Annotated in this window: 56 protein-coding genes, 4 tRNA genes and 1 pseudogene (1 of these 61 cut by a window edge); 29 read left to right on the top strand and 32 right to left on the bottom strand. The window is 62.7% G+C overall.

Annotation, left to right across the window (positions count from 1 at the left end):
• Positions 1 to 589 (bottom strand): annotated as a pseudogene (locus tag ONR57_RS04685) (arabinosyltransferase); the annotation flags it as partial.
• A 67-nt stretch (positions 590 to 656) separates the two neighbouring features.
• Positions 657 to 875, bottom strand: a complete 219-nt coding sequence (locus ONR57_RS04690) for a hypothetical protein (protein WP_265121846.1) — start codon at positions 873 to 875, stop codon at positions 657 to 659.
• A gap of 170 nt (positions 876 to 1,045) precedes the next feature.
• Between ONR57_RS04690 and ONR57_RS04695 the strand changes: the two genes are divergently transcribed.
• Positions 1,046 to 1,579: a hypothetical protein gene (locus tag ONR57_RS04695; RefSeq protein WP_265121847.1), complete on the top strand. Its 534-nt coding sequence runs from the start codon at positions 1,046 to 1,048 to the stop codon at positions 1,577 to 1,579.
• Positions 1,580 to 1,635: 56 nt separating this feature from the next.
• Here ONR57_RS04695 and ONR57_RS04700 read toward each other — a convergent pair whose 3' ends face one another.
• Both ONR57_RS04700 and ONR57_RS04705 read right to left on the bottom strand, forming a co-directional pair.
• Positions 1,636 to 3,072, bottom strand: a complete 1,437-nt coding sequence (locus ONR57_RS04700; protein WP_265121848.1) for a sugar porter family MFS transporter — start codon at positions 3,070 to 3,072, stop codon at positions 1,636 to 1,638.
• Positions 3,073 to 3,304: 232 nt separating this feature from the next.
• Positions 3,305 to 4,786: a potassium/proton antiporter gene (locus tag ONR57_RS04705; protein WP_265121849.1), complete on the bottom strand. Its 1,482-nt coding sequence runs from the start codon at positions 4,784 to 4,786 to the stop codon at positions 3,305 to 3,307.
• A 44-nt stretch (positions 4,787 to 4,830) separates the two neighbouring features.
• Here ONR57_RS04705 and ONR57_RS04710 point away from each other — a divergent pair, with 44 nt between their 5' ends.
• Complete coding sequence (locus tag ONR57_RS04710) at positions 4,831 to 5,676, top strand: universal stress protein (protein ID WP_265121850.1); 846 nt, start codon at positions 4,831 to 4,833, stop codon at positions 5,674 to 5,676.
• Positions 5,677 to 5,684: 8 nt separating this feature from the next.
• Here ONR57_RS04710 and ONR57_RS04715 read toward each other — a convergent pair whose 3' ends face one another.
• From ONR57_RS04715 to ONR57_RS04730, 4 genes are read right to left on the bottom strand one after another with little or no spacing between them, the layout of a single operon-like run.
• Positions 5,685 to 6,440, bottom strand: coding sequence for a decaprenylphospho-beta-D-erythro-pentofuranosid-2-ulose 2-reductase (locus ONR57_RS04715; RefSeq protein WP_265121851.1), 756 nt, complete (start codon positions 6,438 to 6,440; stop codon positions 5,685 to 5,687).
• Complete coding sequence (locus tag ONR57_RS04720; protein WP_265121852.1) at positions 6,437 to 7,873, bottom strand: FAD-binding oxidoreductase; 1,437 nt, start codon at positions 7,871 to 7,873, stop codon at positions 6,437 to 6,439. Before ONR57_RS04720 ends, ONR57_RS04715 begins: the two co-directional genes overlap by 4 nt.
• 52 nt (positions 7,874 to 7,925) lie before the next feature.
• On the bottom strand, positions 7,926 to 8,465 hold the full coding sequence (locus ONR57_RS04725; RefSeq protein ID WP_265121853.1) for a TetR/AcrR family transcriptional regulator: 540 nt from the start codon (positions 8,463 to 8,465) through the stop codon (positions 7,926 to 7,928).
• Positions 8,462 to 8,977 carry an SRPBCC domain-containing protein gene (locus tag ONR57_RS04730; protein WP_265121854.1) on the bottom strand — a complete coding sequence of 172 codons (516 nt, stop codon included), beginning with the start codon at positions 8,975 to 8,977 and terminating at the stop codon, positions 8,462 to 8,464. The genes ONR57_RS04725 and ONR57_RS04730 overlap by 4 nt, the downstream gene beginning before the upstream one ends.
• Positions 8,978 to 9,087: 110 nt before the next feature.
• Here ONR57_RS04730 and ONR57_RS04735 point away from each other — a divergent pair, with 110 nt between their 5' ends.
• A complete protein-coding gene (locus tag ONR57_RS04735; RefSeq protein WP_308198647.1) occupies positions 9,088 to 9,555 on the top strand; it encodes a GtrA family protein in 468 nt (155 codons plus the stop codon).
• Here ONR57_RS04735 and ONR57_RS04740 read toward each other — a convergent pair.
• Both ONR57_RS04740 and ONR57_RS04745 read right to left on the bottom strand, forming a co-directional pair.
• Positions 9,552 to 10,106, bottom strand: a complete 555-nt coding sequence (locus tag ONR57_RS04740; RefSeq protein WP_265121855.1) for a Uma2 family endonuclease — start codon at positions 10,104 to 10,106, stop codon at positions 9,552 to 9,554. The genes ONR57_RS04735 and ONR57_RS04740 overlap by 4 nt on opposite strands.
• 99 nt (positions 10,107 to 10,205) lie before the next feature.
• Positions 10,206 to 11,426, bottom strand: coding sequence for an MFS transporter (locus ONR57_RS04745; RefSeq protein WP_265121856.1), 1,221 nt, complete (start codon positions 11,424 to 11,426; stop codon positions 10,206 to 10,208).
• A gap of 83 nt (positions 11,427 to 11,509) precedes the next feature.
• Between ONR57_RS04745 and ONR57_RS04750 the strand changes: the two genes are divergently transcribed.
• The gene (locus ONR57_RS04750; protein ID WP_265121858.1) at positions 11,510 to 12,091 is read left to right on the top strand and encodes a TetR/AcrR family transcriptional regulator; all 582 of its coding nucleotides are present in this window, start codon (positions 11,510 to 11,512) and stop codon (positions 12,089 to 12,091) included.
• A gap of 8 nt (positions 12,092 to 12,099) precedes the next feature.
• On the opposite strand, the gene rfbC is transcribed toward ONR57_RS04750, so the two are convergent.
• The 4 genes from rfbC to ONR57_RS04770 all read right to left on the bottom strand — a co-directional run bounded on the left by rfbC (position 12,100) and on the right by ONR57_RS04770 (position 15,723).
• Positions 12,100 to 12,687, bottom strand: a complete 588-nt coding sequence (gene rfbC, locus ONR57_RS04755) for a dTDP-4-dehydrorhamnose 3,5-epimerase (protein WP_265121859.1) — start codon at positions 12,685 to 12,687, stop codon at positions 12,100 to 12,102.
• Entirely contained in the window at positions 12,674 to 13,555 is an 882-nt protein-coding gene (gene rfbA / locus ONR57_RS04760) for a glucose-1-phosphate thymidylyltransferase RfbA (RefSeq protein WP_265121860.1), read from the bottom strand. The genes rfbC and rfbA overlap by 14 nt, the downstream gene beginning before the upstream one ends.
• A 57-nt stretch (positions 13,556 to 13,612) precedes the next feature.
• Entirely contained in the window at positions 13,613 to 14,977 is a 1,365-nt protein-coding gene (locus ONR57_RS04765; RefSeq protein ID WP_265121861.1) for an alpha/beta-hydrolase family protein, read from the bottom strand.
• 71 nt (positions 14,978 to 15,048) lie between these two features.
• The gene (locus ONR57_RS04770) at positions 15,049 to 15,723 is read right to left on the bottom strand and encodes a phospholipase A2 (RefSeq protein WP_265121862.1); all 675 of its coding nucleotides are present in this window, start codon (positions 15,721 to 15,723) and stop codon (positions 15,049 to 15,051) included.
• A 166-nt stretch (positions 15,724 to 15,889) separates the two neighbouring features.
• On the opposite strand from ONR57_RS04770, the gene ONR57_RS23270 reads away from it, so the two are divergent.
• From ONR57_RS23270 to ONR57_RS04800, 6 genes are all read left to right on the top strand, one after another.
• A complete protein-coding gene (locus tag ONR57_RS23270; protein ID WP_265121863.1) occupies positions 15,890 to 17,065 on the top strand; it encodes a sensor histidine kinase in 1,176 nt (391 codons plus the stop codon).
• A 9-nt stretch (positions 17,066 to 17,074) separates the two neighbouring features.
• Positions 17,075 to 17,740: a response regulator transcription factor gene (locus ONR57_RS04780; RefSeq protein ID WP_265121864.1), complete on the top strand. Its 666-nt coding sequence runs from the start codon at positions 17,075 to 17,077 to the stop codon at positions 17,738 to 17,740.
• Positions 17,741 to 17,849: 109 nt separating this feature from the next.
• Entirely contained in the window at positions 17,850 to 18,839 is a 990-nt protein-coding gene (rfbB, locus tag ONR57_RS04785) for a dTDP-glucose 4,6-dehydratase (RefSeq protein WP_265121865.1), read from the top strand.
• 165 nt (positions 18,840 to 19,004) lie between these two features.
• Complete coding sequence (locus ONR57_RS04790; protein ID WP_265121866.1) at positions 19,005 to 20,036, top strand: iron ABC transporter permease; 1,032 nt, start codon at positions 19,005 to 19,007, stop codon at positions 20,034 to 20,036.
• Positions 20,036 to 20,842, top strand: a complete 807-nt coding sequence (locus ONR57_RS04795) for an ABC transporter ATP-binding protein (protein ID WP_265121867.1) — start codon at positions 20,036 to 20,038, stop codon at positions 20,840 to 20,842. The genes ONR57_RS04790 and ONR57_RS04795 overlap by 1 nt, the downstream gene beginning before the upstream one ends.
• 6 nt (positions 20,843 to 20,848) lie before the next feature.
• A complete protein-coding gene (locus tag ONR57_RS04800; RefSeq protein ID WP_265121868.1) occupies positions 20,849 to 21,832 on the top strand; it encodes an ABC transporter substrate-binding protein in 984 nt (327 codons plus the stop codon).
• Positions 21,833 to 21,838: 6 nt separating this feature from the next.
• On the opposite strand, the gene ONR57_RS04805 is transcribed toward ONR57_RS04800, so the two are convergent.
• Positions 21,839 to 22,651, bottom strand: a complete 813-nt coding sequence (locus tag ONR57_RS04805; protein ID WP_265121870.1) for an aminoglycoside adenylyltransferase family protein — start codon at positions 22,649 to 22,651, stop codon at positions 21,839 to 21,841.
• A gap of 9 nt (positions 22,652 to 22,660) precedes the next feature.
• Positions 22,661 to 23,254: a TetR/AcrR family transcriptional regulator gene (locus ONR57_RS04810; RefSeq protein WP_265121871.1), complete on the bottom strand. Its 594-nt coding sequence runs from the start codon at positions 23,252 to 23,254 to the stop codon at positions 22,661 to 22,663.
• 68 nt (positions 23,255 to 23,322) lie between these two features.
• Here ONR57_RS04810 and ONR57_RS04815 point away from each other — a divergent pair, with 68 nt between their 5' ends.
• Complete coding sequence (locus ONR57_RS04815; protein ID WP_265121872.1) at positions 23,323 to 24,819, top strand: NAD(P)/FAD-dependent oxidoreductase; 1,497 nt, start codon at positions 23,323 to 23,325, stop codon at positions 24,817 to 24,819.
• Positions 24,816 to 25,961 (top strand): zinc-binding dehydrogenase, encoded by a 1,146-nt coding sequence (locus tag ONR57_RS04820; protein ID WP_265121873.1) that lies wholly within the window; start codon positions 24,816 to 24,818, stop codon positions 25,959 to 25,961. The genes ONR57_RS04815 and ONR57_RS04820 overlap by 4 nt, the downstream gene beginning before the upstream one ends.
• 4 nt (positions 25,962 to 25,965) lie before the next feature.
• Here the strand turns inward: ONR57_RS04820 and ONR57_RS04825 are convergent, their stop codons facing one another.
• Entirely contained in the window at positions 25,966 to 27,417 is a 1,452-nt protein-coding gene (locus ONR57_RS04825) for a sodium/glutamate symporter (RefSeq protein WP_265121874.1), read from the bottom strand.
• A 452-nt stretch (positions 27,418 to 27,869) separates the two neighbouring features.
• On the opposite strand from ONR57_RS04825, the gene erm reads away from it, so the two are divergent.
• Entirely contained in the window at positions 27,870 to 28,682 is an 813-nt protein-coding gene (gene erm, locus ONR57_RS04830) for a 23S ribosomal RNA methyltransferase Erm (protein WP_265121875.1), read from the top strand.
• Here erm and ONR57_RS04835 read toward each other — a convergent pair.
• Genes ONR57_RS04835 through ONR57_RS04855 form a run of 5 tightly spaced genes read right to left on the bottom strand, consistent with a single transcriptional unit; the run spans position 28,594 to position 33,646 of the window.
• Positions 28,594 to 30,156: a VWA domain-containing protein gene (locus ONR57_RS04835; protein WP_265121876.1), complete on the bottom strand. Its 1,563-nt coding sequence runs from the start codon at positions 30,154 to 30,156 to the stop codon at positions 28,594 to 28,596. The two genes, erm and ONR57_RS04835, sit on opposite strands and share 89 nt — an antisense overlap.
• Positions 30,156 to 31,094, bottom strand: a complete 939-nt coding sequence (locus ONR57_RS04840) for an ATP-binding protein (protein WP_265121877.1) — start codon at positions 31,092 to 31,094, stop codon at positions 30,156 to 30,158. The genes ONR57_RS04835 and ONR57_RS04840 overlap by 1 nt, the downstream gene beginning before the upstream one ends.
• Before the next feature lie 45 nt (positions 31,095 to 31,139).
• Positions 31,140 to 32,021 (bottom strand): glycosyltransferase, encoded by an 882-nt coding sequence (locus ONR57_RS04845; protein WP_265121878.1) that lies wholly within the window; start codon positions 32,019 to 32,021, stop codon positions 31,140 to 31,142.
• Entirely contained in the window at positions 32,018 to 32,815 is a 798-nt protein-coding gene (locus tag ONR57_RS04850) for an ABC transporter ATP-binding protein (protein ID WP_265121879.1), read from the bottom strand. The genes ONR57_RS04845 and ONR57_RS04850 overlap by 4 nt, the downstream gene beginning before the upstream one ends.
• A 9-nt stretch (positions 32,816 to 32,824) precedes the next feature.
• Positions 32,825 to 33,646, bottom strand: coding sequence for an ABC transporter permease (locus ONR57_RS04855; protein ID WP_374116403.1), 822 nt, complete (start codon positions 33,644 to 33,646; stop codon positions 32,825 to 32,827).
• 203 nt (positions 33,647 to 33,849) lie between these two features.
• On the opposite strand from ONR57_RS04855, the gene ONR57_RS04860 reads away from it, so the two are divergent.
• Positions 33,850 to 35,121, top strand: a complete 1,272-nt coding sequence (locus ONR57_RS04860; protein ID WP_265121880.1) for a polysaccharide pyruvyl transferase family protein — start codon at positions 33,850 to 33,852, stop codon at positions 35,119 to 35,121.
• A gap of 5 nt (positions 35,122 to 35,126) precedes the next feature.
• Here the strand turns inward: ONR57_RS04860 and ONR57_RS04865 are convergent, their stop codons facing one another.
• Positions 35,127 to 35,666: a bacterial proteasome activator family protein gene (locus ONR57_RS04865; protein ID WP_279347484.1), complete on the bottom strand. Its 540-nt coding sequence runs from the start codon at positions 35,664 to 35,666 to the stop codon at positions 35,127 to 35,129.
• A gap of 32 nt (positions 35,667 to 35,698) precedes the next feature.
• Positions 35,699 to 36,700 (bottom strand): NAD(P)H-quinone oxidoreductase, encoded by a 1,002-nt coding sequence (locus ONR57_RS04870; protein WP_265121881.1) that lies wholly within the window; start codon positions 36,698 to 36,700, stop codon positions 35,699 to 35,701.
• A 131-nt stretch (positions 36,701 to 36,831) separates the two neighbouring features.
• Between ONR57_RS04870 and ONR57_RS04875 the strand changes: the two genes are divergently transcribed.
• A complete protein-coding gene (locus ONR57_RS04875) occupies positions 36,832 to 37,311 on the top strand; it encodes a MarR family winged helix-turn-helix transcriptional regulator (protein ID WP_265121882.1) in 480 nt (159 codons plus the stop codon).
• 1 nt (position 37,312) lies between these two features.
• Here the strand turns inward: ONR57_RS04875 and ONR57_RS04880 are convergent, their stop codons facing one another.
• The gene (locus ONR57_RS04880) at positions 37,313 to 38,515 is read right to left on the bottom strand and encodes a hypothetical protein (RefSeq protein ID WP_265121883.1); all 1,203 of its coding nucleotides are present in this window, start codon (positions 38,513 to 38,515) and stop codon (positions 37,313 to 37,315) included.
• A gap of 222 nt (positions 38,516 to 38,737) precedes the next feature.
• On the opposite strand from ONR57_RS04880, the gene ONR57_RS04885 reads away from it, so the two are divergent.
• Positions 38,738 to 38,823 (top strand) — tRNA-Ser (locus ONR57_RS04885).
• Positions 38,824 to 39,025: 202 nt separating this feature from the next.
• On the opposite strand, the gene ONR57_RS04890 is transcribed toward ONR57_RS04885, so the two are convergent.
• Positions 39,026 to 40,747 carry a bifunctional UDP-sugar hydrolase/5'-nucleotidase gene (locus ONR57_RS04890; RefSeq protein ID WP_265121884.1) on the bottom strand — a complete coding sequence of 574 codons (1,722 nt, stop codon included), beginning with the start codon at positions 40,745 to 40,747 and terminating at the stop codon, positions 39,026 to 39,028.
• Between the two features lie 163 nt (positions 40,748 to 40,910).
• On the bottom strand, positions 40,911 to 42,014 hold the full coding sequence (gene hisC / locus ONR57_RS04895; protein ID WP_265121885.1) for a histidinol-phosphate transaminase: 1,104 nt from the start codon (positions 42,012 to 42,014) through the stop codon (positions 40,911 to 40,913).
• Between the two features lie 76 nt (positions 42,015 to 42,090).
• Here hisC and ONR57_RS04900 point away from each other — a divergent pair, with 76 nt between their 5' ends.
• The 4 genes from ONR57_RS04900 to ONR57_RS04915 all read left to right on the top strand — a co-directional run bounded on the left by ONR57_RS04900 (position 42,091) and on the right by ONR57_RS04915 (position 43,894).
• Positions 42,091 to 42,825, top strand: coding sequence for a dienelactone hydrolase family protein (locus ONR57_RS04900; protein WP_265121886.1), 735 nt, complete (start codon positions 42,091 to 42,093; stop codon positions 42,823 to 42,825).
• 105 nt (positions 42,826 to 42,930) lie between these two features.
• Positions 42,931 to 43,022: transfer RNA gene (locus ONR57_RS04905), tRNA-Ser, on the top strand.
• Between the two features lie 31 nt (positions 43,023 to 43,053).
• Positions 43,054 to 43,126: transfer RNA gene (locus ONR57_RS04910), tRNA-Arg, on the top strand.
• A 150-nt stretch (positions 43,127 to 43,276) separates the two neighbouring features.
• Complete coding sequence (locus ONR57_RS04915) at positions 43,277 to 43,894, top strand: LysE family translocator (RefSeq protein ID WP_265121887.1); 618 nt, start codon at positions 43,277 to 43,279, stop codon at positions 43,892 to 43,894.
• A gap of 11 nt (positions 43,895 to 43,905) precedes the next feature.
• On the opposite strand, the gene ONR57_RS04920 is transcribed toward ONR57_RS04915, so the two are convergent.
• Positions 43,906 to 44,667 (bottom strand): glutamine amidotransferase, encoded by a 762-nt coding sequence (locus ONR57_RS04920; protein ID WP_265121888.1) that lies wholly within the window; start codon positions 44,665 to 44,667, stop codon positions 43,906 to 43,908.
• 44 nt (positions 44,668 to 44,711) lie between these two features.
• Between ONR57_RS04920 and ONR57_RS04925 the strand changes: the two genes are divergently transcribed.
• Positions 44,712 to 45,869: an alpha/beta fold hydrolase gene (locus ONR57_RS04925; protein ID WP_265121889.1), complete on the top strand. Its 1,158-nt coding sequence runs from the start codon at positions 44,712 to 44,714 to the stop codon at positions 45,867 to 45,869.
• A 115-nt stretch (positions 45,870 to 45,984) separates the two neighbouring features.
• Positions 45,985 to 46,572, top strand: coding sequence for a putative glycolipid-binding domain-containing protein (locus tag ONR57_RS04930; protein ID WP_265121890.1), 588 nt, complete (start codon positions 45,985 to 45,987; stop codon positions 46,570 to 46,572).
• On the opposite strand, the gene ONR57_RS04935 is transcribed toward ONR57_RS04930, so the two are convergent.
• Together ONR57_RS04935 and ONR57_RS04940 are read right to left on the bottom strand one after the other, a co-directional pair.
• Positions 46,569 to 47,918: an amidase gene (locus ONR57_RS04935; protein ID WP_265121891.1), complete on the bottom strand. Its 1,350-nt coding sequence runs from the start codon at positions 47,916 to 47,918 to the stop codon at positions 46,569 to 46,571. The genes ONR57_RS04930 and ONR57_RS04935 overlap by 4 nt on opposite strands.
• Positions 47,915 to 48,865 (bottom strand): prephenate dehydrogenase, encoded by a 951-nt coding sequence (locus tag ONR57_RS04940; RefSeq protein ID WP_265121892.1) that lies wholly within the window; start codon positions 48,863 to 48,865, stop codon positions 47,915 to 47,917. Before ONR57_RS04940 ends, ONR57_RS04935 begins: the two co-directional genes overlap by 4 nt.
• Before the next feature lie 113 nt (positions 48,866 to 48,978).
• Between ONR57_RS04940 and ONR57_RS04945 the strand changes: the two genes are divergently transcribed.
• The 4 genes from ONR57_RS04945 to ONR57_RS04960 all read left to right on the top strand — a co-directional run bounded on the left by ONR57_RS04945 (position 48,979) and on the right by ONR57_RS04960 (position 50,630).
• Positions 48,979 to 49,509: a tRNA adenosine deaminase-associated protein gene (locus ONR57_RS04945; RefSeq protein ID WP_265121893.1), complete on the top strand. Its 531-nt coding sequence runs from the start codon at positions 48,979 to 48,981 to the stop codon at positions 49,507 to 49,509.
• On the top strand, positions 49,487 to 49,960 hold the full coding sequence (locus ONR57_RS04950) for a nucleoside deaminase (RefSeq protein ID WP_374116398.1): 474 nt from the start codon (positions 49,487 to 49,489) through the stop codon (positions 49,958 to 49,960). Before ONR57_RS04945 ends, ONR57_RS04950 begins: the two co-directional genes overlap by 23 nt.
• A gap of 55 nt (positions 49,961 to 50,015) precedes the next feature.
• Positions 50,016 to 50,103: transfer RNA gene (locus ONR57_RS04955), tRNA-Ser, on the top strand.
• Between the two features lie 230 nt (positions 50,104 to 50,333).
• Positions 50,334 to 50,630 carry a hypothetical protein gene (locus ONR57_RS04960; protein WP_265121894.1) on the top strand — a complete coding sequence of 99 codons (297 nt, stop codon included), beginning with the start codon at positions 50,334 to 50,336 and terminating at the stop codon, positions 50,628 to 50,630.
• A 5-nt stretch (positions 50,631 to 50,635) separates the two neighbouring features.
• Here the strand turns inward: ONR57_RS04960 and ONR57_RS04965 are convergent, their stop codons facing one another.
• On the bottom strand, positions 50,636 to 51,574 hold the full coding sequence (locus tag ONR57_RS04965) for an AraC family transcriptional regulator (RefSeq protein WP_265121895.1): 939 nt from the start codon (positions 51,572 to 51,574) through the stop codon (positions 50,636 to 50,638).
• A 189-nt stretch (positions 51,575 to 51,763) separates the two neighbouring features.
• Here ONR57_RS04965 and ONR57_RS04970 point away from each other — a divergent pair, with 189 nt between their 5' ends.
• On the top strand, positions 51,764 to 52,327 hold the full coding sequence (locus ONR57_RS04970; RefSeq protein ID WP_265121896.1) for a flavin reductase family protein: 564 nt from the start codon (positions 51,764 to 51,766) through the stop codon (positions 52,325 to 52,327).
• Between the two features lie 20 nt (positions 52,328 to 52,347).
• Entirely contained in the window at positions 52,348 to 53,967 is a 1,620-nt protein-coding gene (locus tag ONR57_RS04975) for a 4-hydroxyphenylacetate 3-hydroxylase family protein (protein ID WP_265121897.1), read from the top strand.
• 80 nt (positions 53,968 to 54,047) lie between these two features.
• On the opposite strand, the gene ONR57_RS04980 is transcribed toward ONR57_RS04975, so the two are convergent.
• Complete coding sequence (locus ONR57_RS04980; RefSeq protein WP_265121898.1) at positions 54,048 to 54,977, bottom strand: AraC family transcriptional regulator; 930 nt, start codon at positions 54,975 to 54,977, stop codon at positions 54,048 to 54,050.
• Between the two features lie 162 nt (positions 54,978 to 55,139).
• Here ONR57_RS04980 and ONR57_RS04985 point away from each other — a divergent pair, with 162 nt between their 5' ends.
• Positions 55,140 to 55,792 carry the 5' portion of a cytochrome P450 gene (locus ONR57_RS04985; RefSeq protein WP_265121899.1) on the top strand. It continues 559 nt past the right edge of the window, so 653 of the gene's 1,212 nt are visible here — the first part of the coding sequence; the start codon lies at positions 55,140 to 55,142; the stop codon falls past the right edge of the window.

The following is a 55,792-nucleotide window of genomic DNA, read 5'->3' on the forward strand; positions in this document are numbered from 1 at the left end:
TGGGGGTGGTGGTGAAGCGGGTATCGACCTCGATGGTGATGTTCAAGCCCTCAGGGGCAGGCCCCTCAAGCTCCGAAAACACCCCCACCATGAAAGGCATCAGGTTGCCTTCACGGATGTTCGGTTCGTCATCCAGGCCAGTGAACTCGGTACTCACGTGGCTTTTTGTCACACTGATGCGGACCTCTGCGCAGTCGCTCATCGCGTCGAGTGGCTGAGACGCGACAAGCACGTTCCGCAGGAGGACTTCAGCCTCGCTGCCGGTGCTTCGGACCTGCAGTCCGAAGCGCTGGCTGTCGGGCGAGTCGGCCGGGATGGTGGAGGCGATCAGTCCGCCTTCGGGCGGGAGGTCGTCGAAGACGGTGCAGGGGATGCTGGCGTCGACTTCGAGGGGAAGGTAGGAGATCAGTGGTGCTTCGACACTGGTGGTCTGGCCGTCTTGGGGCCAGCTGACCGTGGCGGTGGTCTGGTTAACCGGCAGCAGCGGCGTGGCTACCGCGAGCAGAAACCCGGCAAGACCAGTCAGCAGCGCAACAACCCGCGCTACGCGAACACCACCATCGGGGATCGAACCAACAGAACTCGGCACAATCCCCGATGGTATTCGTACCGCACTGCTTTACCGCACGACGGGCCGTTGCAGTGCACCGCACATGCTATTGATGTGGGTAATCCTCGTCGTCCGGAACCTCTTGCAGCTGCTCCGCGACATCGGCTTCGTTCGCGCCGAAGATGTCCGCCGCGCTCACCGTCCGGGACGGTGACGCTTCTTCGTCGGGGGTGACGGCGAGTTCTTGTTCGAGCCGGTCCGCCTCAGGAACCTCCGCATGGGAGGCCGGCATCACCCGGCGCGAGGACGGGGTGCGTGCTGACATTCGTGCTCCTCCTTACATCGCTGTCGAGAGTGAGCCCGCAGGTGAGCTGCACGTTGAATACCCAGTCTAGTGAAGTGAGCTCGCACCGCTACCGCCTCGGCAGAACGCCATTGCAATTGAGCGCACACAAGCCCGCCCGTTATGCTCTATCTCATATTCGGAGGTGCGGTATGCGACTACGTGCGCTACTAGCGATTTGTGTTATCGCGGGCGCTGCCGCGTGTGGTGGCGAATCCGCGGAACCGGCCGGAAACGGTTCCCGCGATGCGAATGCCGCGACCGAGGCGGCACCGACCGCTCCGGAACCGCAACAGCCAGAGATGGCGACCGCGCCCGCAGATGACGGCGCGACAGAGATCATCGTCGCAGACAGTGAATTCGGCGACATGCTCTACGCGGGAAATGGGCAGGCGATCTACCTGTTCGATATCGAAACCGACGGTCGTCCGCTTTGTTACGACGACTGTGCGCGCGCCTGGCCCCCGGTTCTCACCGAAGCGGCGCCCCGGGCGCTGGCCGGTGCACACGAAATGCTGGTCGGTACGGTTGCGCGTGATGACGGTGCCACGCAAGTCACGTATAACGGCTGGCCTCTCTACTTTTATGCTGCCGAGGGGCTGTGGGAGGTGAAGTGCCACAACGTCACCGGGTTCGGTGGACTGTGGCTGGTAGTGACCCCGGAAGGTAACGCCGCTCCCCATTGAGGACGAGGCCACCTGCGGTCGATATGGTGTGCAGGCGGCCTCATGCTGCATTGATGCTAGCGGCTGAGCGGCGTGTCCTCAGGTGTTGCGATCCCGGCCTTTGCGCGGAAGTGCTTTTCGATTTGTTCGAGGCTGCGGCCCTTGGTCTCGGGAACACAGCGCCAGGTGAAAAGTAGCGCGACTACGCAGATGACTGAGAAACCGGCGAAGAGCTTGCCCACACCGAACGCCTCGAGTAGTGGTGGGAAGCCGAAGGACACGACACCGTTGGCGCCCCAGAGCAAGACGGTCGCAACACCCATCGCGGCGGCTCGGATACCCAGCGGGAAAATTTCTCCCAGCATTACCCAAACCATGCTGCCCCAGCTCATCTGGAACAGGAAAATATAGGCGGACATGCACGCCAGTGTCACGATTCCGACAAGGCCGAATCCGTCAGGTTCGGGAAGCAGCAGGTTCGTCGCGGCGAGAATGCCCAAGCTCAGCGCGGTACCGATTGCACCAGCGATGAGTAGCGGCTTGCGGCCCCATCGGTCGGCGTACGTGAGTGCGAGCCAGATGGCGAGGATATTCATGACACCGATGATGAGGTTGGCGGCCACCGCGGCCTGATCGCTGAATCCGACGTTCTGCAGAGTCGTGGGTGCGTAGTAGATGATCGTGTTGATGCCCATGGTCTGCTGCAGTATTGCCAGGCCAAGTCCCACGATGAGGATCGGTCGCACCCACGGAAGCGTCAATGCCCTAAGGCTTTGCGCGCCCTCCGCCTCTTCGGCTTTCTCGATGTCGTGGATCTCACGCAATTCGCGCTGAGCCTCATTAGGCGAGCGATCGTACAGAAGGATCGTCAGGGCTTCATTCTCACGGCCCCGCTTCACCAGCCAGCGCGGTGTCTCCCAAACGAAGAAAAGCCCGGCCGCGAACATGAGTGAGGGGATGACGGAGAGACCAAGCATCCAGCGCCACGACTCCATCGGGGTGAAGGCCCAGCCGATGAGGAAACCAATGAACTGGCCGGTGACGATCGCGAGTGCGTAGAACGCGGTGACTTTGCCGCGAATTCGTGCGGGTGCCAGCTCCGACAGAAAAACAGGCAGTGTGACAGCAGCGAGTCCAGCTCCGAGGCCGACGATGAAGCGGAAGAAAAACAGAGTGCCTGCATCGGGCGCGAGCGCCATGCCCAGAGGTGCAACGATAAATACTACGGCGGTCGCAAGCAGCACCTTCTTGCGCCCGAACTTGTCGGAGTGCTTTCCACCGACAGCGGCGCCGATGACAGCGCCAAACATCAGGGCGGCCACGAGCCAGCCTTCGGCGAAACTGGTCAGTTCGAAATCACGACGGATGTAAAGAAGGGCCGCAGAGATAACGCCTGTGTCGTAGCCCCAGTTGAGGCCGCCAAGTGCGCCGAAAAGATAGATGAAGATCGTGTTCTTCTTCTTGCGTTGCGGTTGGCCGGTATGTTGGCCGGCATCGTTCTTGTTCGTTGTCAACGATTCTTCCTCGGTCGAGTGCGGCAGTACCTTGTGCTGCCTAGGGCAGTTGGGGCAACCTGCGTTCCATCGTCCGCTCGGGTGACGTGTGACGGAGACGGTGTGGGCCACAGGACTTTGTTAGAACATTATGGCTACAGTCACAACACTTTGTCCATACATTCTGACTAAGTCAAGGGGTGGGGGATGCCGCAACGGCACCATGCTCCGCAACAGGGGTGCGTCTTCCGCTTCATTCGCCGTCGTTGTCGGGCAGCGATTCACCCTTGGCCCACGCGGTGACGATTCTGTTTGCGTCGGGCCGGCGCGGCATTGCGACGATCACCAGGTCGTCCACTCTTAGCTTTGTGCGCGGTGTGGGCATCAGCAGCCGAGGTCCGCGTGTGATCGTTGTGATCAGGCCGAGCGGTGGCATTACCTCACTGAGGTATTTCCCCGCGATCGGCAGGTTCGACGTGACCCGGACTTCGACAAGCTCGGCGTTGAGGTCCCCGATGGGGATACCTTCCGCGACGGGGCTCCAGACGTCGCCCTCGCGCGTGAGGTTGAGCCACCCCGCGACGGTCCGGATGCTCATTCCCTGGACAACCGCCGATATCAGGACGACGAAGAAGACCATATTGAAGATGAGATCGCCGTCGGGATAGCCCGCGACAGCGGGGAACGTTGCGAGGAAGATCGGCACTGCGCCGCGCAATCCGACCCAACTGGCGAACGTCAATTCCTGCCAGGTGAATCTGAACCAAATCAGGCATGCAAGGACCGCAATGGGGCGGGCCACCAAGATGAGAACAGCTGCGATGGCAAGTCCAGGCAGTGCGACGTCCACGAGGTTCGTCGGAAACACCAGCATGCCGAGCATGAGAAACAACCCGACCTCTGCGGTGTTAGCAAGCCCTTCGTGAAAGGTCCTGATTCCGCGCCGATGCAGCGGCACGCGCGCACCAACGATCAGTCCGGTTACGTAAACGGCCAGGAAGCCGGACGCTCCACCCGCGGCGGCGAGACCGTAGGACAGTCCGGCCACGCCAAGGCCGAGGACCGGGTAGACGCCAGCCGGGCCGAGCGCGGTCACGAGCAGCAGTCGGCTGCCCGCAAAGCCAACTAGTGCGCCGATGAGCAATCCGCCCCCCAACTGCGTGACGGCGAACGAAATCCAATCGCTCGTCGGTGGCGACTCAGTCCAGGTCGCGATAAGCCCGACTGTCAGCATGATGGCCATCGGGTCGTTAGCGCCCGACTCCACTTCGAGGAGGGCGGACATTTTCCGGGGCAGTGGGGCGCGGCGCAGCATCGCGAACACGGCGGCCGCGTCAGTGGATGCTACGACCGCACCGATCAGCAGCGCCGTTAGGAGGTCGACATTGAGTATGAAGTAAGTGGCCCCGCCCAGCAGAGCCGCAGTGATCACCACCGCCACGGTGGCCAATAGGAGACCCGGTGCAGCGGCTCTTCGCACGTCACTCGGCTTTGTAGTAAGGCCCCCCTCGTAAAGGATGAGTAACAGTGCTACGGTACCGACGACCTGCGCTATTTCGGGGTCATCGAGAGAGAACAATCCAAGTCCGTCATCGGAAATGACCATGCCGAGTCCCAAGAACAGCAGTAGGCCCGGCATCCGGATACGCTGGGCTAGCCCAGCGGCCAAGATCGCGGCAATAAGCAGCAGAGCGGCTGCCAATACCCAGCGATCCGCTGGCAATTGAATACTCATAATCCTCTTGATGCTGTTGAGCGGGGACAGAAAGGAGCTTACCGGTGGGTGAAGTGCCACCTCTGTCTCGGCGGCGAAAGGTCAAGCCTTCCGCCCCGATCGAGAGATTGATCGTTCCGCTCGACGGAACTGATGAGGCGGAGGCGGCGATCACGCCGGCAGTGAAGATTGCTCGCCAGCTCAGCGTGACACTGGAGCTTTTCACTGTGCACGACCCGGTGCGCGGGCGGTGGGCGACGGACATCGATACAGTTGCGGCTGAAACGGGTTATGACGATGTGGAGGTGGTCTGCGTCAGCGCAGGCTGGGCGGGCGATCACCTTGTGCACATGGCCAGCGAAGTCCCGGGTACGGTCATCTGCCTAGCGACCCACAACCGGGATCGGTTCTCCCGCATGGTCACCGGCAGTGTGACCGAGCATGTGATCCGGGTATCACCGCACCCGGTGCTTATCGTGGGGCCTGAGTATGAGCCTGCGTTCGAACCGGACAGCTACCGGGATTGTATTGTCTGCCTCGACGGCAGTGACCGGGATGAAGCTGCCCTGCATACCGCGCAGCTATGGGCGCGACAGCTCGGCTTGACGATGCACCTCGTGCATATCGACTCGCCGCGCAAGCCGGACGAGCCGCAAGTATTTGAAGAGTCTCTCGCCGCTCGCGCAGAAGAGGTCGCGCTTTCGGGGATACGTGCGGAGTACGCGCACATCCTGCACACGGACCCTGCTGAAGGTATTCGCACCCTTCAAACTCGGTTGCCTGGCTCGCTGGCTGTGTTGACCAGCCGTAACCGCGGTGTCACCCGATGGGCAGTGGGCGGTGTTACCTCGACTGTGCTGGCGCACAGTCCAGCGCCTGTGCTGCTGGCGAAGCCGCCGGACGTTTCCTGATCCCCGGATTACACCGGCAGCTTCCGGAAGATCGGGCGCGGCACATGCCGCAGAGCCGACATGACGAGGCGGAGTTGTGCGGGCGCCCACACTAGGTCCTTGCCTTTGCGTGACGCTTTGACCGCGATTCGGGCGACTTCTTCTGCGGTAATCGTCATAGGGGCGTCGTCCATCCCGTCGGTCATCTTCGTGCGCACCATGCCTGGCCGCACTACGGTGACGACGACGCCGAATGGCCGCAGCGCCTCCCCGAGTCCCAAGAAGAAGCCATCGAAGCCAGCTTTGCTGGAGCCATACACAAAGTTCGACCGGCGCACTCGTTCACCGGCAACGGATGAGAGCGCGATGATTCGTCCGTATCCCTGTGCTTTCATCTTGTCGCCGAGCAGAACACCCGCAGAAACAGCAGCCGTGTAGTTGACGGTGGCAAGTTCGACAGCTTTGCCCTGGTCCTGCCACATCTCCTCGGCATCGCCGAGAACGCCGAATGCCACGACCGCCACGTCGATGTCTCCCCCTGAGAAGGCTTCGTCGAGGGACTTCTCGTGGCTTGCCGAATCCAGCGCGTCAAAGTCGACCAGCACTACGGTCGCGCCCATGTGGCGCAGGCGGCTCGCGGACGCTTCACGCCGGTCTGAGGGTCGCGCGGCGAGCACCACGCGTGCGGGTCCGGCCGCGAGATACTCCTCAGCGATCGCGAGGGCGATGTCGGAGTTACCACCAAGCAACAGGATTGATTTTGGGTTGCCAACAGCATCGATCATAGGAGTTCCAGCCTTCGCGCGAGATCGGAGGTAAACACACCATTCGGGTCGACGGACCGTCGTATTTTGATCCACTCGTCGATCCGCGGATACATTGCGTGGAAGGTTTCAGCGCTGGTGCGGGAATCTTTCGCCAGATACAGGCGGCCGCCCATTTCGAGAACACGCCGGTCAAGGTCGGTCACGAGTTCATGCAGTCGAGGTTTGATAGGGAAGTCCACGCAGATGTTCCAGCCGGGCATCGGGAACGACAGCGGGGCGTCGTTGCCCGGGCCAAAGCGTTTGAACACGTTGAGGAACGAATAGTGCCCAGAGTGAGCGATGTCGTGGATGATTCTGCGGAACTCTTCAACGGCGCTGAGCGGCACGATGAACTGGTACTGCAGGAAGCCCGTGGTGCCGTAGGCGCGGTTCCATTCACCGAACAAATCGAGCGGGTGGTAGAACTGCGTCAGGTTCTGAACCTTGTTCCGGTACGTGCCCGACTTCTGGTACCACACCTCGCCGAGCATGCTGAACGTGAACTTGTTACCCATCCCGTTGGGGAAGATGTCCGGCAGGGTCATCAGCGTCGGCGCGTCAAACTTCAGCGGATTCTTCTGCAGCTTCTTCGGTAGCTGATCGAGCTTCGCGAGCGACCCCCGGGAGATCGCTGCCCGTCCCAGTTTCGGCCCTGTCGAAATCGCGTCGAACCAGCCCGACGAGTAGTCGTACTCGTCCTCACTGCCATCGCTGTGCAGGGCAATCGTTTCGTCGAGATTGCGGGTGCGGTCGCCATCAGCGATGAAATATGCGGTCTCGGTGGGTGTCATCTTAATGACGGCACGCAAGATGATGCCCGTGAGCCCCTGACCGCCGACCGTTGCCCAAAACAGCTCAGAGTTCTTGCCGTGCGGGGTGAGGGTGCGGACTTGACCGTCAGCTGTCAGCAGGTCCATCGACACCACATGGTTGCCGAAACTACCGGCACTGTGATGGTTCTTTCCGTGAATATCCGAGCCAATCGCACCGCCAATCGTCACCTGACGGGTGCCGGGAAGCACGGGAACCCACAGTCCGAAAGGCAGCGCCGCCTTCATTAGCTGGTCGAGGTTCACGCCCGCGTCGACGTCGACTAACTGCGTGTCAGCATCGATTGAATGGATCTTGTTCAGCGGATTCATGTCGATCACGAGCCCGCCGGCGTTCTGTGCGGGATCGCCGTAGGAGCGGCCTAGCCCGCGGGCGATGATCCCGCGCTTCAGATAGTCCGGCTTCTTGCCATCCGCGCGCTCACTCGCCATGCGAACAGCTTTGGCGATCAGCTCGACGTCCGGCGTCGAAAGCACGTGGGCAGTCGTTGGCGCCGTGCGCGCCCAGCCCATCAGCGTCGTTGTGTGGGTCGGCAACTCCGGGCTGAAACCCGCGCCGTCCGATTTGGCAGTCGTTGACATCGAGGTAGAGGTTACTCGCCCCGGGTGCCCGGTTGTGTGTGACAGGCCAATCTCAGTCTCCGCTTAAGGAACTGACGAAAGCCTGGATGCCCTTCTCCCACGTCTGGTCAAGTTCTGAACCTGGCGGGTAGCGATTGTCGATCTCCAGGATCGCCATTCCGTGTGCGTAAGACCACAGCGCTTGAGCAAGGTGGGGGTCGTTCGTTACGAGGAAGAACGGTTCCCCCGCCCATTCTTCGAGGCCATCGGGGAGATCGCTGCGCGGCATTTCGCCGACCGTGGCAAGCCGGTACATGTTGGGACTGGACTGGGCCAGTTGCCGGTATTCGTGCAGCAGCGCGGCTATCGAATGTTCTTGCTGAAGTGCCGCGTGGAGGCGTTCCCCGGTTTCGGCCAGAGCGTCGGTGATGAGGGCGGCGCGCAGGGCATCACGGTTACGGAAGTGTTTGTATAGCGAGGGTGCCTTGATGCCGAGTTCAGCGGCAAGCACGCGCATCGTCACGGCGTCCCACCCGTGAGCCTCCACGAGTCGGCGCGCGCATCGGGTGATTTCCCGGGCGCGCGCCGATAACGGGGGCGGCTGGGGTGTCACTGAGCGCGCGCCTCCACTCGCTGTTTGAGTGCCTCGTTCATCGCGGCAAATCCGTCCTCAACGTCGAGGGCGCCGCCTGCGAATGGAACGAGAGCGCCGCGGAAGTGTTCTCCATGTACGAACCGTACCTGGCCGCTGCCGAGGGATTCGATGAGGAAATAGTGCTCCCCGTCGATGATGCCTGGGACGGGGAATTGCCCAAGCCAGCGCAGTTCTCGGCCGGCGTCAGCAACTGTGATCGTGGGTGTGAACGTCATCTCGCTCGTGCCGTTAAGCAGCGTGTTGGTCAACTGCGTGCCGACTGCCGCAGTGCCACGTGACTCGATGATAAACGGATTCCATTCGCTGTACCGGTCAAAATCGGTGAGCACATCCCAAACGGCACCGGCGTCGGCGTCGATGACGATCGAAGTTTCGATCTGCGGTTTCGTGATGGCAGTCCAGGCGTAGCTGCCGACCGCGATGAGAACGACAACACCAACGACGCCGATGATGACCTTGATGATTCGCATAACCCCTCCTCAGCTAACACTGTTAGCCTCTAGTATGAGCTAACAGTGTTAGCCACGCAAGGTGGCGACAGTTGCGCCGCCGAATCAGCGGCGCGCGCTACTCTCACCTCGTGACATCACCGTCCGAGGAACATCACGAGACGCCGCTGCCCGTCGAGCTTCCGCTCGATGAGTACACGAGCACCGCAGACGTACCTCTAACGACGCAGGTTTTCCGGTTCGGTGTGACGGGCGGACTGTCCGCAATCGTCGACTTCGGCACCCTGTTGGCCTTCCTGGCTTTCGGGCTGCCGTTTTGGCTGGCCAAGTCGATCAGCTTCATCCTCGGCACCACCACCGCGTACATGATCAATCGCCGCTGGACATTCAAGGCGCCGCACAGCAATGCGCGGTTCTTTGCGGTCGTCGCGCTTTACGGTGTGACATTCGCGCTGCAGGTCGGCATTTCAACCGCGCTGTACCACTACTTCCCCGCGGATGCGTGGTGGCGGGTGCCCGTTGCCTTCGTCATAGCGCAGGGCACCGCTACGGTGATCAACTTCATCGTCCAGCGTACGGTGATCTTCAAGATCCACTAACGGGCCGCGGCGAGTCCGTCCAGCTCCAGGGTGAGCGGAAAGGGTTCAGCCGTGGCGAACGTTCCCCGGACGGCGGGCGCCTCCTGGTAACCGAAGTCTCCAGCAAGGTGCAGCGCTGCAACAGTCACCGGCTCATCGAGATCGACAACCCAGTAGTGCGGGATCCCCGCTTCTGCATACTCCGATCGCTTCGTCACAGTATCCGTGCGCTTTGACCCGGGCGAAACAACTTCGACCGCGATGAGAACATCGGTTGCAGCCACACGCTTTTCGGGCCCGTCGGTACGGGTCACGACCACATCCGGCACGCGGACCGTTGCAGGAAATGCTGCCTCGACCACAACTTCGAAGTCGAGGAGGGCTTCGAACCCAAGCGGAAGCTGCGAATCAAGCTGCTTCCAGATCCGTGCTGCGGCGCGCTGATGCTGCCGCTGTGGTTTCGGGCTCACAATCAGCACGCCTTCCTGGAGTTCGATGCGGGCAGTGTTGTCTTCCGGAAGTGCATTCCAGTCTTCCAGTGACAGCAGCCGCGCCGAATGCGCGCTCGCCATGGTGTGTTGCCTCCAGCCGCGTGTGAAACGTCAGACTTAAGATTAGTGGCTCATCGCAATGCGGGGTGTGTGCGTCGACGACGTGCAGGGCTCGTGTCGTCACGGCCTGGTTTCGCCGACCCTCACCTTTCGGGCGGACCCGTGCAGCATCAGTGCCACCCCGCTGAGCAGTGACACTGTGGCGGTAAGGAGGAGCAGGACCCCCAGGCCCAGGTCGGGGATCACTGCACCAGCCAGGGCCGGTGCGGTGACCGAGCTCAGGGCCCCCACAATCAGGCAGGCAGTAAACGCCGCGCCGGCGCGCTCGGGTGCCAGCTCGGCGGTCCAGACCGCGAGGACCGCCGATCCTGTCATGTACCCCACGCCGAAGATGCACGCCGAGGCCGCCGTGGCGGTCAGGGAGTCAGTGGCCAGCCCGAGCAGCGCCAGTGCCACACCAACCGTCACGAGACACAGCGCTGCGACCCGCACGCTGCCCAGCCGCTGCGCGAAGGCCCCGGTCGCCACGCCCACCATGCCGCAGAACCCGATGGCCGCGTAGAGCATCGGAACGGCTGCCGCCGGAAGGGCGCCACGCTCGAGTACGTCGGCGGCGTAGGTGAAGTAGATGACAATGACCGCGAAGTAGGCCACGGAGTAGGCGCCCGGGACGCGAAGTGTCCGGGCCAGCGAGGATGAACCGGCCCGTGTGGCCGGGCGCGGGTCCGGCCTGGCTTTCGGCACGAGGCGCAGGTTCACGAGTGCGGAGGCCACCGCAGCCAGGGCGATACCGGCCCAGGCCAGCCGCCAGGAACCCAGTACTGCCAGGACGGCCAGCCCACCCAGTAGCACCAGCCCGCCGCTGGTGCCGGTGGTGATGATCGCCAACGCTCCGGGCTGCTGCTGCAAAGGGACGGAACGGGTCACGATGTCGGAGTAGGGCGCCCATACCAAACCGCCGGCGCTGCCGGCCAGGACTACACCGACTGCGAGCAGCCCCGAGGGCTCGGCGAGCGTCACGATCACCGCCCCCAGGGCGCCGCAGATCCCGCCCACGGTCGTCGGGGCACGTGAACCGAAACGGGCAGCGAGTCGCCCCGCCAGCAGCAGGCCGGCAAGGTAACCCGCGAACGTTGCGCTGGAGATGAAGCCGAGCAGCAGCTCGGAAAGTCCCAGGTCGGCCCGGATACTGGGCAGCGTCAGACCGTAGGCGTAGCGGGCCATGCCGAAGGCGACCCCAACCACCAACGCTCCGGCTAGTCCGATCCGGCCGCCTGCGGAGAGGGCCATCGTTACCTCCTCGATTGGCGCAGTGCCGTGGAGTCGCTGACTGCATTGCAAACCTCTGTCAGGAGGACCTCCATAACGGGCGTTACGCTACACCAGAACGGTCGTTCTGTCCCGGTGCTCCTTACACTGGGGGGATGACCACCGCCCAGCGAATCCCTGCGCGCACCCGGCTGCTCGAGGCCGCCGATCGCGTGCTGTTCGAACGCGGTATCCGGGACACGCCCGTTGATGAGTTGCTGCGTCAGGCGGAGGTCTCGGCGGCCACCTTGTATGCGCACTTCGGCAGCAAGGACGCCTTGGTTGCCGAGGCCCTGCGTGTCCGGCTGGCAGACTGGCGGGCGGTCTGGGACCAGCACATCGTTGCGGCCGACAATGACTTGGATCGGTTGCTCGCGGTCTTCGACGCTCTGGCCTCCTACCGGGGCGACCAGCGTCATCCCTCACGGTGGTGCGCCTTCCTGGCTGCGGCCACCGAGTTCCCCGAGGCCGCGGAGGAGATCAGCGAGGTGCTGACCGGTGACACAGCCCTGCTCGCCGACCGTCTCCTGCACCTGTCTCGCCCGCTTGCCGGGGCACGCGCCCAGGACCTGGCCGATGAAGTGCTCCTGGCCTACAGCGGGGCCCTGACCGGATTCCTCCGCGGCTCCCCCCAGTCACCGATCGATGCCGGCCGTCGCCTGGCCCACGCAGCAGCCCGAGCCCACAGCAGCGACTGACGCGCCCCTCACGCGCGGAACGATGGCAACAGTCCCTGTTCGTGGGCTTCTTTCAGCGTCGGCGCCGCTGCGTCCTTATCCGAGAGGACCGGATCGAGTGGTCGCCCGGTATGGCCGATGTGCGGCCAGGCAATGCCGATTTGCGGGTCGAGTGGGTTGATGCCGTGTTCTGCTTTCGGGTTGTAACCGCTCGTGCAGAGGTAGAGGGCCGTCGAATCGTTATCGAGCGAGAAAAAGGCATGGCCGAGGCCCGCCTCTATAAACACAGCGCGTTTCGACAAGTCGTCGAGCAGCACACTGTCCCACTGGCCGAATGTCGGTGAGCCGACCCGAATGTCCACGACGACGTCGAGAAGCGCGCCGCGTACACACGTCACGTATTTCGCTTGCCCCGGCGGTATGTCCGCGAAATGGATTCCGCGAAGCACGCCCTCGCCGGAAACAGACCAGTTCGCCTGAACAAGTTCGAACGGCTGGCCGGTGGCTTCAATGAATACGTCTTGCTTGAACCATTCGAGAAACACCCCGCGATCGTCCGAGAACTGCCGCGGTGTCACCTCCCAGGCGCCGGGAATCTTCAGCTCACGAAACTCCATTGCCATCCCCTTCGAGAAGTTCCAGCAGGTAGCTGCCGTATCCAGACTTCATCAACGAGTGCGCAAGACGCTCAAGGGCGGCATCGTCGATGTAACCGCAGCGCCAGGCCACTTCTTCTGGAGCGCTGATTTTGAGGCCCTGTCGGTGCTCGATCGTTCGTACAAAGTTGCATGCTTCGAGGAACGAGTCGAAAGTCCCTGTGTCAAGCCAGGCGGTGCCGCGGCCCAGGCATTCCACCGAAAGCCTTCCAGCACGAAGATATTCGAGATTGATATCGGTAATCTCGTATTCTCCCCGCGCTGACGGCTCGAGGGCGCGGGCGATGCTGACGACGTCGTTGTCGTAAAAGTAGAGTCCCGGCACGGCGTAGTGCGACTTCGGCTTCGCAGGCTTTTCTTCGAGCGACAATGCACGCCCGTCTGGGCCGAATTCGATGACCCCATAGGCGGACGGATCCGAAACCCGATACCCGAACACGAAACCGCCATCAAGACCATGGAAACGTTTCAGGCTAGTGCCGGTACCAGGTCCGTAGAAAATATTGTCACCCAAAATCAGCGCGACTGAATCAATACCGATGTGCTCGGCACCGAGCGTAAAAGCTTGTGCCAGCCCCTGAGGTTTCTCCTGAACGACGTACGTCAGATTGATGCCGAACTGCGAGCCATCACCGAGCAGCCGCTGAAACTGAGCCTGATCGTGCGGAGTGGTGATGACAAGAATGTCCTGAATCCCCGCCATCATCAGCGTGGAAAGCGGGTAATAGATCATCGGCTTGTCATAGACAGGCAGCAATTGTTTACTGACGCCCAACGTGATCGGGTGCAGCCGTGAACCTGTGCCGCCCGCCAGGATGATTCCCCGCATGCAGCCATCGTGTCAGGTTCGCGTCGTGAATCAAGAACCACCCCGAACGGTGGCGATTCAGCAGCCCGGAAGCATAGAGCCTTGCTCGCTGCCGTACCGGTGTCCAAAACCTGGGCTAGCCGCGAGTGAATTGGCTAGATCAGCGCTGACCTGCAGATAACTGATAACGGGAAGCCACACATGTAGTTCCGGCGCGGGCTGAAACAGAAGATTCGGTTGCCACAGCGTGACCGGGTCCGTGGGGTTCTCGACGAGGGCGGTGCGTACGGTTGTGCGGTCAACACCCGGTGGCGGGCCAGCCCACAGTGCCCCGCACGTCTCGATTTCTGGAGCGAAGCCCGTCAGGGCGGCGAGGGCTGAGGCGCCCGCAACTGCCCCCATGCTCAGACCATAGAGATAGATGTTTGGACGGTCGTCGGCCGGGATGTTGCGGATCTGGTGCGAAATTTCCCGCGCGAACGCTACTGCTGCCGCTTCTGCTTCCGATCTTCCGAACAGGTAGCTCATCCAGCTCGGTCTTTGCGAGTACGCCATGGCCGCGATCGCTAGGTCCGCACCGAATCGGGCTTCCATTGCGTCGAGCGCGTTCGCGTCAAGCCAGCCGCTGCCTGTGGGAAACGCAAGCACCAGATGCTCCTTGCGAAGTCCGCCGGCCCGCTCGAGCTCAGCACCGACAAGACGAGCCCGATCGTCGACAGTTGCCGCGGACAGCGGTCCAGCGTAGACGCGCACGGAGGTGGTCGCGTTCGAAACGAAGCGCTGACCGTGGCTGCCGAGCTCGTCCCAGCGCACCAGTGACGCTGTGCTGCCAGCGAGCGACGGGTTCCCCGCCACCGATGCCGGAATGGCTAAGCCTGCCGGTTGCACTGAGCGCGTGACAACCGTGTTGCCCAGCGGCAGGACAAACGTGTACACAACGGCAACGGACGCAATGGTGGCAACGACTCCGCGCCTGAGCGGAACGAATACGCGTGGCACGTTACGTGCCGTGACGACGACAAGGCCGGTCAGCGCGGCAGTTGTCACTGCGGTGAGCGTCCAGTGGGTCACACCGATCGTCGGCATCCCCATTTCCGTCCGCAGCAGGTTCTGCCAGCTCCAGTTGAACCAAAGCGCGCCCAGCGCAGCAAATACCGAGATACCGGCTGCTGCGGCACCGGCAAGGGGTGCGAAACCACACCTGAACCGCCGGACACCTGCGAGCAGAACCAGGGCCGCGACGACGAAGAGGGCCGTAACCACGGCCTGCATCGGCCACGCGCGCGGCAGCACCCCGGGAGTCAGCGACAGCGCAACCCCCAGAGCGATCGCAGCAATCGGACCGGAGTGCGCCATGAACCAGGGCGTGGTCACACCAGCAGCAACCGTTCCGACGGGGTGTGCCGGCGTGGGGGTTTTTCGGTGAAGCTGCGTTACAGCCATAGTGAGTAATCCTTCTGTGCCAGAAAGCAAAGCGGCACCGGGCCAGGCCCGGGTCTTGGAGACCGCCCGTCTCAGGGTCGGGTAGGGGTGTCTCCCAGGAGGCGCCGGAGTTCCTGCTTACGCGGGCGGGCGCTGACCAGGGCCAGTGCGAGCGCCGCCCCCAGACCGATCAGATGAATCGGCAACCAGGGCTCATGAATGGGGACACCCAGTCCTTGCCGCAATGAGTTCGCTCGGACCGCGGTCGCGGCGACAGCGGCGGCGGTGGCGCACGCGGGGGCGGGTGTTGTTGCGGTGCTGCAGCTGTCTGCGAGCCGTTCGGCGAATACGTCGTCGATCCGCAGCCTGGCGGTCGGTGGCAGGGGCTCATTGGTCTCCGCGCCGTAACGCAGAAGGTCGTACCCAAGGTCGTGCTCACGGCACGCGTCGGTGAACTCGGGCGGCAGTGGCACGGGCGACGAGCAGTCCCCGTCTGGATTGACCCAGTAGTCGTCGATCCGTTTCGGTGTGTAGCCCGCTACGGCAGGAAAGGCGTCGGGCCACCAGTTGTCCTCGGCCGGGGATTGCGCGGTGAACGCATCGATCGCGTCCCGGGCGTGGGTGGGTGGGGCCTCGCGATCTGTGGCTGCCGCGCGCACCGGTGCAACAGCGTAAAAAGTCAGCGCGGTCAACACGACAAACCCGGCGAACATGCGTCGCCGCGCGGCCCGCACCGACGCGGAACTCGCTGGAGCTGGATCTCTCATGGGGAGCGAAACTATGGTTCACGGACCCGCTGGAACATCACCTTCCCGGCGGAAAAACGCGGTGATACCACTCGGTGACATTGGTACCGTGGTAGTACCCCGGTACCAGAGTGGGATAGCTCTGTAGTGGGAGGCACAATCGCGGGTGGCTGCGTACGGTATGTCTGTGGCAGCCGTATCGAGAATGCGTGCATCGTTTCGCACGAGAAGCGCGCTGTGGATCGACGTGCTCCTGGGCGTAACCACGACCATCCTTTTCGTCGTTTCCTGGGCGACGCTTCAGCTGACCCATGATGTGCCACTGGGCGTGCAGCCAGTGGTCGCGGCATTGACAGCAGGACCCGTGTTTTTCGCGCGGCGATCGCCGGTCGTCGCTTTCGGCGCCGCCGCCCTGTGGGCGATCATCGTTCCGATGCGGATTACCCCGCTGCCTGACTGGCCAATTCCCTGGCAGGTCGTGCACGTGATCGTGCTCTTCGTGCTGGCAGGCGCCGTGGCGATGCAGCGGCGCGTGTGGATCAGCATTATCGCGTGGGCGTTCACGCTCGCGATCTTCGATCAGGGCCCAGCTGCTTCTGAAGGTTTGACGCTGGGAGTCACCGCGCTGGTTGTGGTGGGAGTACTGCTGCGCAGCCTGGTGCTTTCCCGGGTCCAGCTTTCGGACGAGTCACGCATGCGTGAAGCGGAACGCGAGCGCCGCATCATCCTTGAAGAGCGCGCGCGTATCGCTCGGGACCTCCATGACGTCGTCGCGCATCAGATGTCCCTCGTGGTGGTGCAAGCTGAGAGCGCGCCATACCGATTGAGTGAAGTTTCTCCTGACGTGCGCAGCGAGTTCTCATCAATCGCTACGACTGCGCGCGAGGCGCTGATGGAAGTTCGTGGCCTGCTCGGTGTGCTGCGTGAGCCCGCGTCCGCCGCCCAGCGCGCCCCGCAGCCCGGTGTTCCGGACATTGAAGAGTTGCTTGCCAGCACGAAGCGCGCGGGCGTCCCCGTCTCGTGGACCATCAGCGGCGAACCGCCCGCCCATGTGAGCGCACTGATTGGGATGAGCCTTTACCGCATCGTCCAGGAGGCTCTCGCAAATGCGACTCGGCACGCGCAGGGCGCACCTGTCCGTGTGACGATTACGTACCGCGACGACACTGTTGACGCGGTCATTGCGAACAAACTGACCGCGCCGCTGCACGGAGTGCCTGGTAACGGCATCGCAGGCATGAATGAGCGCGCGCTCAGTGCGGGAGGCGAGTTCCGGGCAGGTCCAACAGCGAAAGGCAGCTTTGAGGTGCGAGCGTCGCTGCCTGTTGAGATGCGTCCGCCACTTCCTGCCGCACCAGCATAGGGTTGCACCGTGACGATCAAGCTGTTCATCGCGGACGACCAGGCCATGGTGCGACAAGGTTTTGGGGCGCTCCTTGCCGCGCAAGACGACATGATCGTCGTTGGTGACGCAGCGAACGGCTCGGCTGCGGTTGATGCGGTGCAGCGGTTGCAGCCAGACGTGGTTCTGATGGACGTTCGGATGCCCGTAATGGACGGACTTGAGGCTACTCGGCGCATTATGCGGGCAAGCTCAGTGCGGGGTCACGTCAAAGTGCTGATGCTCACTACTTTCGACGTGGATGACTACGTCTATGAGGCGCTGGCTGCGGGTGCCAGCGGATTTCTGCTGAAGGACGCGACCGCTGAAGAACTGGTCCGCGGTGTCCGCGTGGTTGCTGCGGGCGAGGCGCTGCTCGCGCCTTCGGTGACGCGCAGGCTGATTGCGGACGTCACGAAACGCCGTGCTGCCCCGCGAAACCATCGGGTCCGGCTCGCTGGGCTTACCCCCAGGGAACGTGAGGTGCTTGAACTCGTCGCGCATGGCATGAGCAACGCGGAAATCGCAGACGCGCTCGTCGTTGCCGAGCAGACGGTGAAAACGCACGTCAGCAATGTGCTGTCCAAACTGAACCTGCGGGATCGCGCCCAGGCGGTGGTGGCTGCCTACGAATCCGGGCTGGTCACTCCGGGATGACGACAGCGAGAATCTCTCACAGGACGGAACAATGCGGTTGACGATCCGTGGATCTGACGTTGCTTGGATTTGACAGAGTGCCGTGCGAATACGGCGGAGCGGAGTGGATGTGCGGCTGCTGATTACCGGTGGCGCCGGGTTCATCGGCGCGAACTTCGTGCACCTGACGGTTCGCGAGCGCCCCGACGTGCAGGTCACTGTGGTCGACAAACTGACGTATGCCGGACACCGGGAATCGCTGGCACCGGTCGCAAACAGAATTGAGTTTGTCAAAGGCGATGTCGCCGATGTCGACCTGATGCACCGCCTCGTCGGAGAGTGTGATGCGGTAGTGCATTTCGCGGCAGAATCACACAACGACAACTCGCTGCGGGGGCCAGCGCCGTTCATCACGACCAACATCAATGGAACATTCGCGCTGTTAGAGGCCGTGCGCGCGCACGGTGTCCGGTTGCATCACATCTCGACGGACGAAGTATTCGGGGACCTTGAGATCGACGATCCGCAACGCTTCACCGAAGCCACCCCCTACAATCCTTCGAGCCCATACTCATCCTCCAAGGCCTCGGCTGATCTGCTCGTTCGAGCGTGGGTGCGCTCGTTCGGAGTGAATGCCACAATCTCCAACTGCTCGAATAACTACGGGCCCTACCAGCACGTCGAAAAGTTCATTCCTCGCCAGATCACCAATATCCTCAGTGGTTTGCGCCCCAAACTGTACGGAGAGGGCCGAAACGTCCGGGACTGGATTCATGTCGACGACCATAATCGCGCGGTGTGGACGATCCTCGAGAAGGGAATCGCGGGCGAGACATATCTGATCGGAGCGGACGGCGAAAAGTCGAATCGAGAGGTTCTCGCCCTGGTTCTTGAACTGATGGGGAGGGAACCAGCGGGCTTCGACTGTGTTGCTGACCGTCCCGGGCACGACCTGCGCTACGCCATCGACTCGGGGAAGCTGCGGAGTGAACTCGGCTGGGAACCAGAGTTTCGCGACTTCCGAGACGGCCTCGCTGCAACGATCGATTGGTACCAGCGCAATAAGGACTGGTGGCAACCCTTCAAAGAGGCGACCGAGCGGGCGTACGGCGCTGGGTAGAGCGCGGGTGGGACTGTCCGATTGGCATAATTTCGGCGCCTAGATAAAAATGGTTGCTGTTTTCAGTAAACCGATTTTGATCCTTGCGAGGCGCTGTTGTCACCCGTCGCTGCGAAAAGGCGCGAAGCGTGGCGTGGTAGCGCCACGATCCGCGGCGCGCGAAGTGTGACGGTGCTCAGTGCCGGACTGATTACTGCGATCCTCGCTATCCTGGTGATTTCCGCAAGCGTTGGCCCACTTGATACCTCGCTGGCTGACGCGGCGAAAATCGTGATAGGTCACGTACTGCCCGGTATGCCGTGGATGACGGACGGCACCATTTCCGTGGCTCAGGATCGTGCGGTGTGGAACTTTCGCGTGTCGCGCACCCTTCTTGCCGCCATCGCTGGCGCCTCACTTGCGCTCGCTGGCGCGCTGATGCAGGTGACTGTGCGCAACCCGCTCGCTGAACCGTACATCCTGGGGGTTTCGGCCGGCGCGGGTGTGGGCGCCGTCAGTGCGATCGTTCTTGGGTCCGCGGCTCTCTCCGGGCTGCCCATCAGCCTCGCTGCGTTCGCGGGGGCTGTCGTCGCGACCGGCCTCGTCTACGGCCTCGCACAACAACGCGGTGTGATAGCTCCGGCACGGTTAATTCTCGCCGGTGTAGCCCTCGGGGCACTGCTGTCGGCGGTAACCAACTTTCTCACGATCACCACCGAGGCGCAGAACGTGTACAGCGTGCTGTTTTTCCTGCTCGGAAGCGTATCTGCGGCGACCTATACGCAGTTGATTTTTCCTGCTATCTGCCTTGTGCTGGTGTCTGGCGTGGTCATGCTGCGTTCACGAGACCTCAACGCAATGCTCGTGGGTGACGAGTCGGCGATCGCGCTTGGCGTGAACGTTGGCTTCTTGCGTAAGCTCCTTCTCCTTGCCGCAGCACTCCTTACCGGCGCGACAGTCGCGGTCGCAGGCGGTATTGGCTTCGTGGGGCTGGTGATACCGCACATCGCAAGGATCATCGTGGGAGCTGATCACCGCCGGATGCTCCCCGTCACAGTGCTCGGCGGCGCATGTTTTCTGATGCTCGCCGACCTGCTCTCCCGAACAATCGCACAGCCAACCGAGATTCCGCTTGGCATTCTCACTGCGGTCGTCGGCGCGCCTTTCTTTCTATGGCTGATGCGGCGTTCGTCCGCAGTGCGGGGAGGTATTAGCTGATGCGGGTTCGTTGTGATCGGCTGTGTGTGACGCTCAACGGTCGGGCGATCGTGCATGACGTTACATTCACTGTGCCTACTGGGACCTTTCTGGGTCTGCTTGGACCTAATGGCAGCGGAAAGTCGACCTTATTGCGGGCTCTGTACCGGCTGCATAAACCCTCGCGGGGCCACGTTTTGCTCGGTGAGCGTGACCTCCGATCTATGTCAGCACGGGAGTCCGCGCGGCTGGTAGCCGTCGTCGCGCAGGAGAGTCCGCACGATTTCCCGCTCACCGTGCGCGATGTCGCGCTGCTCGGCCGGGTTCCGCACCAGCGCGGGTTCGGCAGTGACTCGCAGTACGAGCTGGACCTGGCTGCGGAGGCTTTGCGCTCTGTCGGCGCTGCCCACCTGGCAGCCCGTATGTTCGCGGATCTCTCTGGTGGGGAGAAGCAGCGCGTCCAGCTTGCGCGTGCACTGGTTCAGGAGGCTCCGGTACTCATCCTCGACGAGCCCACAAATCACTTAGACATCGGATTTCAGCTCGAACTCATGGCGATGATTCGTGAACGAGGCCTCACAACAATTGCAGCACTACACGACTTGAATCTCGCAGCGACGTTCTGCGACGACGTCGTCGTGCTCGCCCAGGGGTCCGTTGCGGCTGCTGGCCCACCAGCTGATGTGTTGCAGCCGGGATTGATCCGAGAGGTCTTCGGCGTCACCGCCGATATCGTGCCGCATCCCCATGACAGCCGGACGGTTATCGCCTTCTCCGCGCTGCGAGCGGTGGATGCTGTGAAATTGACCCCCAGATTCAAGGAGTGAGGACGAATGCGCCGGACAGTTTCGGGAGCAGTGGTTGTGCTGGGCACTGTGCTGCTGGGTGGTTGCGGACAATCCGTCACACCCACAGGTGCGGCTGACGACACTGGGGTCCGCAGCATCGAAAACTGTGGCCGCACGGTCACAGTGAACGGAGAACCGGAGCGGCTGGTGTCCATGATGCCTGGAACCACAGACCTTCTGGTCCGTCTCGGAGTGGGGGACCATATTGTGGCGGAGGCACAGTCGAAGGGGGCGCCCCTCAACGCGGAGCTCGATTCCCAAGCGGTCGAGAGGTTGAGCGAGGACGGACCACCTTCCCGCGAGGTACTGCTCAACGTCGCGCCGGACCTCGTTGTTTCCCCGACGAGTTACGAATTCACCGCTGAGCAGGGTTTTGCGAGCATTGATCAACTCAGTGACGCGGGCGCCGCCGTTTACATCTCGACCGCAGGCTGTTTTGATCGGCGAAAAACGGCGGAAGTATCAGACTTGATCGTCGACATCGAAAACCTATCCGCCCTGTTGGGTACGGAACGAGTCGGTGCGGAGTTGGCGGACGACGTCCGCGCGGAAATAGTGACGATCACACAGGCAGTCGACGACCAGCCAAAGCCGACGGTGGCGCAGTTATTCATTGAGGGAACAACGATCTCGGCGGTCGGAGCGGGCCTCGAATACGACATCATTCGCACTGCAGGCGGTGACAACGTCTTCGACCCCGGTGACCCGGAGTTCTCGGATTTCATCGCCGCGGTGATTTCTCCCGAGGAACTGATCGCGCGTGATCCCGAGGTGCTGGTCGTCAGTGTGATGAGTGATGCGCACGAACAGTCAGTGCGGGCTTTGCTCGCCGATCGATTTCCCGACGTCGCTGCAGTTCGTGACGGCCGGATCATCGCCGTGTCGAGTGATGCGGTGATGCCGGGCACGTGGGGGAATCTTGAGGTATTGCGGCAGTTGGCGGGCGCGTTTCATCCGAGCGTCTTTTAAAGCTTGTCATTCGGCGGCACGCGAAAGCTCTCTTCTGATTGCTTCGCTCATGAGGTGAACCAACGGCAGTACGTCGCGCTCGTCCCAACTGTCCGCGCGCATTCCGAGGTATGCGCGGCGTGCGAGATCCAGCGCAGCGCAGTGGGGGTGGGTGAGCCGGTCTCTGGCCCATGCAGCGGCCGCGTCCTTCGAGGCGATCGTGCCGGTTGCGGCCGTCATCCACATGCGCGCGAGCGTGAGCAGAACGTTTCGCTCATCGCCCGCAACGCTGGTGAGCAGTTCGGGGAGCGTATCGGCGATCGCCCTGCGCAGATCGGCCTCCGGGACTGGATCAAACACCTCTCGTGCTGGCCTGCCAACGAGGGCCACATTGTGGTCGCGCGCTTGAGTGATGACAATTGCCAGGTCGGGGTTAGGTGCGGGCGGAGGTATGTGGTTGCGTTCGAAATCCGGCCGCAACCACTCGCCGTACAGAAACTCGTGGATGGGCGGGTAGCGCCAGGGGCGAATATCTGGCTCAGCCAGTACCGTCACCTCAAGGGGGCGGGGAGTCTCAGCGCGGTAAGGATCACCAGAGATGCCCATGAATGCCGCGGCAAGGCGCTCGCGCGCGCTCGCTGTGGTTCGGTTACGCGTGACAACTAGCACGTCGACGTCGCTCTGAGGCTGGAGTCCGCCCGTGTTCACAGCGGAACCGAACAGATAGACGCCCGCGAGCTCCGCCCCGAATTCTCGACTTACGGCAACATGCGCCTGAGCCGCTTCGGCGGGGATGGGTTGGGGCGGGGGCACGATCTGTGGACTCTGGTGTCGCTCCATCACCACCTGTCACTTCCCTGCGGGCAGAAGAGCTGCGAGGAAGGAGGTGAAGGTCGAGCCGGGAATTGAAGGGTCGGCTGCGCGCTGGATGCCGATGCCGAGTGCGAGCCCGAGTACGCCGATCATGAGTTCGTCCGGGGGGAGTGCGAATCGAATACCGCGCTCTGCAGCGAGGGTGTCTGCGATGTCGATACCGGCCGCGCGTAACCGCTTGTAACGCTGTGCGTTTGCGTCGCGTATTTCGCCATCACCCGCTGCCGAGGTGACCTCGGTCTCCAGCCGCGTCCAGCGGGCATCTCCGATCGTCTCCGCGCTCCAGGCAGTGATGGCAGTGAGGAGACCAGTAACGTCTTCTCCTGCACTGTGGATCGCTTCGCGCAGCCGGGTCGCGGCGCGGTCATACAACTGGTCCACCACCGCGACCCCAAGCGCGGTCTTACTGGCGAAGTTGGAATACACCGCACCATGTGAATAGCCCGCAGCATCCGCGACCTCGCCGATCGATGTCACTCGGTAGCCCCGGTCCAGGAACAGTTCGGTCGCTGCGTCGAGGACGCGCTGCCGCGTCTGTTGCTGACTTTCTCTCCTTGTCAGCCGTTGCATGCCGTCATCCTACTGTGCGATTATTTGCGTATTCAGATTACCAGCTAATCTCAATGAGGAGATCATCTGTGGTACCGGATCACGAAGTCCTCATCGTCGGCGCGGGGTTCTCCGGAATCGGTGCAGCGATCAAGCTTGATCAGGCAGGGTTTTCCGATTTCGTCATTCTGGAAGACGGTGACGGGGTCGGGGGTGCGTGGCACTGGAACACTTATCCTGGTGTAGCCGTAGATATTCCCTCGTTCAGTTACCAGTTCTCGTTCGACACGCGTCCCGACTGGTCGCGGGTGTACGCCCCCGGCCGCGAATTGAAGTCGTATGCCGAGAGCTGTGTCGACAAGTACGGCCTGCGTGACCGGCTGCGGTTTAACAGCAGAGTTGAATCCGCGGTATTTGACGAAGCGTCTGACTGTTGGGTTGTCGGCACGACGAGCGGAAAACAGTTGACTGCCCGCTACCTTGTCACCGCGACAGGTGTCCTTACACAGCCAAAACCACCGGCAATCGACGGCATTGACAGCTTCGGTGGCACGCTCATGCACACCGCGCGGTGGGACCATACGGTGGATCTTCGTGGCAAGAAGGTGGCAGTGATCGGCACCGGCGCGTCCGCGGTACAGGTGATACCGTCCATCGCGCCTGAGGTCGGTCACTTAGTTGTCTTCCAGCGCACGCCTATCTGGTGTCTGCCTAAGCCCGATGGCCCGATACCGGCACCGGCACGGTTCGCTCTCGGCCACGTTCCAGGCGCGCGCCAGTTAGCTCGCCTGGCGAGTGAGTGTTTTGTTGAACTCACCTTTCCCATCGCAGCGCATTTCTACGGAAAGGTCCCTATTTCGCGTGCCGGGGAAAAAGTTGGCCTGCAATTCTTGCGTCGTCAGGTGCATGACCCAGTGGTGCGGGAGAAACTCACTCCCAAATACCCGCTTGGCTGCAAGCGGCCGAGCTTTTCAAACGACTACCTCTCCACGTTCAACCGCGCCAACGTGTTTCTGGAGACGAACGGAATCGACAGAATCACAGCGGATGGGATCCGCACGGTCGACGGAGCTGAGCACCAAGTCGATGTGCTGATACTTGCGACGGGCTTCAAGGTATTCGAGGCCGGAAACATGCCACCCTTCCGCATGGTCGGGCGGGGTGGGCGCGACCTTGAGTCATGGTGGGATGAGACCCGCTACCAGGCATACCAAGGTGTGAGTGTCCCGAAGTTCCCGAACGCCTTCACCGTCTTGGGTCCGTACGGCTACAACGGATCGTCCTACTTCAACTTGATCGAAGTCCAGGCGCAGCACATCGCTCGGTGCCTCACGCACGCACGCCGAAGCGGCGCGACACGAGTGGAAATCACTGAACAGGCAAACGCCCGCTATCTCGACAAGATGATGCAGCGCCGCGACAATCAAGTTTTCTTCCAGCCTGGCTGTGCGACGTCGAACAGCTATTACTTCGACAAGCACGGCGATGTGCCATTCCGTCCTGCGCTGACGCTGGAAACTATGTGGGAAAGCCGAACATTCGACCTTAACGACTACGCGTTCGCCGCTGCTAGGCCAAGACAGTGAGGGCGGTGACGTGCACCGCTGGCGCGTTGGAGGTCGTTGAGTTGCCAGCAGCCCGGCCCGAACGTGGGCAGGTCGTGCTCGACGTGCTCAACTGCGGTATTTGCGGTTCCGATTTACACGCCCGCTATCACGCTGACGAACTCGCCGGTGTGGCGGCTGCGACCGGGTACTCCGGTGCGATGCGTTCACATCAGAGCGTCGTGATGGGGCACGAATTCTGCGGCGAGGTGGCAGATTACGGTCCCGGTACACGCAAACGGTGGCGGCCCGGTACCCGTGTCGTCGCGATGCCGCTTCGTCGCGCCGCTGGCGCCTCGCATCTAACGGGCCTGTCCGAAGCAGCCCCTGGCGGTTACGCCGAGCAGGTGGTTGTCGAGGAGTCGCTGACATTCGAGGTGCCGAATGGGCTGAGTCCACAGGTTGCAGCGCTGACTGAACCGATGGCGGTCGCGTGGCACGCGGTGCGGCGCTCGGAGATCGGGAAGAAGGACACCGCGATAGTGATCGGCTGCGGGCCTATCGGGCTGGCAGTGATCGGGATGCTCGCTGCCCGCGGCGTGCGTCACATCATCGCGAGCGATTATTCCCCCGCTCGCCGCGCACTGGCAGCCACACTCGGTGCGCACGAGGTGGTGAATCCAAGTGACTCGTCTCCTTATTCAGACTTGGCCGAGCGTGGGCACCTTGTCGCAACTCCAGCATTACTGGATCTCGCGATAGACGGCATGCGCACGTTGCGGAGGCTCCCGGTCCCGTGGGAACCGTTGTGGCGGGTCGCCGAACGCGCGGGCGCGATCGACCCGAAGGCGCCAGTGATCTTCGAATGTGTCGGCGTGCCGGGTGTGATCGACAGCATTGTCGCCGCGGCGCCGATCCGTTCGCGCATCGTTGTTGTCGGGGTCTGTATGGATGTCGATCACTTCCGGCCCGCGCTCGCGATCAACAAAGAGATCGACTTGCGTTTCGCCCTGGGCTACCTGCCGATCGAGTTCCGGGACACCTTGCACATGCTCGCGGTGGGCAAAGTTGACGCCGCACCGCTCATCACCGGAACGGTGGGGCTCGACGGGGTCAGCGAAGCGTTCGACGCGCTCAGCGACCCAGAACGGCATGCCAAGATACTGGTCGATCCGACCTCCTGAGCCGTCAGCCCGCGCTGCTTTCCGTACTGGTACCAGCGCTGTCCGCGGGCATCGGTTTCCGCTTGCCGAAGTAGAGCAAACCGGCCGCAATGGAACCGATAAGGAGCGCGAGCATTCCCGCGAAGAACCACCCGGCGCCGAAGCTCATGATCAGCGGGATTGAGCCAGCCGTGATGAGACCACCACCGAAAAACGGCTCGAGCACGAGCTGCTTGTAGCCGAAAGCCGGGTACGCGGGCGTCTTCAAGTCGGGGTCGGCCACGCGCAGCAGGATGAGGCCAGTGGAGGTGACGCCGAGCGACTGGCCGATGTCGGCGATTCCCCGCTCGAACCAGTAGTCGGGCATGACCCGCCGCGCGAGAACGATAAAGGCGAACAGTGCCCATGCGAGACCGGTGATTGCGAGCAGCAGGAACGGACCGAAGTTCGCGGCGATCGCCTGAAGCGACAAGGTACCCAGCGCCGCAATGATCAGCACGTCGAGCGAAAAGCCCTGAATCCGCTCGACAAGCTGCTGGTCGACGATGTCGTGTTTGTCGAACGTCTGAATCGCGAGCTGTACGAGGATGCCCCCGATCATTGCGATCGGGAATAGCGGAACGTGCGCGAAGATTTCGAAGTTGTCGGCCCAAAGCTGTTGCTCGATCCAGCGCAGCCCTTCGAGGATCATCCATCCGATGAGAACTGCAAGCGCGATGAGACCAAAGTGAAGAGTAAGTGGTTCGATTGATGACGGCTGGACTGTGAGAGTGCCTGCACGGCGGCGGTTCTCCTTCTCCACCAGACCTGCCTGCTCGGCAACAGAGAGGCTGCCTTTCTCTTTGAGTTGTGTGGTTTTGTTGGTGCGAACGCCCCAGTTGATCAGAATGATGCCGACGATCACGCCCGACAGGATGCCGATGGTGGCGAGGCCGAGAGCGAGATCCTGGCCCTCCGGGAAGCCGAACTCCTGGAAGGTAGCCGCCATGCCCGCGGCCGTTCCATGGCCACCCTCAAACCCAATCTCGATCAGCGTTCCAGAAATAATGGGGAGCCCGAATACCGGACCGAGAACGAGAAACGCGAGGGCCAATCCCAAAACGTACTGCCCGCTGCCGAGGGCCATGCCGAAGCTGATCTGCGGGCCAGCTACATGGAAGGCCTCCCTAGGGGAGGGCAGCCGGTGGCCGAGGAACAGTGCCGCGAACACGACGGAGATCAGCAGCCCTGGCAGCGTTCGCCACACGTCGAGGATGCCTTCGGTGAACAAACCGGATTCCTCGAACCAGTCAACTCCTACGGCGCCCATGAGGCGGCCAAAGATATCCGGCCCGAACAGCAGTGCAAGCCCGCCCCCAAGGACGGAGCTGGGAATGAAGAGCTTCTGCGCGAGCCGCCACTTGACCCGAATAATCTTCGATACCAGCATCACCACGCCGATGAGCAGCAGGGCGAAACCGATCACGTTCGCGGACATGATGATCCTTTCCCCGCAAGTTGGCGTGTGGCCGCATTATGCGGTGTTCCCGTGAGTTCGGAAGAGCGTCATGTGGACTCGGTTTCACGCGTCCCTAAGACGATTACGGTACGTCAGAAGGTGGCGCCGGGCGATTCGAATGCCAAACAAATGCCGCCGCATCCCCTCCCTCGCGAAATTCATCTGCGCAGGTCACGGCAAACCGGTGAAATCGGGCGGTTTTCGTTGACATGCGGAAGCAGATTTGCGTTGGGAGGCAAAAATCAGATGCGCGCTCGTTGCCACTGCTGTACGTTCGCGGCGTGTATAAATGCGCAATCGCAGTGACCCGCATCCGCCGCACCTAGCGGCGGACCAGATTCACCAGAGTTGCTCCGCCGCTTCAGTACTCGAGTACTGGGCGGCTGTCCGGGCCGCCCGGGTTGTTTCACGACACTCCCGGGGATTTCCACATGCCTGCATATCGTGCCGGTCGACACGAACTCGGCCAAAACTTTCTCATTGACCGCCGCATCGCGCGCGCAATTGTCAACGCAATTGCGTGCACCGAGGGGCCGATCATCGAGATCGGCGCTGGCGATGGGGCGCTCACGCTGCCACTGGAGAAACTGGGGCGGCCCCTCACCGGAATCGAGATCGACATGCGCCACGCGACACGGCTGCGAAGGCGTGTGCGTGCGTCAACGCGCATCGTCAATGGTGACTTTCTGCGGTATAGCCTGCCACGAGAACCGCACGTGCTCGCCGGCAACTTGCCGTTCCATCAAACCACTGCGATGCTGCGCCGTATCTTGCACAGCCAGCACTGGACTGATGCTGTGCTGCTGGTGCAGTGGGAGGTTGCGCGGCGCCGGGCGGGCGTTGGCGGCGCCACAATGATGACCGCGCAAGCGTGGCCGTGGTTCGAGTTCGAACTACTGCAGCGTGTTCCTGCTGCGGCATTCACTCCCCAGCCCGCAGTGGATGGCGGACTGCTGACAGTGGCGCGGCGCTCGCGGCCGCTCGTAACAGAAAAGGATCGACGGCGCTACAGCGCCTTCGTGCACTCTGTCTTCACCGGGAAGGGCCGGGGGATCAAAAAAGTACTGAACCGAGTGGCGCCAGCGTCGTGCCGAACACAGATGCAGAAATGGATGAGCGCGCATGGGCTGTCACCGTATGCGCTGCCGCGTGACCTCACACCGGTGCAGTGGGCTGAGCTGTATGCGCTGCTCGCACAACAACCGCACCCGCGTCCTCAAGCCACGCGAGATCCTTATCGGTGACGCACGCCCCTGTGTGTGTAAGCGGCAGGACCTCCACCGGCATGTGTGCCGTGAGCATCATCAACTGTTCGGCTGCGTGTTCTTGCGCGCTGCCGGTCTCGTCCGGATCGAGTTTCACCGTCGCACTGCCGTCGGTGACGAGGAGTGCCCGAAGCCGCACGTTGCGCCGTGCGAGGAAGGGGGCGCTCACGACTCGCGCGAGCTGGAAAGCGGACGCGAGCGGTGTGCCGCCACCGCTTGGCAGCCGCGTGAGGACGCGATGCGCACGCAACAGGCCGCGTGTCGGTGGGAGCACGAGCTGCGCTTTGGCTCCGCGTGCACTGATGACTGCGACGTCGCTGCGGTCCAGATATGCGCGTTCGAGGGCGTCCGAGGCGAGCGCTGTGGCTTGCCGAATCCGCAGCATCCCCATTGAGTCGGACCGGTCGACGACGACAATCGTCAACGTGCGCGCGCGGCCGGCGCGGAGGACGCCCCGCAGGTCGGCTCGGGTGACCTGGAATGGTTCCCGGCCACGTGCCGCGTGACGGCGCGCAGCGGTCACCAGCGTGGGGTGAATCGCGACCTTGCCGTGTGCCCGCTCGATGGACACGACGCGGCCTGCGCGCCCTCGTTCGCTGTGAATGCGCGGACCGCGGCGCGCCGATCCGTCCACAGTCTGTCCACGTAAACGTGCTTGCTCTGGTGTGCTGATGTGGCGGGGCACTGCGACCAGGTCGCCAGGCTCGGCGGTTCCTTCTCTCTCGGCTTGATCTTCCGCCATGTCCCAGCTCCCATCGCTACCGCCACTTGCCGGCGTCCCGCGTTCAGCAGAACTATCGGTGCCGCCGGACACAAGCGGTTCGTTGGCAGCATCCTCATCGCCGCGTGTGTCATCGCGGGATGAGGAGTTCTGTTCGCCTTCCTCACCGGAAGATGCCGATCGCCCGACGGTGCCGTCACTATCCGCACTCGATGGACCGTGTAGCCGTGGCGCGATGACCGTGCGGTAAAGCGCATCGATTCCGGCCTGTATGCCGCGCGCTTGCGACACTGCGCGAACGAGACGCGCTGCAGCGACGTCGAGGCCGTGGTCGTGAAGACTGTTGGCTTCGAGTGCTTCGACCACAGAGAGTGCGATGTCAGCGGTAGGTGTGGCTCGCCGGGGCTTTTGCGTACTTTTCCTCCGTACACCGATGATGCAGGTCATGCGTCGTAAAAGGGCGGGCGGTACGGATTCGGTGTCGGGTGCGGCGGCGAGGATTCGTTCGGTGTACCCAGCGGCGTCGTCGCTGTTGACGAGATCTGCCGCGGGCAGGAGTTCAGCGGTATTTCCGTTGTGGCGCGATGCCGCGGCTAATTCGCGCCACAGGTGTTCACGGCCCCAGCTATCGCCCACGAGAAGGAGGCCATATTGACCACCGTGCAGCCAGATCTCACAGAGCGCCCAATCCGACGCGGTGAGTAGTTCCCGAGGTTCAGGTTCGAGTCGCATCAGGCTGCGTTGTGAAGCCCGAAGGTTCGCATCGCGATGTTGTGGACGCGGGCACCGGACGTGGTCGGGTTCTCGAACGGCTCACGGGTGACGCGGTGCCGCAGCGCCGGTACGGCGACGGTGAGGATGTCCCGCGTCGTCGCTTCGGTTCGCCCCCGCAGGGCGGCCGCCGCGCGCGCGGCACGCACAAGCACGATTTCGGCACGGTGCCCGATGACGCCACACTCGACACAGAGTTGAACGGCTGCCTCGCTGACCCGTTCGGGGATAGCGACGTTGCTGACCGTTTCGCGGGCGCGGGTGATTGTTGCCGCGAGTTCCTGCTGATGCGTCGCGAACTCGCGGCTCATGACGCCGGGGTCGGCGTCGAAAGCCAGTCGGCGCCGAACAATCTCAGTGCGCACTGTGACGTCGCGAATGGTGCTGACATGGGTAGAGAGACCGAAGCGGTCCTCGAGTTGCGGCCGCAGTTCGCCCTCTTCCGGGTTGCCTGAGCCGACGAGCACGAAGCGAGCGTCATGCTGATAGCTGAGACCGTCACGTTCGACACGGTTCACGCCGGAGGCGGCAACATCAAGCAGCAAGTCGACCAGGTAGTCATCGAGAAGATTGACCTCGTCGATGTAGAGGAAGCCGCCATGGGCGTCCTGTAAGAGCCCGGGGCGGAAGTGGACCTCACCGCGCGCGAGTGCGGCGTCGACGTCGAGCGAGCCGAGCAGTCTGTCTTCGGACGCGCCGAGGGGAAGATCAACGACGGGAGCGTCGATGCTGGCGGCATCGAGCAGTCCGGCGAGCGCACGGACGGTGGTGGACTTCGCGGTACCGCGATCGCCCATGGCAAGTACGCCACCAATTCCGGGATCAACAGCGTTCAGCAGCAGAGAGTGCTTGAGCCCTTCTTGCCCCAGGATTGCGGTGAACGGAAACTGCGTGCGCATAGGCGAACACATTAATGGAAACAGTTATCAGTTCCAACTCTACGATCAGATTCGCCGGAACCGCTCGTTGCGCCCAAGCTTCCGCAGGCGGTTCCATTCCTTCCACCCGGTGAAGTCCCGCTGTGAGACCAAGAAATACCAGCTGAACCGCACCCATTCCTGGAACAGCAGCTTCCGCATGCCAGGCTGCGCGAGCAGGTAACCCCGATTTCGGTACGTGTAGTACCGCTTGACTGAGTTGTCGGGGTACTGCGTGTGCATCTTGCCGCCGAGGATTGGCTTGAACTCGTCAGAACCATCGGGGTGCAGGTACGCGGTCTGCAAACACGTGCCAAACGGCAGGCCGGAGCGGACCAGCCGCCGGTGCACATCGACTTCGTCGCCGCGCACGAACAGTCGGAGGTCAGGCACGCCGACAGCCTCGATTGCCCGTGCGGAAAAGAGCGCTCCATTGAACAGGGAAGCGATGCCTGGGAGGAACTCCTCATCGCCGAGTTCGTGCCGCCACCGGCGCCACACGAGTCCGCGGCGCAGCGGAAAAGCCAACCGGTCTGGCTCACCGATATTGCAGACCACTGGCGAGACTTCTTCTAACTGATGCTTCTCGGCGCACTCGAGAAGTGTGTGCAGGACATCGGGACCCTCGGGGCGTCCATCGTCATCCGCGAGCCACACCCAATCGGCGCCAAGCGCGAGCGCGTGCAGCATACCCAGCGCGAATCCTCCCGCACCGCCCAGATTGTGCTGCGAACCGATGTATTTGGCAGGCACCGGCTGAGACTCAACCAGTTCGCGCACCGCTGCCTCGGCGGCGTTGTCCACGACGATCACATGGTCGACTGGGCGGCTCTGTCCGGCGACCACGGCAAGCGACTCGGCGAGGAGTTCCTTGCGCCGGTGTGTCACGACAACCGCGATGATTCTCATCCTTCAGCCGCCATATCTGCCTGCACTTTATCGACGATCTTGGCTGCCTCTGGGCCCTTGTAATGCGTCAGCACATCTTTGATGTTGCCCCGCTCGCGGATCGTGCCGTGATCGATCCACATCGCGGTGTCGCACAGTTGGGCGAGGAATTCGTCGGAGTGACTCGCGAACACCAAAATGCCGGACCGGGAGACCAGTTGTTCAAGCTTCTTTCGTGCCTTACGCATGAATTCGGCGTCAACCGCCCCGATGCCCTCGTCGAGCAGCAGGATCTCGGGCTCGATACTGGTGACCACACCCATCGCCACCCGCACGCGCATGCCCGTGGAGTAGGTGCGCAACGGCATGTTGAGATAATCACCGAGTTCGGTGAAATCCGCGATCTCGTCCATGCGCGCCATCATCTGCTTCCGCGTCATTCCGAGGAATAACCCGCGGATAATGATGTTCTCGTAGCCCGAAATTTCGGGATCCATCCCGACACCGAGGTCGAAAATTGGCGCTACCCGGCCTTGAATCCGGGCTTTGCCGCGCGTCGGCTCGTAAATGCCCGCGAGCAGGCGCAAGAGTGTTGATTTGCCGGCGCCGTTATGGCCGACGAGGCCGACACGATCGCCCTCCCGCAGCGACATCGTGATGTCACGCAGCGCTTCAACAATGACGACGTTGGAGGTGTTCCGGCCGATGGTCCCACCGGCTTTCCCCAGGAACGCCTTCTTCAGCGAACGGGTCTTCGCGTCGAAAATCGGAAAGTCGACGCACGCGCTCGCCGTATCGATACGTACTTCTGGCACTGTCCCTCCCTACACCCAGTAGGGCACGCGGGCCCGGTAGTTGCGTAAAGCGATAATCGTCAGTACCCACCCCGCGACCGTGCACGCCAGAACGATGCCCCAGTGGTAGAAAGCGACGGAATTACCCAGCATTGGCGCGCGGACGATCTCGAGATAGTGGTACAGCGGGTTGATTTCCACGATGCGGGCACGGTCGGCGGCCTCCCCGCCACGTGCGATCAGCCCTTCGGTCGTCCACACGATTGGCGTCATGAAGAACAGCAGCAGCGTGAGACTGTTCAGGATTGGCTGAATGTCCCGGTACCGAGTCGCAAAGATCCCGAAGAACAGCGTCACCCACACGACGTTCAGCATTATCAGCACGAGCGCCGGAATTGCGAGCAGGCTCGACCAGTCGAGTGACGGCCGGAATATGGCCAGCATGATCACGTAGATCAGGATGTTGTGAATAAACAACAGGAACAAACGCCAGGCCAGCCGGTACACATGCACGCTCAGTGCGGACGGCAAGAATTTGATGAGGCCTTCGTTCTTGATGAACACCTCGGCGCCGTCAAGGATCGCGCCCTGGATCATCGTCCAAATGATGAGCCCCACGGTGACGTGCGGCAGAAAAGTCCGCAGTTCCACTTCAAGAAGCACCGAGTACAGCAGCCCCATCGCGACTGCCTGCACGCCAGTGGCGATCGTGATCCAGAACGGTCCGATCACTGACCGCCGGTAGCGCTGCTTGATGTCCTGCCACCCCAGCTGCAACCACAATTCGCGCTGGGCCAAACCCGTGCGGAGGTCGCCGAACGCGCGCGCGAACGTCTTCGAATCCGAGGTGATCTCGTGCACCTCGACCTGCAGCGCGTGAGCGCCTGCGGGCTCCGGGTTTCCCTGGTCTGCCGGGTCGTCGGGTTCTGTCGGTGAGTCGGGCACGAACGGTAAGCCTAGTCGGCAGTCACAAGAATCCGCGCGGGGCCGCGCGGCGACACTCGGAAGCCTGCGCCGAGTTGCCTAAAAGTAAAGAGATCGCCAAAGTTGTTCCCATGCTGCAGCCCGATGAAGGCCGTGAAGTCGTCTACCTCATAGCGCCCAGTGGGCACCCTAATTATGGGGACGAGTTCATTGCCGCAGCGTGGCTGCGTTATCTGGCGCGCGTCCGGCCCAGTGCGCTTGTGGTCTTGGACTGCCACACTCCTGGTCAGGCCGCGGTGCTGCTGCGTGGCTGTCATCCACGGGTTCTCTTCGTGGACACTGCGTGGCGGCTCGCAGTCGAGGCGTCGACGCGTCCACCTGCTGAGGGGCGCGAACTGCTTGACCGTGTCGTCGGCGAGCCGGGGCGCGCGTGTTTGCTCGCGGACGGGATTGGCTTGCTCGCGCGGGCGTCGAGCATCCATCTGCTCGGCGGCGGCTACCTTAATACTGTTTGGCCGCACCACCTGGGTCTTTTGCGGCTGGTCCGTGCCGCTGCACGCGCCTCGGGCGCGCCGCTCTACGCGACCGGACAGGGACTCATGCCGGCCGGAGACGGCGCTGAACTGCGTGAAAGCGTTGCAGATTTCGCCGTGTTCGACGTGCGTGACGACGAGTCCGCTCGCCTGCTCAGTCTCCCTGTCGGGGGTGATGACGCGTGGCTCGCGGTGCCGCTGCCGTCGCAGCGGCGCGGAAGCGTGCCGATCTTTGACACCGCGAGCGAGGCCTCGCGCCGTGAGTTCGTCCTATGCCTGCAATCTGACCTGGTGACCGACGATGAGTCGGCGGACAGTTCGATCGCCCGCCGTGCAACAGAACTGCTTGACGCCTGGGGCGTGAAGGGTGACCAAGTCGCCGTCATCGAGGGAATCCCTGGGACGGATCGCGTGGTGTTTGACCAGATCGCGGACCGCGTGGAGGGCGCGGAATTCGTGCCGTTCACCGAACTGTGGCGCAACGGGTTGCCCGCCCGGCGAGGACAAACCTGGATCAGTACCCGCTTCCACCCGCACCTACTCGCGGCAGCGACCGGCGCGTCGGGTGTCGCGCTGAGCGGGCGGAAAGGTTACTACGACACGAAGCACCGCTCACTGACCGCAGCCGGCTCGCAGTGGCTGGTGCTCGGAGCCGACGCGTCCAGCCTCGCACCCGCCCAGCCCCGCGGCGGTGGTTTCGCAGCCAGCGACGTCGAACGAATGGTGATGCAGAAGCGGGATCTCGCTGCCGCGTTGTACCCCAAGCTGCCATTGCAGATCCGCGCGAAGCAAGCGGTTCCGCCGCGGGCGCGGCGTTCACTGCGTGCGGGGGTGCAGCGGGCCAAAGCCTTGCGGCGGAGCAGAGTCTAGGGCCCTTACAGGTATTGGCCGGTGCCCGACCCTGAGTGCCCACTCTCGTGTTCGCTGTCACGGTGTGTGTGCCCCAGACTGATGCCCGGGGGCAGTGCTCCCTGACGCATCTGTTCAAGCTGGGCGCGGGCGGCCATTTGCTGTGCGAAGAGGGCCGTCTGAATACCGTGGAAGACTCCTTCGAGCCAGCCCACAAGCTGAGCCTGTGCGATGCGCAGTTCGGAGTCACTTGGCACCGCATTCTCGCTGAAGGGGAGCGAGATGCGAGTTAGCTCATCGCGCAGCTCCGGGGCCAGGCCGTCCTGTAGCTCGCGAATTGACGATTCGTGGATTTCTCGCAGCCGGGTTCGGCTGGCATCGTCGAGCGGAGCGCTGCGGACCTCTTCAAGCAGCTGCTTGATCATCGTGCCAATGCGCATAACCTTCGCGGGCTGTTCGACGAGGTCGGTGAGCGCTGTCGGCCCTTCCGGCTTTCCGTTCGCCTCACTGTCTGGAGCTTCAGTGGTTTCTGTGCCGATCACTTCGATGCCGTCATTCTCAGTCAATGGGTTTCCTATCTCATTTCTTGGCGCCGATGTTAAGACATGGCGCTGAGCAGAAGCTTGCCGGTGACGGACCCGGACTCCAGCATCTTGTGCGCTGCGCCAGCATCACTGACGGGCAGCTCGTCATGCACCACAGGACGTACGAGACCACTGCTGATCATCGGCCACACGTGCGCGATGACTTCGCGAATCACCTCGTCCTTCGACCCGGGGCCGGTCAATGGACGCGCACGCAGGCTAGTCGCAGCTATTCGGGCGCGCTTCATGAGCACTTTGCCGAGATTGAGTTCGGCTTTGCGCCCGCCTTGCAAACCGATGATCACAAGATGGCCGTCGGCCGCAAGCGCGTCGATGTTTCGTTCCAGATACTTAGCCCCCATGATGTCGAGAATGATATCCGCTCCGTGACGGACTGAGTTCTGGGTGAAGGATGTGATTTCCTCGACAAAGTCCTGTTCGCGATAGTTGATCAGGCACTCAGCGCCCAATTCCGCGCACACCGCGAGCTTCTCTGCGGAGCCTGCGGTCACTGCGGTGCGCAGGTTCATGGCGCGTGCTACCTGAATTGCGTGCGTGCCGATACCGCTTGCGCCGCCGTGGAGAAGAACGGTCTGTCCGCGATGCATCCCCGCTGTCATCACGAGGTTCGACCACACCGTGCAAGCGACCTCCGGCAGGCTCGCCGCGGTTCGGAGGTCCACACCCTCAGGGACGGGAAGCAACTGTGTTTGCGGCACGGCAGCGTATTCGGCGTATCCGCCACCCGCGAGCAGTGCGCACACCTCGTCGCCTGGTTTCCAGTCGTGTACGCCCTCGCCCACCTCGGCGATGACGCCGGAGCATTCCAGGCCGAGAATGTCGCTGGAGCCGGGCGGCGGCGGATAGTGGCCCTGCCTCTGGAGGATGTCGGCCCGGTTCACTGCAGTCGCAGCGACGCGGATCAGCACCTCTCCGACATCGGGTTTAATATCGGGCACTTCGGACCATTGGAGGACTTCTGGCCCGCCTGGCTCGGAGATCGTGATTGCGCGCATATTAACGAGATTAGCGTTTGAGGCGACCGGGATTCTTGCCCGTTTTTGTGGCAGTATTTTCCTTTGGTAACCATCGAACGTCGCTAGGCTCTGTAGTCAGCAACCCGGGAGCAAAGGGGAGACCGCACATCATGATTCCCGTGCAGACCGCAAGCGTGCGGTGGTTAAACGACGAGGAACAGCAGGCGTGGCGAGCTTTCATCGACGGCAGTCAGCGGCTTCTCGCCGTTCTCAATAGTGATCTTTCCGACGCTACCGGCCTGACGATCGCTGACTATCGGATTCTGGTGCTGTTATCAGAGGCGCCACGCAAGGCGCTGCGGATGAGCGAACTCGCGGCGGGCATTCTCGCGTCCCGTAGCAAGCTGACGCACCAGGTCAGACGGATGGAAGCGCAGGGGCTGGTAGTACGCGAGTCGTGTGAAGAAGACGGCCGCGGCGTGATTGCGAAGATCACCCCGCGCGGCCTGGACGAGCTCCGAGCTGCCGCGCCCGGACATGTGGAGAGTGTGCGCGCGCATTTCGTCGACCTGCTTGATTCGTCTCAGTTGAAGCTAATCGCCGAGGTATTCGAAAAGATCGACGCGCACATTCAGGAAACCACCGAGTGACCTAAGCCGGTTCGAGGGCCCAGTCGCTCGTCATTTGTGTGATCAGGTCGGGAAGCCGGACGATGAGGCGGTTCGACTCAGCCTGTGGGCGGAACGATACGCCGAGATAGCGTGGTGCTTCGCTGGGCCGATCCTGAACCAGTGAGCGGAACGCGGGTACTAAGTCAAGCGCGATGTAGTCCCAGCGAGGTTCGCGGTCAGCCCAGTTGAACGCGGGCAGGGGAGTGCGCAGGGCCCAGCGCTGCCCCTCAACGGTCGCGTGCGCGGTGAGCGGCCGGAACGTGCCGAGTGGTGTGGCGCCCGGTACGTCCGGGTTGCCGCCGACCGTCGTCGCGTAGGTGAGTACTCGGCCGATGGTGCCGCGTCCGCCAGCGGTGTCGTCCCACTGGTCGGCGATGATCTGGTTTTGTTCTCGCGACGCCATCCGCACCAGCGCTTCGGCGAGCCCCTCTCGGGTTCCGCTAGCGAGCTGGAGCCACCCCTCGATGATGTAGTCGTCGTACGCGCCAGACTGCGCGAGCTCCAGGACCCCGGCCATCCCGCGCGCAGCGTACGCCTCGTGCATCGGCACCATATCCATGAAGATGTTGCGCTGTTTGATAAGCAGCCGGTGCAGATACCAGTCGATGTCGGCCTGCGTGATGGACGGCCCGTCCGTAGCGAGAAGAACGACGTCGCGCGGCAGCTCTTCGGCGACTTCCCACGGCAGCTCCGCGATCGCGGAACCAACTGCGCTACCCAGCTCATGTATCCCCGGGACGGTGAGGAGTTGTCCGATGTCGTTCAGGTCCCAGAACCCTGCCGCAAAGGAGATGCCTGCGAGACCGGCCATTCCCGACCAGTAGAACTCGGGGTTCTCGTTGTAGAGGCGCAAGTAGTTTTCGTAGACCTTGTCGACTGTTGCGAGGTTCGCATCGAGACCGGCGGCTGGCTCCCAGGACGCGAGGTCGATGCCTGCGTTGTCTGCCGCGACAGCTAACCAGTACTGGCGCAGCAACGTTCCGTATCGCTGGGGTGTGACGCCGGCTGCGCGGGCGCTGTCCAGGGCTGAAGCGAGGGCACGCTGGTCGAGTGGGAGGTGTGAGGCGAATCCGCCGCTGCGTTCACCGTCGTTGTTGTCAGCCACCGCATCGAGATACTGCGCGTATGGTGCCGCTGCGGCGTGCGGGGCCGCGGCGAGCGCCGGGATTGAACACAACAGCACACTGGCGATTGTGGCTCCGATACGTGTGCTGATGCGCATTTGCGAATAAGCGCGGCGTGAACGATGCCCGGCACACGTCATCGTGCAACCCCCTGAAGTTGTGTGGTGACCGGCGTCACCATTTGGTTTGGTGACAGTCTTCACCAGAGCTGGCGCGAAAGCAAGACCCGGAATCACGTGCGGATTCGCCGATTGGGGAGGGTTTTCGTTAGGATTCCCCGTGGAAGCGTGGCAGAGCGGCCGAATGCACTCGCCTTGAAAGCGAGCGTCGTTAACAGCGACCGGGGGTTCAAATCCCTCCGCTTCCGCTGTGGAAAGCCGAACCCCTGGCGGGTTCGGCTTTCCTGTATTTGGAAGGATCGAGGCGCTGAGTGCGCCCCGATCGTTCACAATCGGTAGGTCCGGCTGGTCGGCCGGGGTTCTTAAGTGCCCTGTCCTTGGGAATCTGCCCTAGCCACGGCCGGGGCAAATTCCCAACGACGGGGCAGATTCGACCGGTGGACGGAACGCCTACGACTCCTGCAGCGAAACCCGATCCTCACCGGGCACCTTCACCGGTGAATGCGTGCTGACGTAGTCCGTGAACGCCTTGCTCGTCGTGGTTATCGCGGCGCGATCTGTGCCCGAGCCGAGGGCGGTGAATCCGAATCCGCCGATCGCGATGCGGTCCGTCACAGTGATCCGGTACGTCTCGTCGTCCACAACTGGAGAGTCTCCGATACGGATGTCCGTCACTCGTGCGCCCGGACCTGCGCCCGGGTTTATCGTGTAGGTCAGCTCTTGTGAGGGCTGCAGCATGATGTCGTCACCGTCGCGGAACTGCTGTTCGAGCGCCTCTTTCAGCTCCGCTCCGGTGAGCGAAAGCGTCACGAGCATTGCGGGTCGGGGTGCGCTAAAAGCGTCTCGGTACGTCACCGCTGAATCGAGGTCTCGCGGGGATGCTGAGGGCGGCAGCAACGCGGCTTGGGAGTCGCTGCTCGTAGCGGCGAACTGCGCCGCGTCGGCAAGGATCCGCCCGGCCGGTGATTCGCCCGCGGGCGTCGTACGGCTGAGTGCTGCACCGCTGATCTCACCGATCTGCCGATCACCAACCTCGATGCTCAGTTCTTCCGCCCGCGCGATGATGTCCTGAGTTGTGTGATCCGGCTCGACATTGCGGGTAACGACCTGGTTGAAGGCGCTGGTGCGTTCGCGGAGCACTTCTCCGGTGTGGCGGTTGATCACGATGTCGGCCACTGAAACGGTCCTGCCGTTCGAAGCTGCGCGAATGAACGGCCGCTCTACGCCGCCAGGGTCCCGGACGGTGCAGTTGAAGGCGTCGGGCCCGCCCGCGGAGAAGATGACGTCCACATGGGGGCTCGCCTCGGTCGCGAGCGTGTACGCTGGGCCGTCCTCGATGCCGCACCCGTTAGGGCCGTCCGCGCTGCGTGCGGCAGCGTCACCGTACAGCAGCAGCGTAATTGCCTTCACTCCGAAGAACTCGAGGACCTCCGCGGTTTTTTCGATGGCCTCAAGTTCATCCTCTATCTGGACGGCATCGCCGGTGGCTCCGGCTTCGGAGGCGGTGGCCGCAGCGTCTCGCATCAGGACGCCAATCGCACCGACGGGCACATCATCCACGTAGTTGATGGAGAAGGGGAGGGTAATGGGCTCACCCGCCTCGTCAACCAGATTCGCGCCGAGCAGCGGGAAGTTCGCGCCGGTGAATTCGTCACCGAACTGACAGCCATGCTCGGGATGGCACCCGCCTTGCGCCTTGCGGAGTAGCTCACCGAGCCCTTCGGAGAGTTCAGGGGCACCCACGGCCGATGCCGCGATGTCCCACGAGTTCAGTACCTCGATCGTCGGCTCACCGGAAAACATGCGGTACGGGCCGTTACCGTCGTAGGCGACGTTTCCGCCTCCCGAATACAGCAAAGAACGAGGCGCCTGGCGCCGCAGTTGGTCGAGAAATGCTGCCAAGTATCCAGCGCCGCCAGCGTCCACGCGGGAACCATCAGATTGAATGAGCGATCCGGCGTCTCCCTCAGGCGGGCGCAGGCTGTCGCCGAGATCTCCGAACGATAACAAGCGCACTTCGACATCGTCCACTTGATTGTTGCGCGGATGCAGAGCCGGTGCCGCCGCGGCAACTGGAAGTGAAGTCAGCAGCAGCGCAGCTGAGCCCGCTAACGCGGTTGCAAGGCGAAGGGACCGCGAGGAGGGTGCTGCAGAGCCACCGTGGCGGGGCATCAGCTACCTCCTTCCTCGTTGTCACATGCTTCATCGCATGTCGCTGGGCGGGCACAGCGTATCGACCACCACCTCTAGTGTCAGGCCAGTTGGTGCCTCGAACGTGGCGCATTGCGGTCACAGTTCTGTCACGGGTGTGGCAGTAACGAACTTTTGTGACGCATCACACCGCGTTGAGGATACCTGCCGCCGAATCGCTCAATGCGAACCGGAGGAAAACATCGTTTTCGGCTGGGGTCCCGATTGTGACTCGCGCCCCCTCCCCGGCAAATGGCCGGATCAGCACACCTGCTTCGGCGCAGCGGGCTGCGAAGGCCTCTGTTGACGCCCCGAGGTCCAGCCAGACGAAATTCGCCTGCGTCTCGGGAATGCGATAACCGGCCGCGGTGAGCGCGTCGCGAACCCGCTCACGTTCCTTCACCACGGCATCGGTCCGATGAAGCAGTTCTTTCGCTGCTTCCAGGGACGCGATTGCTGCCGCCTGCGCAATGCTGTTCGCACTGAACGGGACGTACACCTTGCCCAGTGTTGTAATGACCTCTGGGTGACCGACCGCGTAACCGACGCGAAGCCCGGCAAGTCCGTACGCCTTGGAAAAAGTGCGCAGCACCACGACATTGGACCGGCTTCGCTGAAGCTCGACACCATCCGGCAGATCACCTTCCGCGAACCCGTCCGGGCGCAGATACTCAAAGTACGCCTCGTCGAGAACGACAAGGATGTGGGACGGTACCGCGTCGAGGAAACGTTCGAGCGCTGCGCTGCCGACCGCCGTACCCGTTGGGTTGTTGGGATTGCAGACGAAGATCAGTCGAGTGTTGGGGGTGATTGCCGCGACCATCGCATCAAGGTCGTGGACGGCATCGCGGTCGAGCGCAATCTTCACCGGCGTGGCGCCCGCAACCAGGCTGACGAGTGGATACGCCTCGAAGGAACGCCACGCGAACAGCACCTCGTCCCCCGGGCCGCACGTTGCCTGCACGAGCTGCTGGCACAAGCTCACCGAGCCGCAACCCACCGAAACGTGCTCTGGACCCACCTTCAGTTCATCGGCGAGCGCTGACTTCAGCGCGAGCGCGCCGTTATCCGGGTAGCGGTTCACCTCAGCCGCCGCCCGTGTGATCGCATCAACAACGCTTGGCAGGGGCCCCGGAGAGGTTTCGTTACTGGCCAGCTTGATCGCTCCGGGCCATGATTTGCCTGGAACGTAAACCGGGATGCTCGCAAGGTCGGGCCTGGTACGTGCGGTAGGTGCGGGATCACTCACGCCTGAAAGCCTAGCGGGTGCGCGCCTCGATGAGCAGGCACTCGCAAAGCGGACAAACCGGTGGGAGAGTAGATGTATGTCGGGGATCAGTATGGTACGAATCCGGCAGGAAACAGCGGCCCTGCCGGGCAACACGAAGAACCGAGTGCCGCTCACCGTGGCTGAGCCGGAGGGCCGGCCGCGCGGAGGCATCGTCTTACTGCATGAGAGTCGATCTTTCAGTCCCAGCCTCCGCCAGTTCATGGAGGAGTTCGCGGAAGAAGGATGGACTGTTGCGGCACCTGCCCTCGCGGACGAACAGTCCGCTTCAGATTCCGGAAATGCGTTGCTTCAGGAGTTCGACGCGGCCCGGGGCTGGTTGCTTGGTGAGGAGATATATCCAGATCGCATCGGTGTGATCGGCTTCGATAGCGCCGGAACTGTCGCCGCGCTGGCTGGAGTAGAGCGGCCGCTCGGGGCAGTTGTGAGCGTCGCCGCTCACGGGATCACGGGGCCCGTGCGTGAGGGCGTTTCACCGCTCACTGAGGCCGTGCGCCGACTGTGCGTGCCGTGGCTCGGAATCTTCGGTGACGAGGACCCCCGCACGCCGCCGGAGGAAGTGCAGCTTCTCCGTGACGCAGCTGCGCATGCCAGTGCCGCGACTCTCATCGTCACGTACCCGGGGCTTGGTCATCGGCCTGACGAAGGCCTTCCAGCCGAGCCAGCCGGGGACGTCGATGATGTGCCGGACACTGCTGATGCCTCACCGAGTGTCGCTGCTGTAGCGGCGAAACAGCACATATTTGAATGGTTCGATAGCAACCTGCGCTGAAGGCATTGCTTTGACACAATCGGCGAGGCCTGCCCGCCCACGTGGCGTTTTGCATAGACGGGGCAGCGTGTGTAGTCTTTTCGATGGCCCACGCAAGGGGCCCAGGGAGGCGTGCCAGAGCGGCCGAATGGGGCTCACTGCTAATGAGTTGTCCCCCTAAAAGGGGACCGGAGGTTCAAATCCTCTCGCCTCCGCCACCGGTCAAAGCCGGTATAACTGAATAAGCTCGCGCTCGTAGCTCAACGGATAGAGCATCTGACTACGGATCAGAAGGTTAGGGGTTCGAATCCTCTCGGGCGCACGTCTGGTTGAGACAGCAACTGAACCCCCTCTAGCAGGGGGTTCAGTTGTTTCCGCGTCTTTCGGCTGATGGGCCCGAATTATGGGTGGGGTGGATGTCCCACCCATAAATTCCAATGCGCCGCGGTAGCGATGCAGACATACTCATCCCATGACTTTCGGCCACTACGCGAGCTTGATGGCAGTGTGGGCTGTGGGGGTTGCGTCACCCGGGCCTGACGCCGTACTTGTTCTGCGTCAATCCGCGCATGGCTCGCGCCGCGCGGGTGTGGCCGCTGCCCTGGGGATCGCATCTGGCATCGCCGTATGGGTGACACTCGCGATGATTGGACTCGAGGCCGCACTCGCGAGCAATCCAGCTCTGGTGGGCGGATTACAGGTTGCCGGGGGTCTGCTGCTCGGGTACCTCGGCGTTGCAGCGCTGAGATCCCCGGGCGGTCTCGAAACAAGCCCGTCGGCTGCGCCAGCGTTGGGCCGCCCATTCATGCTCGGGCTCGCCACCAACATCACCAACCCGAAAGCCCTGGTGTTTTTCGCAGCGGTATTCGCGACCTTGATCCCACACACCGCCACTGTTGGCGACTGGGCTACGGTTGCGGTCCTGCTGGTGCTGGCGGAGGCCGCGTGGTTCAGCGCGCTTGCCATCTTCGCGTCCTCTCGCGCGACACAGAAGTGGTTCCGCACGCGCTGGTTCGCTGTGGTGACGGGTCTGGCGTTCCTGGGACTGGGCGGCGCGGTGCTTTTTGCGGGGGTGCGCGCCTTTGGGTGACATTCAGAGCGCTAGCCGTACAGTTTGACGAACGTCCGTAGAATCGATGGGGGATGCGCGACATCGAACTCCTGCACCCTCTCCTTCAGCGCGTCCGCCGTTTCGGGCGCGAAGTAGCCGTGATGCTTGTACACGTCAATTCGGGTGAGCATCCCAGCGACATCGAGTTCTGGGTGAAACTGCGTCGCGTACACGTTGTTGCCCACCCGGAAAGCTTGCACCGGGCTCATCGCGGAGGACGCAAGCAGGACTGCATGTTCGGGGAGGGCGCTGATGGCCTCTTTATGGCCCACAAAGGCGTCGAATCGCTCGGGAAGCCCCGCCATTAGTGGATCCCTGCGGCCTTCGGCGGTGAGTTCGATGCTGGTGCCTCCGACGGGCTCACTATACTTACGGTCTAGCGCGGCCCCGATGTACGTGCCGAGCGTTCCAATCCCGTAACAGCAGCCGAGAAACGGGAAGTCACGCGTGACGATCTCGTCAAGGAGCGCTTGCATGGCGCTCTCAGTGCGCCGTTGCGGCTCGGACTTCGTCTCATGCGGGTCGGTGACGTTATACGGTCCGCCGCCGAGGATGATGCCGCGCCAGTCGTCGAGCCTTATCGAGCCAAGTGGTTCGTGAGTGAGCCGGATGCGGTGAAGTTGCGCCGGTTCAAGTCCCGCGAATGTGCGCACTGCATCGTATTCCTCGTCGGCCGCCGCGTCATCCGCCCTGATTGACAGCAGCAGGAACCGGGAATGCGTGCGTGGCAGGCGGGGCCGAGAGGTCGTCACACTGGGATGGTATCGGTCGCAGCGACAGCTAGGCTGGTGTCTAGATGAGGATTGTGACGCTATCTCCATGCCCAGTGACAGATTGGAGCAACGAGCGCCGGAAGGCCCAGTTGCGCGCGACGCGGCTGGGGCACAATTGGCGCCGGTTCCGGCGTACACGCCTATTTATCGTCCTGATGTGTTTGGCGATGATTCCACCGCTGATTATGAGCACCCAATACTGGGTGCACGACGTCCACCCGGAGCGGCAACGGCTCGCCGCGACGCAACCGCACCTGCACCACATTTTCGACGCGGCAGAGCCCGCCAACCAGGACACCGCGGTGGTCAACGTTGTGGGTTTGGGCAACCTCGATGCCAGCGATACCGCGCGGGCGCTGCCAATGTTCACCGAGCTCGGGCAAGTGTGGGCTGTGCAGTATGACAACGCTGGTATCGACACGGCTGTAATCAGCCGGATGGTGGCCGAGCATGCGACTGAGATGGGCGTGGAACGGCTGGTTTTCGTCGGTCACAGCATGGGCGGAATTGTCGCGCTCGAGGCCGCTCACCACATCGTCGACGACACCGATCTCGACCTTCTCGCGGTTGTGCTCGATTGCACTCCCATCGATCTGCACGCGGTACGACCGGAAAAGCGTGATGCCGGCGAAAACATGCTCCGCTGGATGGGGTGGCTGCCGGGAGCGCGGGAAAGCCGGGTCTTGCGATTTACCGTGGAGATGGCAGCTCGGCAGGAACGCTTTCTGACGACTCGCCCGCGCGCACTGCCGGACATAAACCAGGCCGCACTGAGCGACGCGGTCAGTGAAGTGCTGCGCGACAAGTTCTACAACGACTCTGCCGCGAGCAACAGCCTGATCGAAGCGCAGTTCCTCGCGATCGTGGCGTCGGGTGCCGCGGACCACGTCGTGGCCCTCAGCCGCGAGAATGATGAGCGGCCGCGTCCAGCGCTCATCTTCATGCGGCCGCACCGCGGGATCCTTGATGAAGTCGTGGACGTCGACCATACGCAGCGCGCACTATTCGACCGGGCAGGCGGGCCCGGGGGAACGCTGTTCGTCACCCGCATGTACGGAACCGGCCACGCGAATCCGATCCAGCAGCCGCATGTCTACAACGAAACAGTGAAAAACAGTGTTGTGCCGTTTGTGAACCGATTCAGTCAGCGAGACGTCGCGCTGGCCGAGCGCAGTCGGTGACACGCCGCCGGAAGGGTCGGCACTGTGCCCCGCCAGAACAGCAGCGAAACGCGCACACGGTGGGACTTCGCTCGGTTTCTTGCGCGCACGGCAGTTGGCTCCATACCGTAGGGGCGTGACAGACGCGCTAACGTCGGCAGCAAACTGGCCTGCAGTTCTCACTTGGGGGGCGCATTCGGCACCCCGAATGGAGTCCGTGCGCATCCAGATTGGCGGCAAAAAGATCAAGGCGTCAGGACGGATCATCGGCGCGGATTGCGATGACCACCCAGCGTTCAGTGCGTCGTACGATCTCATCACCGACGAATTTGGGGCGACCCGACGGCTTTCGCTGCGCGCGCTGGTTGCTGCGGGGGAGCGCGTGCTGTCGGTGAGCCGCGACACCGAAGGTTATTGGACCATCCATGAAGGCAACACATCGACGCGGTCGCGCTTCAGCGGGGCGCTGGACGTTGACGTCATCCTGAGCCCATTCTTTAACGCGCTGCCGATTCGCCGCCTCGATCTGCACACTGAAGCCAACGACATCCAGGTTCCTGTCGTGTACGTTTCGCTGCCGGACTTGAAGGTGCGGGAAGAAACCCTCACCTACAGCTCACATCCAGAGGGAATCCACGTTTTCTCACCGGTTGCGAGCGCCACCGTCACCGTCGATAGTGACGGGTTCCTGATTGACTATCCTGGCCTCGGTCAGCGCATTTAGCGCGCCACCACCGCGCCCAGAGCCAGCGCGAGCGCGTCGGCCTCGCCGGGGTTATCGCGCGGGGCAGCCGCTATTTGTATTCCTGACGGCAAGCCGTCCTTATGGGTGATGGGCGCGGACAGCGCAGCCACGCCAAGCATGCTGAACGGAATGCACATGCGCAGCAACTCGGCACGTACGGTTACGGTCCCGCTGCTCGTTTCAGCTTCTTCCATGCCGATCGGCGTGGCACGCAGCGGCGTCGTCGCGGTGAACAGCGCGTCGATACCGGCATCACGAAGCGCCGTGAAACACTCAAGCCGAATCGCATCGCGCCTGCGCAGGGCATGAATGTACGCGGTTGCTGAGCGGTCGCGCTGTGCGAGCAGCCGTTCGCGTGTGACGGGCTGAAAACGATCGGGCAGCGAGCTAAGGGCCGCCGTGTGCGTGGCGTACGCTTCGCTGCCAACTATCGCCCCGTAGTGCTCAACAAGCTCCTCCATATGGGGGAGTTCTACGTCGACGACAACGGCTCCCGCCGCGCGCAGCGCGCGTTCAGCGTCATCCAGAGAACGTTCGATCGACGTGTCATGCACCTGCCATGCTGCCCCGTGCAGACGACCGACGGTGAGTTCCGCCAGCGGCGTCGCCTCCGCCACGCTGCCGGTCAGTGCCTCCCATGCGTATGCCACGTCGGCAGGTGCCGCCGCCAAAAGGCCGACGTGGTCGAGCGTCGGGGACAGCGGAAACACACCGTCGGTCGAAAGCACACCGGAGGTGGGTTTGAAACCGGTGATGCCGCACAGTGCTGCGGGTGTCCGCACGCTGCATCCAGTGTCTGTGCCCAGCGCGAGCGGCACGGTGCCGAGCGCGACCAGACCAGCGGAACCTGACGAGGAGCCGCCGGTAATGCGCTCAGCGTCAAGCGGGTTGGCTGCAGGGCCGTCTACGCACACAGCGCCGGTAGGTCCATACGCAAACTCGTGGAGGTGTGTTTTCGCGACGACAATCGCGCCCGCCGCACGCAATCGTGTCACGATCGCAGCGTCGCGGTGTGCGGGTGGCGCGTCGGCTCGGACACCGCTTCCACAGCGGGTCGGCATGCCTGCAACGTCGATCAGGTCTTTCACTGCAACGGCTACACCGTGCAGCGGGCCGAGCGGGCCATGATCTTCGAAGTACTGATCTAGGACCTTCGCTTGCTCGCGGGCTTGCGCCGCCAAACGGGTCTGGTGACTCCGCACGGCGACCAAATTTTCCCACGGTGTCCCCGTGAGCTCGTCAATTCGCGTCAGTGTCTGTTCGACGTGTTTACGTGCGGTGAGTTGCCCGGAAGCGAGCAACTCCGCAACGTCGCACAGCGTCATGAGCGCTCCTCTGGGAGGGTGAGCAGCGCCTCACCGCGCCGTCCCGCGGCACGCAACTCTTCGAGCCATCCCGGCGCGCCAGGCGAAACAGCGGTGATCGCGGATTTCTCACCGCGTCGCAGGTACCTTTGGTGCGCATCGAAGCCAGCCGCAGTAAGTTCGGCTGTCGAATCCCCAGCCAGTGCTTTACGTGCCGCGGTCAAGGTCTGTAGCGCTTCATCGAGCACGCGGCGCAGTGCGTCCGCGTTGGCCTCGCACATCGCGTCAACCAGTGCGGGTGCCGTTCCAGCAACGCGCGTCCCATCGCGGAAAGAACCCGCCGCCAGCGCGAGAGTCAGGTCGCCGCCGCGAGCGCCCGCCAGCGCGAGCGTCTCCGCGAACAGGTGCGGGAGATGCGAAATCCGGGCGGCTGCCTCATCATGCTCACCGGACTCCGCAGGAACAACGACTGACCCGCAATCAAGCGCGAGGCGAACCACGTGTTTCCACACGACAGGGTCGCGCCCGCTATCCACACTCACCACCCACCGCGCGTTCCGGAACAACTCCGCGTCGCCCGCCGCCCAGCCTGATTCCGCGGTGCCAGCCATCGGGTGCCCACCGACGTACCGTGCGTCGAGGCCATGCTTCCGTGCGAGCGCCGCAACCGGTTCCTTGACGCTGACGACATCCGTCAGAGGGCACTGGGGCGCGTGCTCCGCCACCGCCTTCAGCACGCTATTGACAGCGGGCATTGGCACCGCGATGACGATCAGCGCACCATCCGCGCGAGCCCGCGCAAGAACCCCGCCAAGGTCGGCGCTGGCCTCGAATCCGTCAGCTGAAGCGGCGGCTGCCGCATCACCAGACCGGTTGTACCCGTAAGCTGTTCGGCCCGCGGCACTCGCTGCGCGAAGGAGAGATCCCCCGATGAGGCCGAGACCGAGTACACATACTGGAACAGACACGTTCCTAGCCTTGCACACGTTGAGGGAACGTGTCTCCCAGCGAACGCTGGGAGTTCTCCAACGATTTGCCGCCAGATGTTCCTTGCGCCTGTCCTGCGCGCTAACCTCACCGCATGGCTGCACAGCGCGCTCGCACACAAAAAGATGACGAGTTCGACATCGATGGTTTCGGTATTGGGGTTGTCCGGGAAGAGGGACGCTGGCGGTGCTTTCCGCTGCCCACGGTTGCGCTCACAAGTCTGAGCGAGGTCGAGACGGAACTGCGTGAACTGCGAAGCTCAGGAGCCACTTTCGGACTCCTCGACGTGGACGATGAGTTCTTCGTAATCGTGCGACCAGGACCCTCAGGGACGCGGCTGCTGCTTTCCGACGCGGCCGCTGCTATCGACTACGACATCGCGGCCGATGTGCTCGAGGAACTCAATGTGGACGTGCCCGACCTCGACCCCGATGAACTTGATGAGACCGACCCATGGGAAGAAGGCGACCTCGGAATCCTCGCAGATCTGGGTGTGCCCGAGCCATTGATGAGCGTGATACTGGCGGAAACGGACTTGTACCCGGATGAGCAATTACAGATGATCGCGGAGCGGCTTGGGTTCGAAAGGGAGTTCGCCTCGGTTGTCGACTCCATTCAGAAGTAGTCTGAGCGACGCCGACTACCTCGGGGCGGCGATCGATGCCGCGGGGTTAGCCGGACACGATGACGTGCCTGTGGGCGCGGTCGTCTTCGCCCCGGACGGCTCGATACTTGCCCGCGCCGGCAACGCCCGAGAGCAACTCGGAGACCCCACTGCACATGCCGAGATCCTGGCATTGCGGGAAGCTGCGCGCGTGTACGGGGACGGCTGGCGCCTCGAAGGCACGACGCTCGCGGTAACACTCGAACCGTGCACCATGTGCGCGGGTGCGATCGTCCTCGCCCGGGTAGCTCGTTTGGTGTTCGGGGCGTGGGAACCGAAGACAGGCGCTGTGGGTTCGTTGTGGGATGTGGTGCGTGACCGGCGGCTCACCCACCGGCCTCACGTGCGCGGTGGGGTGCGGGAAGCCGAATGCGTGGCGCTGCTCGACGCATTCTTCGCCCAGCATCGTTAATTGGCGATGACCTGCGGATTCGGAGCTAAGTGCCGCCTCAGGTACAGTTGTGCGCGGTGGCGTGTCCGAGCGGCCGAAGGTGCAGCACTCGAAATGCTGTGACGGGTAACCCCCGTCCGAGGGTTCAAATCCCTCCGCCACCGCTCAAACCCCCTCATCTGCGATGGCAGTGAGGGGGTTTTCTTGTGCGCGCTCCACTCTGCGGCCTTAAGCGACATTTCCGCCCCGGTTCTCAGCGAATTCGGTCGCTTAGGGCTGCGAAGTTGCACGCGGCCGCGCGTAACACGGCGGTCCGATTTACGTTTCAAACCGTGTCTCGCGCGGGACACTAGGTATGGGAATGCCCCTCGCGCCGAGATGAGGAATGATTGCGATGACCACATCAGCTGAACCCGCATCCGCCGACCCCGCCGCACTCTGTGAGAAGATCGTCGCCGCTGAGCGCGCGCTTGTTGGCCTCAACCGCCAGATCAATGAGTTGCAGCGCGCCTACGCCCGGTTTGGTTACGACGAACTGATGACGGACGACGACGGCCCGCATATTGAACCGGTGATTGCGCTGCAGAATACGCGCCACGGGCTCGCGGACACGTTCGCCGGGATCGATGTGGTGGCGTACGGCCTGGAGAAAGCGCGACGATCAGCGGCGCGCCTGCACCAGCGGACCTGAGGGGCTTAGGTGCCGCGCAAAGTTTGTGACGGTGCGACACCATATTTCTTCCGGTAGGCGGCCGCGAAGCGGCCCGTGTGCGTCATGCCCCAGCGCATGGCGACGTCGGTAACCGACGTCGCCGAGTCGCCGGACGCCAATTCTTGATGAATGTGTTCGAGTCGCACGTCCTGCACATAGTCGCGGGGGCACATACCGAGGTATTCGCGGAAGCCTTCCTGGAGCCGCCGGACACTCACCCCGGCTATCTGCGCCATTTCTGCTGACGTCCAGGGCTGTGCGGGGTCGTCGTGTATCCGGTCGAGCACACGCTTGATGATCCGTGGTCGGGCGTGGGCGGTTGATTCCGTTTCCGCGGGCATCGTCGCGAGGACGAAAGATGTGGTGAGTGCGCCCGCCAATTGCTCAGCGACAAGGGGATTCCGCCACAGTTCCGTGTCCGCCCTCAGTTGTACGACCACGGAGCGCAATAGTGACATCCAGCTCTGTCCAGCCTTGGTTGTGAGGTCTGCCTGCCAGGGCAGGTGCTGGTCGGGCCGTCCCAGCACGCGGGTCATCTCCCGGTGGAGATAGTCGCGGTCGAACCGCACACCCACGATTTCGCAGTCATCAGTCCAGCGATCGATCGCAGCTGGAGTGTCAGGCCGGAAGACCGATGCGGCGCCTTGCCCGGAGACGATCGTGTGCCCCTGCGACGTCGACTCGATCTGGCCAGACATCGGAATGTTCACGGCATAGCCACCGGGATGGGACGTGTGGACTGAGACACTCGCTCCCCATGTGATCCGGGTGAGCCGCATCGGCCCAAGGGGCAGCGCCTTGACGTGAAGCGCGGGCGCGGCGTTCGTGTCGAGCGGGGTGAGGTTGTGGGGGAAGTAGGCGTGCGACACCACGCGTTCGGCGTCATCCCAGTCTGGGGCGTTACCACCGGGCATGGCAGGCATGGCGGGCAGGCCTTTCTGTTCGCTTCCATTCCACTTTGACCCCAAGTGTGACGTGGCGCACGTCAGCTGGGCAAACAGTCTGTGAAATCCACCGCGCTAGGGGGATTTCCACCGCGCTAAGCGGATCGCAGCGCCGGAACCTTCAGACATATGGTCTGGCTCACACCAGCAAGCCTAGGAGGTACGGCCATGGATCAGCGGAAACTGCGGAGCATTTTCGGCCAGTTCGCGAGCGGCGTCACCGTCATCACCTGCCGTAACCGCGACGGGCTGCCGCACGGCGCGACCGTCACCGCGTTCACTGCGGTGTCGCTCGAGCCGCGACTGTGCCAAGTAACCCTGACGCGCACATCGAAAGCGTGTGCATTCCTGACGGGTTCACCCTTCGCGGTGAACATTCTCGCGTCCGATCAGATGGATACGGCACTGCATTTCGCGGGGCGTCCGCAGTCGACGCCGCCGGTCTGGCGGCAAGGTCCGACCGCGCCAATGCTCGCTGGTACTGCTGCGACCTTGTCGTGCGTTCCATGGCGCGAGTACGACGGCGGGGACCACGTCATCTTCATCGGCGAGATTGTCGCCGCCGAATGCGACGAGAAAGACCCCCTGCTTTTCTATCGCAGTGCTTTCCACGACCTCGGCGCACCGAGCGCCGAGGCGCTATGGAACGGCTCGATGGACGACCCGCACAGCGGGTGGTTCACCCCCACATGCACCTTTACACCGCTTCACCTCGCTGCTTCAGCGTCCTGACCACGTCAAGGAGAATCACGATGACCACTGTCGAAGCCCAGCTCACCAACATTGTGACCGACCGTTCGCAGGTCAACCCCGCCGCGGATGCGCCAGCAAACACGCAACGCAACTTCGCATCTCGCCCGATGACTGGCGACGAGTACATCGAGTCGATCAAAGACGGACGCGAAATCTATCTGCACGGCGAGCGAGTGCGGGAATTCTGGAACCATCCGGCGTTCCGCAATTCAATACGGATGACGGCCAGACTGTACGACGCGATGCACGCCGGCGCGCACACCGATACGCTGACCTGCCCGACGGATACGGGCAACGGCGGGTTCACGATGCCGTTCTTCCGCACGCCGAAGTCGTCTGACGATTTGCGGAAAGACCGTGACGCCATCGCACAGTGGGCCCGGCTTACGTACGGCTGGATGGGCCGCAGCCCCGACTACAAGGCGTCCTTCCTGGGCACGTTGAACGCAAACAGCGAACTGTACTCACCGTTCCAGGACAACGCGCGCCGCTGGTATCGCGAATCGCAGGAAAAGGTTCTGTACTGGAACCACGCGATCATCAATCCGCCGGTTGACCGGCAGCTCCCCCCGGACCAGGTGGGCGACGTCTTCATGAAGGTGGAAAAGGAGACTGACGCGGGACTCATCGTGTCGGGAGCGAAGGTCGTCGCCACAGGCTCGGCCATCACGAACTACAACTTCATCGCGCATTATGGGCTGCCGATCAAAAAGAAGGAGTACGCGCTGATCTGCACCGTGCCGATGGACGCACCGGGCATAAAGCTGATTTCGCGAGCGTCGTACTCACAGAACGCCGCCGTGGTTGGCTCGCCGTTCGACTACCCGCTCTCGAGCCGGATGGACGAAAACGACGCAATCTTCATTTTCGACAAGGTCCTTGTGCCGTGGGAAAACGTGTTCATGTACGGCGATGTCGAGAAGATCAACGCGTTCTTCCCGCAATCCGGATTCCTTCCGCGCTTCACGCTGCAAGGCTGCACACGCCTTGCTGTGAAACTCGACTTCCTCGCCGGGTTGCTGCTCAAAGCCCTCGACTGCACCGGTGCGGGTGGCTTCCGCGGTGTCCAGACACGCGTGGGTGAGGTAATCGGCTGGCGAAACATGTTCTGGTCGCTGACCGAGTCGATGATCGGTGACCCCGAGCCGTGGATCGGCGACACGGTCATCCCGAAGCTCGAATACGGCCTGACCTATCGGATGTTCATGATGCAGGGCTACCCGCGCATCAAAGAGATCATCGAGCAGGACGTCGCATCGGGACTCATCTACCTGCCATCCTCGGCCGCGGACTTCAAGAACCCGGACGTCCGCCCATACCTTGACAAGTACGTGCGCGGCTCCGACGGCATCACCGCCGTCGAGCGCGTGAAGGTAATGAAAGCGCTGTGGGATTCCATCGGATCGGAATTCGGTGGCCGCCACGAACTCTACGAGCGCAATTACTCCGGCAACCACGAGAACGTCAAAGCTGAACTGCTGTTCGCCGCACAGAACCGCGGCCTTGTTTCGTCAATGAAGGGTTTCGCGGAACAGTTCATGAACGAATACGACCTCGACGGCTGGACCGTGCCGGACCTCATCGGCAATGAGGACGTGACAGCGTTCTACAAGCGCTGACAGCACCGAGGGGCCGCGCACGTGTGGAGAATGTCTCTGCCCGTGCGCGGCTTCTCGCGTGTCTGAGGAGCGCCAGTGTCTCAGGAACGCAGCGTCGCACTGGGTGTCTGGCCATATCGGCGGCGGTACGCTGCCGAGAACCTGCTTGGGTGGCTGAACCCCCAACGCGCCGCGACTTCCGTGACCGTGACACCGCCACTCAGCAATTCGCGATGCGCTCGATCAAGCCGAACGTCCATCAGGCACGTGAGAGGCGTGCTACCGACGTACTGCGCAAACGTCTCCTGCATGCGCCGCACACTGGTGCCCGCGATCTCCGCCATGTCCGCAGCGGTCCACGGTCGAGCTGGGTCGTCGTTGAGGGCTGTGAGGACGCGCCGCACCATGCCGGGGTGCGGAGGTGTGGAGCGCTCGTCAGGTGGCGCGATCGCAAGCACGAACGCTGCGGTGACCGCGCCTGACAGTTGCGCGCTAACGAGCGGACTGCTAATTAACTCGCTAGACGGCGACACCTGCTCAGCAAGAGCCCGCACGAGCCGGTGCCACTCCGAGGCGCGTCCTGACAAATCGAGTTGCTGGGGCAGGCTTAGCCGCGAACGCACCGTTGACTGCGTGATGCGGTCTGCCTCCCGCTCGAGGTACTCCCGTTCGAACTTGACTCCGAGGACCGCGCAGTCACTGGACCATCGTGTGATCAGGCTGGGTGTGTCCGCTTGAAAAACCGCGGCTTGACCTGGAACCGATGCCACGCGCTCATTCGGGTGGTCGCCGCGCGTTTCCAGTAGTCCGGTCAATGGGATGTTGACCTCGTACGCGCCTTCGTAATCGCAGGCAATGGCCACGTCGGTGCCCCAGGAGAGCTTGCCGATAGTAACCCCGCCGAGGTCAGCGGTGCGCAAATGTAGCGAGGGGCGCTCGGCGCCGGTCAAGTTCTTCAGCTCGTGGGGGAAGTAGGCAGCCGCGACCGCTTGCGAGGCTTTTCGCCAGTCAGCAATTCCGGTGACGTCCACACGGTCGAGGGTACGGGCAAAGCGACCAGTGTCACACAAAGTCGCGCGAAGTGTGCGGGCGCCGCGCAATCTGTCTCGCGGCCGTAAAGTAACCCGTCCTACCGTGTGCATCACATCACTGCAGAGAGGTCAGAAGGTACCTCTACAACGCAAGGAGCTGGGATGACACGCACTCTGGAATGGATCGAAACAGTCACGATGGCGGAACTGGAGCGCAACCCGTACCCGGTGTATGAGCGGTTGCGGGCGGAAGCCCCTGTCGCGTATGTCCCCGTACTCGATGCGTTCGTTGCTTCGACACGGGAGGCCTGCCATGCAGTCGCCACGAGCGACGATTTTGAAGCGATCATCACGCCCGCAGGCGGCCGGACGTTTGGACACCCGGCAATCATCGGCGTCAATGGTGCCGTTCATGACGACCTCCGTTCAATGGTGGAGCCCGCCCTGCAGCCGTCTGAAGTTGACCGGTGGATCGACGGACTGGTTCGGCCGATCGCGCGCCGGTACGTCGAGGCGATTGAAGCCGGCGGCAGTGCGGACATCGTTGCTCAGTACTGCGAACCGGTGAGTGTACGGGCGTTGGGCGACCTTCTTGGTCTCGCCTCGGTGAGTTCGGACAAGCTGCGGGAGTGGTTTCACAAGTTGTCAGTTTCGTTTACGAACGCCGAGGTCGACACGAATGGGGAATTTACGAACCAGGAGCGGTTCGCGGCCGGGGATGCCGCGAAGGCGGAGATCAGGGCGATTGTGGACCCGCTGATTGACCATTGGGTATCGCATCCCGACGACAGCGCGATTTCGCACTGGCTTCACGA

The sequence above is a fragment of the Hoyosella sp. YIM 151337 genome (assembly GCF_026041215.1).
GTDB lineage: Bacteria > Actinomycetota > Actinomycetes > Mycobacteriales > Mycobacteriaceae > Hoyosella.

Coding starts and splice junctions, on each gene's coding strand:
- ONR57_RS04765 (WP_265121861.1), bottom strand. CDS start 14,977: ATGGCTGTAACGCAGCTTCACCGAAAAACCCCCACGCCGGCACACCCC.
- ONR57_RS04825 (WP_265121874.1), bottom strand. CDS start 27,417: ATGTCCGCGAACGTGATCGGTTTCGCCCTGCTGCTCATCGGCGTGGTG.
- ONR57_RS04810 (WP_265121871.1), bottom strand. CDS start 23,254: ATGCAACGGCTGACAAGGAGAGAAAGTCAGCAACAGACGCGGCAGCGC.
- ONR57_RS04945 (WP_265121893.1), top strand. CDS start 48,979: ATGGCTGCACAGCGCGCTCGCACACAAAAAGATGACGAGTTCGACATC.
- ONR57_RS04870 (WP_265121881.1), bottom strand. CDS start 36,700: ATGCGCGCAATCACGATCTCCGAGCCAGGCGGGCCAGAAGTCCTCCAA.
- ONR57_RS04730 (WP_265121854.1), bottom strand. CDS start 8,977: ATGCGAATCATCAAGGTCATCATCGGCGTCGTTGGTGTTGTCGTTCTC.
- ONR57_RS04750 (WP_265121858.1), top strand. CDS start 11,510: ATGACCACCGCCCAGCGAATCCCTGCGCGCACCCGGCTGCTCGAGGCC.
- ONR57_RS04965 (WP_265121895.1), bottom strand. CDS start 51,574: ATGCCTGCCATGCCCGGTGGTAACGCCCCAGACTGGGATGACGCCGAA.
- ONR57_RS04890 (WP_265121884.1), bottom strand. CDS start 40,747: ATGCCCCGCCACGGTGGCTCTGCAGCACCCTCCTCGCGGTCCCTTCGC.
- ONR57_RS04875 (WP_265121882.1), top strand. CDS start 36,832: ATGATTCCCGTGCAGACCGCAAGCGTGCGGTGGTTAAACGACGAGGAA.
- ONR57_RS04845 (WP_265121878.1), bottom strand. CDS start 32,021: ATGAGAATCATCGCGGTTGTCGTGACACACCGGCGCAAGGAACTCCTC.
- ONR57_RS04960 (WP_265121894.1), top strand. CDS start 50,334: ATGACCACATCAGCTGAACCCGCATCCGCCGACCCCGCCGCACTCTGT.
- ONR57_RS04835 (WP_265121876.1), bottom strand. CDS start 30,156: ATGCGACTCGAACCTGAACCTCGGGAACTACTCACCGCGTCGGATTGG.
- ONR57_RS04715 (WP_265121851.1), bottom strand. CDS start 6,440: ATGATCGATGCTGTTGGCAACCCAAAATCAATCCTGTTGCTTGGTGGT.
- ONR57_RS04925 (WP_265121889.1), top strand. CDS start 44,712: ATGAGGATTGTGACGCTATCTCCATGCCCAGTGACAGATTGGAGCAAC.
- ONR57_RS04795 (WP_265121867.1), top strand. CDS start 20,036: ATGCGGGTTCGTTGTGATCGGCTGTGTGTGACGCTCAACGGTCGGGCG.
- ONR57_RS04840 (WP_265121877.1), bottom strand. CDS start 31,094: ATGCGCACGCAGTTTCCGTTCACCGCAATCCTGGGGCAAGAAGGGCTC.
- erm (WP_265121875.1), top strand. CDS start 27,870: ATGCCTGCATATCGTGCCGGTCGACACGAACTCGGCCAAAACTTTCTC.
- rfbC (WP_265121859.1), bottom strand. CDS start 12,687: ATGGAGTTTCGTGAGCTGAAGATTCCCGGCGCCTGGGAGGTGACACCG.
- ONR57_RS04900 (WP_265121886.1), top strand. CDS start 42,091: ATGTCGGGGATCAGTATGGTACGAATCCGGCAGGAAACAGCGGCCCTG.
- ONR57_RS04705 (WP_265121849.1), bottom strand. CDS start 4,786: ATGAGTATTCAATTGCCAGCGGATCGCTGGGTATTGGCAGCCGCTCTG.
- ONR57_RS04935 (WP_265121891.1), bottom strand. CDS start 47,918: ATGACGCTGTGCGACGTTGCGGAGTTGCTCGCTTCCGGGCAACTCACC.
- ONR57_RS04695 (WP_265121847.1), top strand. CDS start 1,046: ATGCGACTACGTGCGCTACTAGCGATTTGTGTTATCGCGGGCGCTGCC.
- ONR57_RS04860 (WP_265121880.1), top strand. CDS start 33,850: ATGCTGCAGCCCGATGAAGGCCGTGAAGTCGTCTACCTCATAGCGCCC.
- ONR57_RS04975 (WP_265121897.1), top strand. CDS start 52,348: ATGACCACTGTCGAAGCCCAGCTCACCAACATTGTGACCGACCGTTCG.
- ONR57_RS04805 (WP_265121870.1), bottom strand. CDS start 22,651: ATGGAGCGACACCAGAGTCCACAGATCGTGCCCCCGCCCCAACCCATC.
- ONR57_RS04770 (WP_265121862.1), bottom strand. CDS start 15,723: ATGAGAGATCCAGCTCCAGCGAGTTCCGCGTCGGTGCGGGCCGCGCGG.
- ONR57_RS04690 (WP_265121846.1), bottom strand. CDS start 875: ATGTCAGCACGCACCCCGTCCTCGCGCCGGGTGATGCCGGCCTCCCAT.
- ONR57_RS04915 (WP_265121887.1), top strand. CDS start 43,277: ATGACTTTCGGCCACTACGCGAGCTTGATGGCAGTGTGGGCTGTGGGG.
- ONR57_RS04800 (WP_265121868.1), top strand. CDS start 20,849: ATGCGCCGGACAGTTTCGGGAGCAGTGGTTGTGCTGGGCACTGTGCTG.
- ONR57_RS04970 (WP_265121896.1), top strand. CDS start 51,764: ATGGATCAGCGGAAACTGCGGAGCATTTTCGGCCAGTTCGCGAGCGGC.
- ONR57_RS04740 (WP_265121855.1), bottom strand. CDS start 10,106: ATGGCGAGCGCGCATTCGGCGCGGCTGCTGTCACTGGAAGACTGGAAT.
- ONR57_RS04720 (WP_265121852.1), bottom strand. CDS start 7,873: ATGTCAACGACTGCCAAATCGGACGGCGCGGGTTTCAGCCCGGAGTTG.
- rfbA (WP_265121860.1), bottom strand. CDS start 13,555: ATGCGGGGAATCATCCTGGCGGGCGGCACAGGTTCACGGCTGCACCCG.